Genomic DNA, 54,613 nt, shown 5'->3' with positions numbered 1-54,613 from the left:
TTCGGGGTCAACCTCGCCGAGAACTCCATCCGTGCCCAGCTCGGCCTGTCGTTGCCCGACGTGGAGCAGGTCGTGCGTTCCGGGCGGCGGCCGAAGCCGGCGCGCATGGCCGGTCAGGTGCTGATGATGAAGCGGCCGGGACTGATCCACTCGCTGCCCGACGCCCCGCAGGAACCCTGGGTGGAGCACTTCTGGCTCTACGCCCGCACGGGCCAGGTGGTCCCGCCCGCTGCGGGCTCGGCCGACTTCCTGACCGTCGTCATCGCCTCGGCCCCCACGCGCGCGGAGTGCGAGCGCAGGTTGCGCTCGCTCGGCGCGCGGCTGGAGGAACAGGTGCGGGTCGTGGCGGTACCGTCGTGAGACGCCCGTCCACGCAGGTGCGTTACATGGCCGGCATGGTGATCGACGCCACCGGCAGCGGCATGTTCCTGCCCCTGTCCCTGCTGTTCTTCCACCACGTCACCGGGATGCCGATCGAACGGGTCGGCGTCATCATGACCGCGGCGGCGCTGCTCAGCCTGGTCAGCAACCCGGTCGCGGGCGTGCTCGTCGACCGGTTCGGCGCGCGGGCCGTCGTCGTGGGCGGCTACGTGGTGCGCGCCGTGGGATTCGCGACCTACCCGCTGGTGGAGTCGCCGGTGGCGATGTTCCTCGCGGTGGCGCTGGTGGCGCTCGGCGACGGCTCGTACCCGCCGTCGATCCAGTCGCTCGTCGCCGCGATCACGCAGGGCGCGGACCGCGACAAACTGCTCGCCGCTCAGCGCAGCCTGCGCAACGCCGGCCTCGGCGCGGGCGGCCTCATCGCCGGCGCCGCGCTCGGACTGGGCAGCGACGCCGCCTACCAGGGGATCGTCGTCGTCAGCGCGGTCGCGTTCGTCGCCGCCGCGCTGATCTTCCGTACGATCCCGGTCCCCCGTGTGAACGTCCGGACGGACACGAGCGCCCCCAGGAAGGGGGGATACCGGCTCATCCTGCGCGACCGCACGTTCCTGGTGCTGACGCTGCAGAACGTGCCGACCGCCTTCGGCTACATGGTGCTGTCGGTGGCGCTGCCCGTGTACGTCACCCAGGACCTGGGCGTGTCCGCGTCGCTGGTCGGCGTGCTGTACGCGGTCAACACCGTCGGCATCGCGCTGTTGCAGATCCCGGTGACGCGGCGGCTGATCCGGTACCGGCGCACCCGCACCGCCGCGTTCGGCGCCGCCATGTTCTCGGTGTCGTTCGTGGCGTTCGCCATTCTGGCCGGGGTCCCCGCGCAGGTGCAGCTGATCGGGGTCTTCGCCGCGACGGCGCTGTTCACGCTGGGGGAGATGCTGCACGGCGCGCCGCTGTCCGCGCTGGTGTCGAGCGCGGCTCCGGAGGAGACCCGCGGCAGGTACATGGCGGTCTACCAGTTCTCCTGGGCCATTCCGATCGCGCTGGCTCCGGCCGTGCTGACCACGCTGCTGAGCCTGTCGGTGACCTCCATGTGGCTCGTGCTCGCGGGAGGCGTCGCGTGCTCGGCCCTCACGTTGCTCCGCCTGGAACCCCGGCTTCCCGTCGAGGCCGTCCATCCGTACGTCCCGGCCGTGCCGGCGCCCCGGGAAGAGCCGGCCTTGGACGCGTCGGCCCGGGAGCCGGAAAATTCGATCGAAAGGTTGTCGTGAACTGATGGGCAGATCAAGTTGGCATGTCCTGCAGGGGGAGGACCCCGCGTACACGCTGCCGGAGGCCGCCGGCCAGTGTGGCTGGGTGAGCCAGTTACGGCCGCTGATCGTGGAGATGAGCCGGCCGGGTGACGTCGTGCTCGACCCGTTCGCCGGCTGGGGGACCACGCTGGTCGCGTGCGCGGTCGAGTCCCGGAAGGGAATCGGCCTGGAAGTCTCACCCGAGCGCGCGGAGCAGGCACGTCAGCGCCTGAAGGACTATCCGGGTCAGACGATGCTGTGCGCGGACGCCCGTACCCCGCCGTTGCCGGAGGAGTCGGTGGACTTCGTCCTGGCGGACCTGCCGTACTTCGGTACGAACCTGGACACGGACTCCACCGTGGACGGTCAGTTCTACGCGCTGCGGGACTACGAGCAGTACCTGAGCGCGATCGACGAGGCCTTCACCGCCGTGGCGAGGGTCATGCGCCCCGGCGCGCGGGCGGTGCTGGCCGTGCAGAACCGCCGGCTGGCGGGCGCGTTCGTGCCGCTGGCCTGGGACGTCGCCCGGGTGCTCGGCCGGCATCTGACCCTCGGGGACGAGCGGATCCACTGCTACGACCGGCCGGTCAGCGACGACGACCCGATGGTGACCAACCGCTCGCACGAGTACCTGCTGGTGGCCACGAAATAACGGCGTCACGCCGGGCGGTCGCCGGAGGGAAGAGCCTCCGGCGACCGCCCGGCGCGTTCGCGGTTCCTCGCGACCGATCAGGCCGGCCACCAGCTGAGGTAGCGCTCACCGGTGTCCGGGAAGATCGTCACGACCGTCTGTCCCGACAGGTCACGGCGGCGGGCGAGCTCCACGCAGCCGTACGCGGCCGCTCCCGAGGAGACCCCGACCAGCAAGCCGGTGGTGGCGGCGATGGCCCGGGTCATGTCGGCCGCGTCGGCGTCCGACACGGCGACGACGTCGTCGATGATGCTGACGTCGGTGACCGGGCTGATGAAGCCGCCGTTGAGGCCGGGAATCCGGTGCGGTCCAGGGGGGCCGCCGGACAGCAGGGGCGATCCCTCCGGCTCCACCGCGACGATGCGCAGCCCGGGGTTGCGTTCGCGCAGGTAACGGCCGGTCCCGGTGAGGGTGCCGCCGGTCCCGACCCCGCACACCAGCACGTCGACGTCGCCGCCGGTGGCCTCCCAGATCTCCGGGCCGGTGGTCGCGTAGTGGGCCATGATGTTGGCGGTGTTCTCGTGCTGGCAGGCGTACCAGGACCCGGGGGCGGCGGCGTGCAGTTCCTCCGCCCGATCGACGCATCCCTGGAACCCGAGGACGTGGTCGGTGAACTCCACCTGGGCGCCCAGCATGCGCAGGGTCAGCAGGCGTTCCCGCGACGCGTTGTCCGGCATGACCACGATGCACGGGTAACCCCGGCTGACCGCCAGCGCGGCCAGGGCGATGCCGGTGTTGCCCGAGGTCGACTCGATGACGGTCGCGCCGGGTGTCAGCGCGCCGGACGCCTCGGCCTCCTCGATCATGCGCAGGGCCACCCGGTCCTTGATGCTCGACAGCGGGTTCGCCGACTCCAGCTTGGCGAGCAGGGTGGTGGCCGAAGGCAGGCCGTCAAGGGCGAGGCGGAGCAAGGGGGTGTTGCCTATGAGATCGTCAATCTTGGTCGCGACGTCGCTGCCGATCAGGGGTAGCATCCAGACTCCTCTGTGCGGGGGCCGTCTTCCCGATGCCGTAGGGACCGCGGGGAGCCGGTCTTCTGGTTGTGACTGGTTCGAGGGCGCTCAGGCGGTGCGGCGCGGCCCGGCGCGGCTCGGTTCGGCGGGGCCGAAGACCAGGTCCGGCGCCTGACCGCGTTCGAGCCGCGGATCACGGGTGCTCTACCGGTGGGCGAGGTCGCACAACGGTATTTCGCCCGTACCGCCGGCACATCCTCTGGCGTGCTCTCTTTGCCCGCCCGAATCGTTCATGCGGCGGCCGAAAGCGATGCGTGGGTGGCGATGCCACCCCGCCGCGCCGGCCGATGCCCGGGTGACAATGCGGGCGCGGCGCGGCCAGGCGTCACCGCGGGCAGCGCCTTCCCATTCGCCGACAAGTCTTTCCCAAGCCGGATTTCCTACCTTCACCTGTGCAAAGTAATCAGCGTGCGGAGACGGACGCTGCCCGACGCACGAGGAGATCGCATGCCCCGTAACGCAAGAGGGCTCCTCAGTTCCCGGATGGGGAGAACTTCATGAAACCGGTTTACAAGGTCCTGGCCTACCTCGTCGCGGTCGAGGTCGCCGTGCAGGCGATGGCGGTGGTCTTCGCCGACGCCGGACTGAAAAAGTGGGTCGAGCAGGGCGGCGTGCTCGACAAAGCGGTCATCGAGAGCGACGCCTCGGCGTTCCCTGAGATCGTCGGCTTTGTGATCCATGGCATCAACGGGACGATGGTCATCCCGTTGATCGCGGTGCTCCTTCTGATCTCCTCGTTCTTCACGAAGGTCCCGGGAGCGGTGAAGGCGGCCGGCCTGGTACTCCTGCTCGTCGTGGTCCAGGTCTCCCTGGGCGTCGTCGCCCACGACATCCCCGCCCTGGGCGCCCTGCACGGCCTCAACGCGCTGCTGCTGTTCGGCGCGGCCGTCTACGCCGCGAGCCGCGGCCGCGGTACGGGTGTGAGCGCGCGGGTCCGGCCGGAATCGCGTATCGGGACCGTCGGCTGACGGCACGCCGTATGAAGGGGACTCGCCGAGACGGCGGACGCATACGCCTCGCCGTCGCGGGCGTCGCGACCATCGCCATACTCGGTCCGCTGACGTGGCTCTGGCAGGGCAGTCTGATGCCGGAGGCGTACTCCGTGATGGACATGGGGTACGAGGATTACGGGGGCGGCCGCCCGGCCCACGCGGCCGGTTCGGGGGGCGGATCTTCGGGACATGGAGCTCACTCGGGGGCGAGCTCGCCGGGGCACGCCGCGTCAGGGCGCGGCGTCGCCTCCTTCACCGCCGATCCGGCCCGCAAGGCGGACGTCGCGGTCACCCTGATCGCACGCAGGCAGCGGTTCAAGCTGCCCACGGGCCGCTTCGTCGATGGGTACACGCTGAACGGCACGTCGCCCGGCCCGGTCATCCGCGCGACCGTCGGACAGTTGGTGCAGGTCAGGCTGGTCAACGAGTCGGTTCCTGACGGCATGACGCTGCACTGGCACGGCGTCGACGTGCCCAACGCCGTGGACGGGGTCGCCGGCGTGACCCAGGACGCGGTCGGCGTGGGCCAGTCGTTCACCTACCGCTTCGTCGCCGACCAGGCGGGCACGTTCTGGTACCACTCCCACCAGGTGTCCCACGAGCAGGTTCGCCGGGGTCTGCTCGGCGCTCTGGTGGTGGCCCCGGCACCGCGGCCGCCCGCCGGCACCGTCGACGTGGTGGCGCTGCTGCACCTGTACGACGGGGCCCGCACCGTCAACGGGCGGGAGGGCGACGATCGTGCCGAGGCGCGCCCCGGTGATCGGGTACGTGTACGGGTGATCAACACCGAGAACGGCCAGACGCCGGTGTGGGTCGGCGGTGCGCCGTTCCGGCTTGTCGCCCTTGACGGGACCGACCTGAACGGGCCCGCTCCCGTACGCGACACCGCCGTGCTCGTGACCGCGGGAGGCCGTGCCGACATCGAGGTGACCATGCCCGAGGACGGCTCACCGGTGCGGGTCCACATCGGTGGCCCGACCGGCGTCGTGCTCGGTTCGCGATCGTACGACGCGCCAGCCGTCCCCCGGCCCGCGACGACGCTGAACATGCTCTCCTATGGCGCACCGGCGCCGATCGGGCTCGACCCGGACAGACCGGATCGGCGGTTCGTGTACGAGATAGGGCGCCGTCCCGGCTTCCTCGACGGGCGTCCCGGGATCTGGTGGACCATCAACGGCCATATGTTCCCGGACGTGCCGATGTTCGTCGTCGCCGAGGGTGACGTGGTGCGCATGCGCATCTCCAACCACAGCGGCGAGACGCACCCCATGCACCTGCACGGCCACCACGCCGTGGTGCTGAGCCGCGACGGCGTGGCCGCGACGGGAAGCCCGTGGTGGGTGGACTCGCTGGAGGTCGGCAACGGCGAGTCGTACGACATCGCCTTCGTCGCCGACAACCCCGGCATCTGGATGGACCACTGTCACAACCTGCCGCACGCGACCGAAGGGCTCGTCGCCCATCTGATGTACGAGGGAGTCACCACGTCGTTCACCGTGGGCGGGCCGGCGGGCAACGAGCCGGAGTGAGTCCCGATCTGTGCGTCTTGACCGCCGATGCCGCGAAAGGCCGGCAGCACGGGCTGCCGGCCTTTCGCGTCGGTCGAGGGGTCAGGCGCGGGTCCACTTCTGGTTGGACGCGCCGCCGCAGTCCCACAGTTGGAGGAGCGCGCCGTTCGCGGTGTTGCGATCGACGATGTCGACGCAGCGGTTGGCGGTCGTGTTCACCAGGTCGCCGGCCGCGGTGAGCGTGAAGCGCTGGGCGCCGGTGCCGTTGCACGTGTAGAGCTGGATCGGCGTGCCGTTGGCGGTGCCGGCCGCCGCGGCGTCCATGCACTTGCCCATCGCGCGGATGGTGCCGTCAGTGTTGATCGACCACTGCTGGGCGGCGGTGCCGTTGCAGTCGTACATCTGCAGGCGGGCGGCGTCGGCGGGGTTGGCGGAGGGGATGTCGATGCAGCGACCGTTCAGGTTGGACTTCAGCGCGTTGCCGGTCCCGGGCCCGTCGTTGGTCCACGCCGAGACGCGGACGTAGTCGACCAGCATCGTCTGCGGGAACGAGGTGCTGGCGTCCGGGTTGCCCGGCCAGTATCCGCCGACGGCCACGTTGAGGATCATGAAGAACGGGTGGTCGAAGACCCACTGGTTGCCGCGGATGTTGGCCGGCGTGACGCGGAAGTACTCCGAGCCGTCCAGGTACCAGATGATGAGGTTGGGAGACCAGTCGACCCGGTAGCTGTGGAAGCCGTCGCCGAGCGGCGCGCCGATCGTGCGGTTGCCGCCGACGCCGCTGCCGCCGGAGTAGCCGGGGCCGTGCACGGTGCCGTAGACGGTGTTCGGCGTGTTGCCGACGTTCTCCATGATGTCGATCTCGCCGGTGGCCGGCCAGTTGTTGCCGCCGAGCATCCAGAACGCCGGCCAGATGCCCTGACCCTTGGGAATCTTGATGCTGGCCTCGAAGCGGCCGTACGCCTGGCTGAACTTGTCCGCGGTCAGGATGCGGCCGGAGGTGTACTGGCAGGTGCCGTAGTGGCACTGCAGGTTGGACGGGTTCTCCTTGCGGGCGGTGATGGCGAGGTGGCCCTGCCCGTCCTGGTACACGTTGCGGGTCGAGTTGGTGTAGTACTGCAACTCGTTGTTGCCCCAGCCGCTGCCACCTGTGTCGAACTTCCACTTTGAACCGTCGATGGACGTCCCTGCGGCGCCGTTGAACTCGTCGGACCAGGTGACGGGGCCGATGGCGGCTTCGGCCCGGTCATTGCTCGTGACGGAGACCAGGCCACTGGTCAGGGTGACGACCACGGCCGCGGCCATGAGGAGGAGCCGGGGTTTGCGCATGGAGACCTCCGGTCTGTGGTCCTTGCCGGGAACGGGCTTCCGGCCCACGCCGGCACGGCGTGCGGGGGGCCGCACGCCGACGTGTCCCGTCCTGCCCGGAAGTACCTTCACGGCTTAAATTAAGAGGATGTAACACCGGCGTCACCTCCGTTGTCAATAGGAAGGTTTCCTTAATATTTCTGGGTGTCGCCGCCTTGGATCAGGCCCGCCGTCGATGTGGCGACCCCGCGTGCCTGCCGGACGCCTCCGGCCGGGGGCGACGGGTCGAGCGGCTTGTCAGAGGTCGGGCACCGCGTCATGGCCGTCAGGCGGAGCCAGGCCGGCGAAGCGCGTAGCGGCCGGGGGTGCAGCCGTACTGTCTGGTGAAGGCGGCGATGAAGGCGGACGGTGTGGCGTAGCCGACTCGCCGGGCGACCTCGGCCACCGGGCAGGTCTCCAGCAGGGCCCGTGCCGCGCGCAGCCGCAACCCGGTACGCCACTCCGAATACGACATGCCGAATTCGCGGTCGAAGTCGCGTTGCAGGGTCTTGATGCTGATGTGCAGGCGTTCGGCCCATTCGTCCAGGCGGAGCGGGTCGCCGGGATCGTGTGACAGCGCACGGGCGACCTGCATCGCGAAACCGGTTCCGTTGGCGTGGCGGCCCGCGGACTCGCCGGTGGCCGCGCCGAGCCCGGCCATGATGCGGCGGCGGGCGGCGAGCGCCTCGTCCTCGTCCTGATCGTGGCGGGCGATCTCCAAGACGAGCCGCGCGGCCTCCTCGTCGATGAAGACAGCCCCGGCCCGGAGCCCGGTGAGCGCGGACGGCACCTCGCGCAGACAGATCCGGTACACCGTCTGCCGGTCAGCGGCGTACACCTCGTGGCTCACCGCGCGGTGCGCCCAGAAAGCCTCGCGCGAGCCGATGAACCGGGCGTCGGCGCCGTGCCTGGTGGAGAGCAGGCCGTCGGGGGACCAGTAGAGCTGGTGCAGGAAGTCCTCCCGGCTCTGCCCGAATTCGAGCACGGCCGCCGAGCGGTACTTGAGCACCAGGATGCCGTCGGGCCTGCCGAGGCCGTAGCCGTACTCCTCGCACGACACCGGATCCGTCCTGGAAGGGTGCGAAAGCGTCACAGAGTGACCTCCTATCGCTATCGAGTGGCCTCTGTGCGACACCAGAGCCATGTTTGGCAAGGCTAACCTAACTAGACGCTGCCGTACTCGGCAGCCCTTTTGTCTTGATTTATTGCGAAGGATCACGTTCATGTCTTCTCGACGGCCCTGGCGCCTGGCCGGTGCGCTGGTTCTCTCGTTCGGCCTGGTGGCCTGTGGTTCCACAGGTCCGACAGGTTCGACAGCTTCCACCGGGTCTGCCGCGTCCGGTGGAACGGAGGCCGGCGCGGCGGGGACCCGGGTGTTCACCGCCGACAACGGCGACGTCACGATCCCGGCCTCTCCCAAGAGGGTCGTCGCCACCGGGTACGCGGTACCGGTGCTGATCGAGACGGGCGCAGCCCTGGCCGGTGTCTCCAGCTGGCAGCGCGGTCTGCCGCTGATGACCGCGGAGCAGCGCGCCACGTACGACAACCTGCCCAAGATCGCGGGAGAGACGGCGGCCGAGACCAACTACGAGGCCATCGCCGCCGCCAAGCCGGACCTGATCGTCATCGGCGTGCCGAAGCCGGTGCTCGCCGAGATCAACCTGGACCGGCTGAAGTCCATCGCCCCCGTCGTGGCGATCGGCCCGACCACCCCGTCAGGCTGGCGCGAGCAGTCCCGGCGGCAGGCCGACGCCGCGGGCCGCCTCGACCGCTTCGACGCCGCCAAGTCCGCGTACGAGAAGAAGGCGGCGGAGCTCGCGGACAAGTACAGGTCCGCTCTGAACGGCCTGAAGTTCGGCCACGTCGGCGCCTATGGTGAGGTCGCCAAGGGGACGTTCCACCGCGAGTTCGCCGGTTCGTGGGGGACCAACATCGCCCAGGACATCGGCGTGACCTACTACGGCGAGGTCAAGAAGAAGGGCGGGGGCGCGCTCGACGTCACCGAGTACCCCTCGATCGAGGAACTTCCGGAAAGCCTCGGCGAGGCCGACGCCATCTCGTACACGGTGGACCCCGACGGCTCGGTGAGCGAGGCGGTGCAGTACGTGCTGGACTCCAAGCTGTGGAAGAACCTGCCCGCGGTCAAGGCAGGCAACGTCTTCCCGCTGCGATACACGGAGGCGGCGACGTACGGCTCGGCGCTCACGACCCTGGACGCGATCGACCGGGCGCTCGCGCCGCTGCGGGACCGATGAGCATGGACCGGCGGAACCCACGGCAGCGCGTCGCCCGCCATCACGGCACGGGCAGCGGCATCGCTCGCATCGGCTACCCGATCGGGATCCGCGCCGTCTCGGTCCTCGCACGGCAGTACGTGACCCCGCGGATGCTGCGGCTCACCCTCGGGGGCCCGGAACTGGAGGGGTTCCACACCTACCAGGCCGACGACCACATCAAGATCGTACTTCCCGACCCGGACGGCACCCGTCGCGTCCCGGTCGCCAACGAGGAACTGACGCTGGACTGGCCCAGGCCGCTGCCCACGACACGGAAGTACACCGTACGGCGGTTCGACGCCGACGCCGGCGAGCTCGACCTGGACTTCGTCCTGCACGCCGGAGGCGTCGCCTCGACCTGGGCCACGACCGCCGCGGTGGGCGACCAGGTCGCCATCGCCGGTCCCCCCGGGGCCAAGGCGTTCCCGCACAACTACCGGCACTACGTGTTCGCGGCCGACTCCACCAGCCTCCCGGCGGTGGCACGCTGGCTGGCGGAGTCTCCGGCCGAGGTGTCCGCCCAGGTCGTGATCGAGACAGATGACGAGGCCGAGCAGGCCTACCCCCTCGCGCGGCGCGACGGGGTGGAGGTGACCCGGCTGGTCCGCGAAGGCACGCACTCCCGGCTCGCCGCCACGGTACGGACGCTGCCCCTGCCCGAAGCGCGGACCTTCCTGTTCGCCGCCGGTGAGAAGGATGCCGTCAAACCACTGCGCGAGTGGAGTGACGGACGGCTCGACTCGCTGATCACCGGCTACTGGAAGCGCGGAGTTGCCGGGCTTGAGGAGTGACCTGCCGAAGAAGACCGCCTACCTGGTTCTGTGCGTCCTGCTGCTGCTGGTCGCCGCGTGCGCCAGCGTGAGCGTCGGGGCGCGCACCATCGCGCCGGTGGAGATCTGGCGTGCCCTCGCCGGCCACGCCGGCACCGACGATCAGCTGATCATCTGGGATGTCCGTGTCCCGCGTACCGTCCTCGGCATCTGTGTCGGCGCGGCGCTCGGCGCGTCCGGCACGCTGATCCAGACGCTGACCCGCAACCCGCTGGCCGAACCCGGCGTCCTCGGGGTGACCGCCGGCGCGGCCTTCGCCATCACCATGGCCGGAGCACTGCGCCTCGCGGAGACGCAGGCCGCTCAACTGCTGTTCGCGGCCGCCGGAGCGGTGCTCGCGGCCCTGCTGGTGTACACGGTCGGCCGGACCTCCCCGCTGCGGCTGGTCCTCGCCGGGGTCGCGCTCTCGTCGGTGCTGGCGGGCGTCTCGCTCGGCATGCGGCTGATGCTTCCCGACGTCTTCGACCGGTTTCGGTTCTGGTCGGCCGGGGCGCTCGCCGGTCACGAGCGGATGCCCCTGACCGCCCCGCTGCTGCTGATCATCATCGCGCTCGCCGGCGCCATGGCGGTGACCCGGCCGCTGAACGCCCTGGTCCTCGGCGAGCAGATCGCCCAGGTGCTCGGCGGCCGGGTGGCACGGACCAGAGCGGCCGTACTGGTGCTGGTCACCGTACTCGCCGGGGTCGCCACCGCGGTCGCAGGACCGATCGCCTTCGTGGGGCTCATCGTGCCGCACCTGGCCCGCCGACCGGCCGCCGGGTCGATTCCGTGGCTGATGGTGTACACGATCCTGCTCGGCCCGATCCTGCTGCTCGCCTCCGACGTCGCGGCGCGCGTGCTGCTGCCGACCGGTGAGGTTCCTGTGGCGGTCGTCACCGCGTTCCTCGGCGGCCCGGTCCTGATCTGGGCGGTACGGCGTTACGGGGCGGTGACCCTGTGACCACTCTGGTGCTGCGCGCCGGACGATTCTCGGCGAGGATCGAGCGGCGTATCGTCACGGTGTCGCTGACCCTGATCGCCGTCGCGCTACCGCTCGCGCTGGTAGGCCTGTGCCACGGGGGCACCTGGACCTCTCCGCAGGACGTGCTGGCCGCGCTCGCCGGTCACGGCGACTCGGCGTTGGTGGTGCGGGAGTGGCGCGCGCCGAGGGTCGCCTCCGCGCTGGTCTTCGGCGCCGCGCTCGGCCTGGCCGGGGCGGTCTTCCAGAACCTCACCCGTAACCCGCTCGGCAGCCCGGACGTCATCGGCCTCGACGCGGGCGCGTACACCGGCGTGCTGGTCGCGATCACCGTGGTCGGTGGCACGGCGGTGCAGCTCACGCTCGGCTCGGTACTCGGCGGGCTGCTCGCCGCGGCCGTCGTCTACTTCCTGTCGCTCGACTCCGGGCTCAGCGGCCTGCGGCTGGTCGTCATCGGGATCGCGGTGAACGCCATCTTGACCGCGGTCAACTCGTGGATCGTGCTGAGGGCCGAGATGGACGTGGCGATCACGGCGACCGGATGGAGCGCGGGATCGCTGAACGGCGTCGAATGGGTCCAGGTGCGCCCGGCGTTCCTCATCATCGGCGTGCTCGCGCTGCTGCTGGCCACGCTGTCGTACGCGATGCGGCAGGCGGTGCTCGACGACGAACTCGCGGTCACCTCCGGCGTCGACCTGAACCGGCTGCGGGTGCTGCTCGTGCTGGCCGGCGTCGGCTGTACCGCCACGGTGACGGCGGTCGCGGGGCCGATCGTGTTCATCGCGCTCGCCGCGCCGCAGATCGGCGGCAGGCTGGCCGGTACGGCCGGCCTGGCCGGCGTGCCGCTGCTGCCCGCGGCCCTGACCGGCGCGGTGCTTCTGCTGGCCGCCGACCTCATCGCGCAACTGCTGCTCGCCCCTGTCGCGTTGCCGGTCGGCGTCGTGACGACCGCGATCGGCGGTTCCTATCTCATCTGGCTGCTCTTCAGGGAAATGAGGCGACCGTGGCAGCGCGGCTGACCGCCAGGGACATCACCCTCGCCTACGGTGACCGGGTGGTGGCGACGCGGGTGAACCTCGACATCCCGGACGGCGCGTTCACCGCCGTCGTCGGCGCCAACGGGTGCGGCAAGTCGACGCTCCTGCGCGCGTTCGTCCGGCTGCTCAAGCCCACGGCCGGGATGGTGAGCTTCGACGGCCGCGACGTGGCCGGCTACCGGCCGAAGGCGATCGCCCGGGAGGTCGCCTTCCTGCCTCAGGGACTCGTCCCCCCGGAGAACGTCATGGTGAAGCGGCTGGTCGCCCGTGGCCGTTACCCGCACCAGTCGTTGCTGGCCACCTGGTCGCCGGAGGACGAACGCGCCGTGGCCACCGCCATGGCGGCGGCCGGAGTCGCCGACCTCTCCGAGCGGCCTGTCGCCGAACTGTCCGGCGGCCAAAGGCAACGAGTGTGGATCGCGATGGTGCTGGCCCAGGAGACGCCGTACCTGCTGCTCGACGAGCCCACCACCTTTCTCGACATCACGCACCAGTACCAACTGCTCAATCTGCTCGCGAGACTGCGGGACGAGGGACGCACGGTGATCGCGGTCCTGCACGACATCAACCAGGCGTGCCGGTACGCGGACCATCTGGTGGCGATGAAGGACGGCGGAGTGGCCGCGGAGGGCGCGCCCGCCGACATCGTGGACGCGACGCTCGTGCGGGAGGTCTTCGACCTGCCGAGCATCGTCGTCCCCGACCCGGTGACCGGCACCCCCATGGTGGTGCCGACACCATGACCCATGGAGTTCGCCGATCCGGTCACCGGCCACCTCCGTCCCTCGCCGACGTGGACCCGGGCGTACGAAGGTTCTTCGGAACTCCTGTCAGCCGATCTTGGCGCCGTACACGTGGTCGACCGTCATCGCCATGAGCACCCTGCGGTCGGACACCATCACCGACCGGTACTCGTCCCAGTCCGGGTGCTCCCCGGAGGCGTTGCGGTAATAGTCCACCAGTGCCTCGACCTCGGGACCGTGCGGGTCGGTTCCCGGGCCGGTGAGTGTCGCGGTGCCCTCGGCGGTGGCCCATGCCCAGCCGTCGGGGCTGGTCACCTCCAGCGTGGCTCGTGGGTCCCGACGCAGATTCGCCGTCTTGGCCCGCCCCTCGGTCATCGAAACGTAGATGACATCGGCCTCCTGGTCGTAGAAGGGCATGACGGGGGAGAGCTGGGGGCGGCCGTCCGACTTGATCGTCGCGAGGACACCGAGCCGGCTTTCCGCGAGCAGCGTGCGCGGGTTGAACGATGTGGCGGTCATGCCAGGTACAACGTGGCGACCGGAGGCCGGCTATTCCTGGCCGCGCGGGGCCGACCGCCGATCGTGATCGCACCTGACCGTGAACACCCGTGAATCACCTCCGGCCGGCCTCACCAGCGCCTCGCTGCTCGCGGACGCCCTCGGCCACGGCCATCAGCTCGCCGTCGCCGAATCGCGCGGTGTCGATCGTGACGGACACCGCGACGCCCGGCTCCACCAGCCAGAACACCTGCCCGGCAGCCTTGAGGCCAGGCCGGGCGCCGATCTGGACATTCGTCCACGAGGCCGGAGCGCGCTCGTGGTACGCCGACATGAAGTCGCGTAGGCCGTCGAGCGCGGTGAAACGGCCGGCGCGCATGACGATGATCATCAGGTCGACCGCATGCCCGCCGTCGTCTGTCTCCCGTTCCCAGACCCGTGAGGTGAAGCGGACGCCGTCCTCCGGCTCGTACTCGAAATCCGACGTGCTCGTGGCCACGTCGCCGGGTACGTGCCCGATCACGAATCCGTCCAGCACCCCGCGGCCCTCCGTCATCCCCGGTCCGGTCAGCGCCAGCCCCAGTCCGGCCACGATCGCCAGAACCCGCAACCCTGCCATCACCCGGCGATCGTGACACATTCCGTCGTTTCGGCGCCGGCTTAGCGAGCAAACGCATGCTTGACGATCAGGGCGAGATGCGATCTCTTAGGTGAAGCGGCTGGGACTCATGGAGATCTTGACGCTATTGGTGCGGCGTGTTGTGATCTGAATATCCGTTATTTCATGCTTGTTTAGTACGAAATGAGGGAGTTGTGAGGATTCTCCGGCATGCCGCCGCGATAGCCGCGCTTCTGGTAGGGGCCGTCGGCATCCAGGTCGTCCAGGGCGAAGCGGCGCAGGCGGTCCTGCCCACCGCCGCCGTCGCGCTCGGCGACAGCTTCATCAGCGGGGAGGGCGCAGGGGACTACCAGCCCGTCGTCGACGCCTCCGGGACGGCACGGGCCTTCCCCGGCTGGTCGGCGGCCAACAGCAACGCCTACTTCTGTCACCGGTCGGCGAACGCCTCGTTGTTCAAGGCGACACTCCCCGGCATCCAGGACCGCTTCAACCTCGCGTGCTCCGGTGGCCAGCCCGCCGACATCGCCAACGCCTCCAGCGCCCGCGCCGGTGGCCGCTCCGTCGCCTCGCAACTCGACCAGCTTCGTGCCGTCGCCCAGACCCACGACATCGACGTCGTCCTCATCGGCCTCGGCTCCAACAACACCCAGTTCACCTTCGGCGACGTGGCCTCGCTGTGTGCCAACCGCTTCATCGCCGACGCCTGGACGGGCTGGTGGGAGTTCTGGGCCTACCTGGGCGGCCCCGTGCCGCAGGAGCCCTGCACCGTCTCGGACCTGGCCAGCCCCGCCGAGGTCGCCGCCGCCACCACCGAGACCACCGCCGCACTGCGCCAGATCCTCGACACCCTCGACCAGATCGACGCCGACGGTGTCCACCAGGTAGTCCTGCAGACGTATACCAACCCGCTGCCGCTCGACGTCGCCCCGCAGTACTGGGACGAGGACGGCCGCACTGACACCCGCGACAAGTTCCGCGCCCTCGGCGCCGAGCGGTACGCCGCCGGCTGCCCGATCCACCGCGCGAGCCTCGCCCCCGGGCACGTGTTCTCCCAGAACCTCGGCTCCCTGGTCAAGAACGCCTACACCACGCTGGCGTCCGAGCGTCCAACGGCCGACCTGCGCGTGCTGGACGTCCAAAGCGCCTTCGACGGGGCCCGCCTCTGCGAGAATCCCGGCAGCCCGACGGGCACGCTCGCCACGCCGCTCCGGGTGCAGGACGGGCCGTCCGGCACGCCCATCACCAGCCTGTCAGGCTGGGACAAGATCGGCATCCAGCGATTGGCCAACACCTGCGTCACCTACTTCCAGACCTGCCAGGAGTCGTGGCACCCCAACGCCGCGGGCCACGCCGTCCTCGGCCAGTGCCTGACCGGCGCCCTAACCGCCGTGCCCCGCACGATCGTCACCTGCGCCCGTAACACCAACGGCACGCTCACCATCTCCTGATATCTCCTTCTGTCTCCAGTCGATGCGCGACAGCGCCCGCGACCGGGGACGCCGAAGGCCCCGCCGATCTCGCGCGGGGCCTTCGGCGCTGAAGTGCGAGGAACCCTCAGTTGAACGGGTTGTCGTAGACCGCGTAATTAGTGTGGTAGGTGCCGGACGGGGGGTTGTAACGCACCCCGTCCACAGTGAGCGTCACGTTGCCGACGGTGCCGCCGGGCGTCACCTCGCCACTGGCAAGGTAGGCCGTGTACGGGCACTGCGGGATCGTCACCGAGGGGCCACCCGAGGCCACCATGGTTCGCGCGCCGCCGTTGACGGATGCGAAGAGATTGGGCCGGGTGTAGCCGGAATACTGGCACATCGCGATCGAGTAGCGGTACTTGGCGTTGCCGTCGTCGAACGCGATCGTCCCGTACGCCCCGGACAGCTTGACGCCTTGCCCCCAAACCTCGATGCTCACCGTCAGGTCGGACCCGTACGTGGCGTGTGCCGGGGCCACCGGCATCACGAGCGCGGCGACCGTCACCATAGCGATCGTCAGGACCCGTGAAACGTGCCACCAATTTCTCACCCTCTCTTCGACGGATATCACTTTGAGGTGATTATTTTGGTGGGCTTTCAGGCTGTCCAGTGGCCGAATATCGACAAAAGAGTAACTTCAAAGATCTAGGATGTTTGGGCAGGTCTTCCGTGCGGGCGGCACCGTCGGGATGCGAGGTCTTCATGGACAAGCCGACGGACTGACCGCGGGCAGCAGGTCAGCAGGCGGGCGGTCGATCCATTCGGCGATCGGCCGGGCAGAGCCGACGACGGGGCGGGCGAAGAACCTGTGGACTCAGGTCTTACGGAGAACTAGTGGGCACGAGAAGATGCAGATCGTCACCTTGTCTGCGAGAGGATGCAGCCGTGGAGACTGCTTCGCCTGGCAGGTTACAAGACGATTCTCTTCGCTCTCGATTACGGAGGGGCCCGTCGATTCACCGTGCGGCGATCGTGCTTTGGGTTCATGCCAGTTCTTCTCCTCTCCCTAATCTTCATGGGACCGGTATGGATCCACGATCACCACCTGAACGCTATTGCTGACGAGTTCCTGAGCCACCCCCTTCCTCCGGAGACCGAGTTCGCAGATGACGAGGTGCAGTCGTCGGTGGCCCTGCGAGGTAACAGCAACCACTGCGACTACCGTCTGAGGTTCAACCTGAGCACCAAGTTGTCGGTGAACGAGATCGTGGAGCACTACAAAGCGGCCTTCGGCCCCGTCGTCGTCTGGACGCCTTCCAAGAATCCACCCTTTCCCCTGACTTTCGACGGACAGCACTTGATCGTCGTCGAGATACAAGAGCCCTACCAAGACCCCGGCTGGGATCTCCGGTGCTACTGATCCTGGAAAGTGTGATGACTCCTAAATCGGCCTAGATGCGATGAATGGACGCGGGACGTGGCCGATTATGTGCATCGTCGCGATACGCGACCGCTGAGAGCCTCTACTGCCCGAAGGAGAATCGGAGCTGAGCATTGATCAGGAAGTTGAGCCGGTGACGCAGATCGTCGATCACGGCCTGTTCTGGGGCTTCTCCAGGCGTCAGCAGTGTCCAACGTAGTGAGCTTTCGCCCCGGGTCGGCCGGATGTCGAACCGGATCTCATCGTCGGGCCTGTCCGGCCACAACGACGACCAGACCACGAGCTCTGGATCCACCGCCTGCAGGATGCGAGGCTCGACCTCATCGGATCGCAGATTCAGCCACTGGCGTCCACCGGGCCGCCGAGGGTTGGCCAGGCTCTCCCACACGACTTGAGGAGGCGGCGGCTGCGTTCGCTCTCTCGAAGCCAACTCGATCACTTCGGCAGCTTAGAAGGACACGCCCCGATTCGGTTGGTTGTCGCGCAGGTTGAGCTTGGTCAGGTGGGCGAGGTCGCCGATGGATTCGTGCACCGTGTCCAGGCTGAGCTGTGACAGGTCGAGGCTGGTCGATCCATCCCGCAGGCATTTACTGATCCGCATGGCGGCGGTCCTCTGACCGTTCTTGGGCCTCGTCAAGAACTTCCCTTCCGCCGTCGCTCACCTGCCCGGAATTGCCTTCGTCGGCGCGCCGAGCCTTGTTCCGCTCTATGTCGTGCTGCCTTGGGGTGCGAGAGTCAGCGATGACGTTAGGGAGCGGCGTCTGAGATCAACTTGCGAATCACTGGGATGTCCCGGCCACGCGATCGCCCGCATGAGTCAGCCCAAGGGGGCCAAGGCGGGCATGCTGCGCGGTCGCCGAGCAGCTCGACGTCACCCCGATGGCGACGACCTGTTCCCCCTTCTATTCCGCCGCCCGGCCGTCACCCCGGCGGCGCGGCTCCCGCGCGAGGTCCCTACGCCGCACTCAGGGACGCCGGGCTGGCCGACGACGTCGTACGAGCGCAGCGGTTGTTGTCGACCTTCATCCTCAGGCTCGCCGGTCACCACACCCACGATCAAGCCGCGGCCCGGATCAGCTGGTGCATCACTCAACCCTGCGGAGCCCACAACTGACGCGATCGACAAGCAGATCACGGGAGAGGGTGAGGAGGAGGACGACGGGGCGGCGGGTGTGCTCGTGTACCTGGGCTGATTGCACGGAAGATCGAATAGGTCCTAGAAATGATCAAGGCCCGGGTTGGGGATGGTTCCCCGACCCGGGCCTTAGGTGTGGAGCGGGTGACGGGAATCGAACCCGCGCTGTCAGCTTGGGAAGCGGCCGCTGATCTTCGTGCGCGACCTGTACGGGTGTGGTGGCTGACCCATGGCTAGGGCCTGTCTCAGAGTCGTCGCGCAGTAGGGCATATGGCTTTGAGATAGGCCTAGTCGCGCTTGGGCCAGATCGGGCCCTGGTCGGTCCAGATGACGCCCTTGTTGCGGCACAGACAGAAGGGGTGGCCGATCGGGTCGGTGTAGACCCGCCAGCCGTAGCCGTTGGGGCCAATGAAGTCCTGCTGCAGCGTCGCGCCGAGATCGAGGACGCGGCGCTGCTCGGACTCGATCTCGTCCACCTCGAAGTCGAGGTGGAACTGCTTGGGGTGCTCGCCGTCGGGCCACTGCGGAGCGCGGTAGTCGTCCACCTGGATGAAGGCCAGCTCGACCTCGCCGAACTGGATGCCGGCCCAGTTCTCGTGGCTGCCTTCCTTGATCGGGCGGCCCGTCACCTGAGAGTAGAAGGCCGCCAGCTTCATCGTGTCCGGGCAGTCGATGATGAAATCGGTGAGTCGCAGCATCCTGCGATCTTGTCACAAGGTCCTTGACACAACCCTTGGCCACGATGGCGGGAACCGGGCGGCTACGGGAGCCTCACCCGAGCTGTCCTCTGTGTGGACGCGGTGGCGGGACCGGCGACCGCGCGTCCTTGTTCGGTGGGTGAGGCTTGGTGGCGAGGAGGACGATGCCGGGCCGGCGGGTGTGCTCGTGTCCGTGGGCTGATTGCACGTTGATTGCACGGAAGATCGATTAGACTCCAGAAACGATCAAGGCCTTGGTTGGGGATTGTTCCCCGGCCTGGGCCTTAGGTGTGGAGCGGGCGACGGGAATCGAACCCGCGCTGTCAGCTTGGGAAGTACATCGATCACCGCGCGTAGGGCCGCTGACCTGGGCCCCAGGCCGGTCCTGAGTGACCGCGGTTGACCCCTCGTCACCCTGGTTAATGGCCCGCTAATGGCCCGAGGATCAGCCCATGCCCTTGCACCCGTCACGCGGACTGGTACGGCGCGGACCTCGGTGCAGAGCTTCCTGCCGACGAAGTGACAGCGCAGCCGACCAGAGGGCGTGTCACTGACGCAAGCAGAATCGTTTGCGTAGACTCTCGGCCATGAGCGCTGGGCATGCGCATGAGGAGCTTCATCACCTGGTGGACCGGCTGTCGCCGGACCAGGCGCGTCGTCTCCTGCGTTTGGTGAAGACAGATCCTGACTTGGCTGAGGTGGCGGAGGAGGAATCGTCTGAGCCGGTTCGGCGTCGGCGGTTGTCGATCGCTGGGATCGGTGCCTCCGGTGAAGGGGATCTGTCCGAACGGGTCGAAGATCTGCTGGCGGAGCGGTTCAATCGGTCAACGTGACTGCCACGCTCTTGGACACAGGCCCTTTGATCGCTGTCGTCGATCGAGATGACAAGCACCATGCCTCATGCGTGCGTCTCCTTGAAGAGTTGGAGGGGCCGCTCCTGCTGCCTTCGACCATCTTGATCGAGGCCGGATGGACCATTAACAGGCACATGGGACCTCGCGTGCATGCGGAGTTTCTTGATCTGGCGACCGAGGAGTTTGAACTAGTCGACCTGGTGCCAGCCGATGTGCGGAGAATGGCAGAACTTGTCCGCGCCTACCGAGACGCTCGACTGGACCCCGCTGACGTGTCCCTGGTTGCCATCGCGGAACGACTAAATGTCACTCAGATTGCGACGCTGGACCGGCGTGACTTCACGCTGATCCGCCCTCGACATGTGCCAGCGTTCACGCTTCTACCGGAAGTGCTTCGCTGACCTGGTCAAATACGCGTGGAGCGGGTGACGGGAATCGAACCCGCGCTGTCAGCTTGGGAAGTCTCTATCGCGCATGGTCGCTGAGCTGGGAAGACGCTGAACTGCGGGTGAGCGCTTCGAGTACCCGTGATTCCCCGTGAGTCCCCCTTGATTACCCTCCTGACGGGCACGCAACGGGCACGCGAGGGGCATCAGAAACGTCTGCACCTTCGTCGCTCTGGTGCTCGGTGGGCCGGGGTTGAGGAACGAGACCCCGGACCGTCGATCGCCCCCAGCCCCCTACGGAGGTCAGCCACCGCTAGGCGATCGTGAGGGGGGCACCACTCAGGGGCATCTTGCCTGAAGTTCAGCCTGTGGAAGGATGACGCTATGTCGATCACACGAAAGGGCCATGGCGCGTAGGCGTCCAGCGCAGATTCGCGCTGATGGTCCGTGGCGCTCACGAACAACCGCCACGAGAGTTCCCGAAATCCCGGGCTTGTCGTACCGAGGGCGTATCGCAGTTGCTCGTCTGGAGTACAAGCGCTACTGGCCCGGTGCGGCGGAAGAGGCGTTACGCGCTTGGTCGCTGTTCTTACGAGACCCCTGGCATCGGCTTTTCGATCCGGCGCAATCCTGCGGAGAGATGCTGTGCTGTCCTGACCCTGCTGAGCTTCGCGCGCTCTTGGACGCCGTGGTTCACATCCTGCCCAAGAAGGACGCTCGCGTGCTCCAAAAGAGGATCGGTGACCTCGACGATCTCTGGTAGTTACCGATGACCTGAGCGCCCCTGACATCGATCGGGGCATCCGGATGGGGAGGCGATGGGCGGCGGCGTGTCGCTGGGGTCGGCGAGTGCATCGGTCGCGGCGGGCGCGCGGTGAGGCTACGGCCCGGGGCGCCGCCGGCCGGGACCGGCGCCCACGCCGCACGCCCGGGCGGCGTGCGGTAGAGGGCCGGGTACGGCGGCGCGCCGCGCCGCCGCCTTGACTCTTATAAGCGCGATTCGGCAGTTCCGCCAGGAGTGCATATGTCCTGTCTCGCTTGATGATTGACACGCTGGCCTCGCTTGATGCTTGACACCTTGATCGTCTTCTGGGCTTTCTCGTTGCGTTATCGGCGCTTCGGGGGAGGCTTGGATGGCGCTGGTGGAGTTGAGCGTCGTGGAGCAGCGGTATCACGCGGTGATGGAAGTCCTGGCGGGTGCGCCGGTCACCGAGGTCGCATTTCGATATGGGGTGTCGCGGCAGTCGGTGCATACCTGGATGCGCCGCTATCGCGAGGGCGGGCTGGGGGCGTTGGCGGATCGCTCGCATCGAGTGAGGTCGCATCCGATGCAGACTCCGGCGCAGATCGAGGTGTTGATCTGTGAGCTGCGGCGGGCGCATCCCAAGTGGGGGCCGCGGACGTTGGTGTGGGAGCTGGGCCGGCGTGGGGTGGAGCCGCTGCCGTCGCGCTCCAGCGTGTATCGGGCGTTGGTGCGTAACGGGCTGATCGATCCGATGGCGCGCAAGCGGAAACGCTCGGAGTTCGTGCGGTGGGAGCGGCCGGGTCCGATGCAGCTGTGGCAGATGGACATCATGGGCGGGGTGTTCTTGGCCGACGGGACCGAGTGCAAGCTGATCACCGGGATCGACGATCACGCCCGGTTCTGTGTGATCGCTTCTGTGGTGGTGCGGGCGACCGGCCGGGCGGTGTGCGCGGCGTTCGCCTCGGCGATGCAGACCTTCGGAGTCCCGCAGGAGGTGCTCACTGACAACGGTAAGCAGTTCACCTGCCGGTTCGGCGGCCCTCGGGCGGGTGAGACGTTGTTCGAGCGGATCTGCCGGGAGAACGGCATCACCGCGCGCAACACCCAGCCCCGCACCCCGACTACGACCGGGAAGATCGAGCGGTTCCATCAGACCGTGCGGCGTGAACTGCTGGACCAGGCGGCGCCGTTCGTCTCGATCCAGCACGCTCAGGCGGCGGTGGACGAGTTCGTGACCCGCTACAACACCGCCCGGCCGCACCAGGCCCTGGACATGGCCTTCCCCGTCGACCGGTTCACCGCGCCCCGGGCAGATCACGACCAGTACCAGCAGCTGGAGGCGCAGTTGGCGTTGCGGCTGCCCGCCGGCCTAGCCGCGCTCGATGGCCAGGCGTCATCGGTGACGATCGCACCTGAGCCGGACTCTGCCGCCGGTCAGGTGCCTGCCCTGGTGGAACGGACGCCGCTGCCGGCCTCGGTGGAGGCTGTCGAGGTGGACAGGATCGTGCCCGACTCGGGAAACCTGTCGGTCGCCGGACAGCAGGTCTGGCTCGGCCCCGACCGCGCCGGAATGTCCATCACCCTGTGGATCAGTACCGCCCACCTGCACGTACTCACCGCCTGCGGTGACCGGCTCAAGACCGTGCCGTCCCGGCTTACCTCTCGTGACCTGACCACGCTGCCGGCCACCGCTGATGCCCGGCCGGCTGGTCCCGCACCGATCCCGGCGCTGGATGCGGGCTACCCGGCCGTCGAGATCGACCGGTTGGTCAGCACGGCCGGCACGGTCAGCCTGGCCAACTACGCCCTGTGCATCGGCACCACCCTGGCCGGGCAACGCGTCACCATCCGGATGGACGGCATCACCGCGCAGGTCCTCGACGGCGAACGCACCCTGCTGCGGACGGTCCGCTGCCCGCTGCCGATCACCGAGTGCGGCAGGCTGCGCGGCGCACGAACCGCCGGTCCACCCCCGAAACCCCCGACCGGGCCGGTCACCGTCCAACGGGTGGTCAGCATCAAGGGCGGCATCATGGTCGTCGGCCAGAAGATCAACCTCGGCCGGGTACACGCCCGGAAGGTCGTCACCGTGACCGTCGATGACAGCCATATCGCCATCCACGACGAGGTGGAAACCCTCAAGGTGGTGACCCGAACCACCACCCAGGAAGTATCCCGAATCAAATCGGCCGACCATACTAAGCGGAGAAAGATCGTCTAGGCCGTGTCAAGCATCATCCGAAGCCAAAGCGTCAAGTATCAAGTGGGTCACGACACGCCAGGAGTGCATATAGGCAGCCGCTTTTAGATCGAAAGCCGGAAATCTTCGATCTTCTGCACGATCAGGTTAACTGGATCCTGGCCGGCTATCTTTAGTCGTATCATTTCGCGGAGATCGTCGTCTTCAAGAAATAGAATCATCTTTTCCTGTTCTTTCCAATGGTCCAGCCTGGCGTAGCTAGCGCCTCTGTTGGGACCTTTTCTGCCAATTATAACCCCAAAAAGCCCCAACCCTTTCTTGGACATGTAATTCGACACCTGCAGGACGTCCGATTTATTGACTCCTTTGCAACTATTCTTTGCGTCGAATACTATGAGGTGAGCCTGGTATATTGCACGAAGATAGGCAAAGTAGCCGTCCAGGCAATAGTTGGGCATTATGAAATCTCGACGATTGCTCTTAACTTGCGTGGGATGTTCCGTTATAGGGCGTTCAAGGGGAGGGCTAAATAGGTACTCCATAATGTCTCTGCATAATTTCTGGTATATCGCCCACTCCTTGTTTCCGCACGTAGTATCCGCAAGCCCTTTTAGGAGTCGCTCGGTTACATGCAGATTGGCTAGCCGCCTCGTGATTGCTTGAGATTGTGGATCGGGTGCGAGATTGCCTAGAATTCGAACCGCTTCATTTTGTAAGCCATGCAGAGAAGCTTGTCTGGCAATTTCTGCGCCATCCATGACCTGTACATTGTGTGCGGTGAGGAAGTCAATGTGTTCTGGAGTCAGTGCTGTCGGAACTGCTAGTGTCAGCTTCGGTGGGGGATTGTTGGGGTACTTTTCTCGAAAGCTTGCTTCGTATCGCTTTAGTTGCTCGACCGCATCTCGAAGTCGCCTTCCGGTGTGCGGCGCTGTGGCTTTCACTTCAAAGAGTATGGTGTCGTTGCCTTTTCTTGCAATAAAGTCTATCCCTGCATCCGCCCTTGATGTAGGCGCCTCAATCGAATATCCTTCAAGTGTCTTTTGTAGTATCAATGCAACTAATTGTTCGAAATCATGCCAACTAGCGCTTGGTTGCATTGGTCCCCCCATCAAAGCTCGGCGAATAGGTTCCTGATTCTTCGGTTTGATTCTGGTCTATTCCAAGAGTTCTGGTCTGCGTGTGGTTAACGCCTGCCGGGCAGTGATATAGCGCTCGTGGAACTCTGCGGCGAGGGCTTCACGGCGGTAGGTTTGGCGTAGGACGCGGTCGAGGTCGCCGGCGCGATTCACTAGATCCGTTAAGGATTTGCGTTCGATGTCGAATGCGGTGAGGCCTTGGTGGACGGCGGTGTCGAGGTTGCCTCGGCGGGCGTGGATGATGCCGAGGTCTATGTGGGCGTCGGCTACGCGCATGGGGGCATTGTGGGTGCCGTCGGGGCGGGTGTGGATTTGGATGGTTTCTAGGGCGTGTTCTTCGGCGCGGTCGTTGTCGCCTAGCCAGGTGTAGGCGGTGGCGGCGTAGAACATCCATTTGGCATGGTCGAACACGAAGTGGTTGTCGGGGTGTTCGGGCGGCGGGAGTTTGGCGAGGATGTCGGCTCCGCGAGATAGGGCCTTGTCGGCTTCGCGGCGGTCTCCCATGCGGGCCAGTCCGCGGGCCTCTTGCAGGGTGAGTTGGACCATGGCGTTGCTGAGGCCGGCGGCGTCCTGGCCTTTGCGTGCTGAGGTGACGACGTCTTCGTAGCGGCCTTCGACCAGGGCGAACCAGGCGGACATCTCGTGTGCCCATCCCATGAGTTCGCCGTGGCCTACCTGGTGGCCCATTTCGTAGGCGGCGCGGCGGGAGGTTTCTGCTTCTTCGCGTTCGCCGAGGTCGTAGTGGATGCAGCCGAGTAGGGCGGTTAGCCAGCCGGTGATGACGAGGAGTTCGCGGTGCTGGGCGAGGGTGAGCCGGCCGGAGAGCAGGCGGGTTACCTGGGCGAGACGCTTTTGGGTGCGGTCGCGCAAGGTGGCAGCGGATACGACCGGATAGGCGCGGCAGAGGAGTTCTACGGCCTCGGCGAGTGCTTCGAGGGTGCCGGGGCCGACGTCGGATGCCTGGAGCTGTTGGGCGAGTTCCATGGTGCCGTACAGGTCGGCTTCGGCGCGGAGGGCGTCGGTGGGGATGATCTGGGCTTCGATGAGGCGGCTGCCGTTGCGGCGCTTGGTGGGGGAGAAGCCCAGATCTTCGACCTGGAGGCCGGTGGCCTGGGTGAGGGCGAGGCGGTAGGGGGAGTGTGGCCAGGAGACTTCGCCGGCCTCCCATCGCCTGATGCGTTCCTCGTCGCAGTTCAGGCCGTCTTTGATGCCGGTGGGGGTGGCGTTGATGCGCGCTGCCAGTTCGGCGCGGGTGAGTCGGGCTTTGTTACGCCAGGCACGCAATTGAACGTTTGGGATGGTGTCGGCCATCTCCGGGCAATCCTCCCGTTCGGGGGGGCACGAGGGACGAAAAAGGGGACTGGGTTGGGGGTCCCGCATTGATCGGTTCGCTGTTTGTCTTGCCGTCAGGCAACCACGGTACGTCAGACCGCCTTCCGGCGTAGGGAGCGCGGGCTCAACCAAGGAGATGGCATCGGTGACCCGGCCAGTCGAGACCAGCGACACAGTCCCCTGTTCCTTATGCCGGGGGCGTGGCAAGAAGCTGTGTGACTCCCGGCGGGGGCTCCTCATCAGGACCAATGACAGCGACGGCCACCCTCGTGAGGAACGCGACTGTCTCGACTGTCTCGGCTCGGGCCGGGTCGGAAAGGACGCGGCATGAACTCGATCATCCTGAAGGCGATGGGTGGTGACATGAACCCACCGGTACCCGACGAGGGAGCCAAGCTGCTACGGCTCCGCGATCAACTGACCGGGCTGGGAGTGCGGGCCGAACTGCGGGACAACATGAGCGCGCTCATGGTGCATCGCCCGGACAACGGTCTCCCGGTGTGGGTCTTCGTCGGATACGGCGGGGTGTACTACTCCTGGCAGTCCGCCGAGAAGCGGCATCCGGTCAACGACGTGGCAGGGGCGGCGCAAGCGCTGGCCGACTACCTGCACCGGTAGCCCACCAAGAGCCGGCGCGGCGAGACAGGCGCTCTTCCCAGGGTTCGGGCCTGGCGAGGGGCCCGCCTCCTGTCTCGTCGCGCCTTCCAATTGTTCGACCGCTGATTGGCAGTGCCTCCCGTCCGGTCTGGTGGGGTGCGTTCGCGTGACAGGCGAATCGGTCCGGGTTACGCTCAGCTTGGTAAAACAACCTGTCGGGTGATGGACGGTCGTGATGTCGTTAGAATCCGTGCCGCCGAAGTACGCACAACTTGTGCAGACACTTCAACGGCGCATCGAGGCGGGAACCTATCCGCCCGGTTCACTGCTGCCCAGTGAGAACCAACTGATCCAAGAGTTCGGCGTCTCCCGTCCCACGGTGGTGGCGGCCCTACGGATGCTGAGGGAACAGGGCTGGATCGACTCTCAGCAAGGCAAGGGCCGTTTCGTTCGCGGCCGTCCGATGCTGTCGACAGTCGAACAACCACGGTCGGGCCAGGCGTACATGACCAACCCGGAGACCAGCTCTCCGGGCGAGGTGCTCGACGTGGGCGCGGTGGCAGCGCCTAACCGTGTGGCGGTCCTGCTCGGCGTCAAGCCCAAGAGCAAGGTGTTCCTGCGTCGTCGCGTTGTCTCCCATGAGGGTGAGCCGTCAGAGGTCGTCTCGGTCTGGCTGCCCTTGGACTTGTCGGAGGGAACCGATCTGACCAGCGCTGAGCCGCTGCCTCAAGGGTTGCGTGAGCACATCGAGGCGCGTAAGGGCGTCCGGTTCGATCACGTCGTCGAGCAGATCCTTGCCCGGATGCCCACCTCTGATGAGGCAAAGCAGTTGGGCATGCCCAAGAACGTGCCGCTGCTGGTGGTGTTCGCCTCGCTTCGTGATGCCGCCGGCCATGCCCTGGCCGTGGTCGACGTGCTGCTTCCTGCCGATCGTCATGAGTTGGAGGACGCCTATCCGATCAGTTGAGCCGATTTCTCCGAGAGAGCCCGCTTAGGCACTTGACCTATCAAGCGGGCTTTCTTTATGCTCTAGTGAGTTGACAGGTTAAGTGCCTGTCATCCAAGCAAGGGAGTGCTTCGCATGGCTTTGCAAGGTCCCATCCCCGTCACCTTCGACATGGTCTTCCCGCACGGCTGCTACATCGTGGGCGAGGTCGAGAAGGTCAAGGACTTCGACGCCTCGACCAACGGGCGGTTCGTCCAGGCACGCGACAAGCAGACCAGCGAACTGGTCTGGCAGGTCGCGGTGATGGACGCCGACCCGACCCTCAAGCCCGCTCAGAAGACCGTGGCCGTCAAGATCCTCTCCCCGGTCCAGCCGGTTCCCCCGTCCCCGATGGCTGGCCTGCCCTTCACCCCGGTGGAGTTCGACGGCATGTCCGTCACCCCGTACGTCAATGCGAACGGACGACTGGCCTACTCGATCCGGGTACGCGAGATGCGCAGCCTGCGGGCCGGTACGCCCAAGACCACCACTCAGCCCAACGGTAAGGAGAACATCTGATGTCGCGACACCGCAGGACCCGCCCGACCAGCATCATCAACCTCAACACCGGCAACGGCGCCAAGGCGGGCAACCACCCCTACCCGTTGCGGACGCCCGTCCTCATGCTGGACTTCGGCGCCACCTCGGTCCTGGTCACCACCTCGGCCAACGACCACGTGACCGCCTCGGACGTCGACTTCGCCCGCCAGCTCGCCAGCGAGGCGCACGACTTCGCGGCGTCGGTCGAGCGGATGTTCCACACCGCTCCCAACGGCGGGGGAGCGTGGGCATGACCCCTGATCCCTACACCTACATCACGGTGAGCGTCGGTCCCGACCGGGCGCCTCGGGTGGGCGTGGCCTTCTACACCGGAGAGCTGCGCATCTACACCGCGACGCTCGGCGACACGCGCCCACTCCTGTCCTTCGGGGCGGCGGAAGGGGATGTCTCGATCTCGACCACGGGCGCCGGTCCGGTCACCGAGCAGGACGTCACCGTCGCCCGTGAACTGTTCCAGGCCGCTGCCCGGTACCTCGCTGACTGCGAGCGGCTATACGCGGCGCATCTCGACCAGACCGACACCTCCGAGACGGCGGCCTGACCTTCAGGCGGGGCCGCTGGAAGCGGCAACTTCCGGCGGCCCCTGGGTTCTCCCCTGACTCCAACATCACGAGAGGCACCAAGCTTATGTTCAAGCGACTCCCCGGGGATGAGGCACGCAATCTCGTCTCCACCACCCCTGACACCGCGATCGTGTTCCGGCCTGCGGTCGTCCAGACTCCCGCGATCATTACCATCGTCATCTTCGCCTGGCGCTGCCTGGCCGGCCTGTTCCGTCTGGCGCTGGTTCATCCCGTCGCCGTGTCCTCGGTCGCGGTCCTGGTCGCGCTCTGGCGTCTGGTCGGCTGGCTGCCGGTCGTCGTCATGCTCGCTGTCGTGGCATCCGGTTTGGCGGGCTGGCTGACCGTTGACCGGGTCTCGTTCGCTCGGTGCGTCGCCTGGCGATTACTGGCCTTCTGGCGTCGTATCTGGGTCTACCGGCGGCACTGGCAACCCGTGATGATCGTCTCCGGGCTCGGTCGCCACCTCAAGGGACGCGACTACCTGCCTCGGCTGGTGCGGGTCGAGTGCGACTCCTGGGCCGACCGGGTCACTGTGAGAATGCTCTCCGGGCAGGCGGTCAAAGACTGGGCCGACCGCACCGAGCACCTGGCGCACGGCTTCGGCTCGGCCTCGTGCCGGGTGGCTGTCCAGCGTGCCGGGCGGCTGACGCTGACCTTCCCGCGTCGTGATCCGCTGGCCGTGCCGATACCGGCCGTACCTGTCCCTGAGACGGCGACGGTCGGGCCGGTCGAGATCGGCACCCAAGAAGACGGCGCCCCGTACCGGCTCAAGGTCCACGGAACACATGTCCTCATCGCCGGGGCGACCGGGGCCGGCAAGGGCTCGTTCCTGTGGTCGACAATCCGCGGTCTGCTACCGGCGGTCCGAGCCGGGCTGGTGGAGATCTGGGCGCTCGACCCAAAACGAATGGAGCTGTCGTTCGGACGGGCGCTATTCGGCCCCCGGTACGCCTCAACCCCGGCCGAGTGTGCCGACCTGCTCGAAGCGGCCGTGAAGGTGATGCAGGAACGGGCCGATCGGTTCGCCGGCCATCAGCGCTCACACATGCCCACCACGGAGGATCCGTTCGTCCTGGTGGTCGTTGACGAGGTGGCGTTCCTGACCGCCTACCAGTCCGACAAGGGCCTTCGCCAGCGCATCACCAGTGCCCTTGCCACCTTGACCACGCAAGGTCGCGCGGTCGGCGTCGGCGTGATGGCGGCACTCCAGGACCCGCGCAAGGAGGTCATGAACATTCGCAACCTGTTCCCCGACAAGATCGCGCTCCGGCTCGATGAGTCCGAACAGGTCGACATGGTGTTAGGCGACGGTGCCCGCGACTGGGGCGCGCTGGCCGATCAGATCTCACCCGACTACACGCGCGGCGCCGGCATCGGATACGTCCGATTGGAAACCAACCCCGCCCCCGTCAGAGTCCGCGCGGCCTACGTCTCCGACTCCGACATCCGCGCTATGTCCCGCGCATTTGCCCGGGGCGGCGTGTGATGACGCTCGGACACTTCCTCGACGGGCTGCGCTGCTCGATGTGCCGCGCGCTCAACATGCTGTGGCTGGACCCGGTACGCGGCCTGGTCGAGTGCCGTGAATGCGGCCAGACCGCCATCTGTGTCCCCGAATCCGGGGAGGCTGCGTGACCGGACCCCTCGACCGTAGGACGCCTCGTGCAGTGCGCATGGCTCAACCCCTGGCCCGTGACGTGGTCGAGGCGGTAGCCGTCCAGCACGGAGTGTGCATCCGTCCCGTTCCGCTCCGGCGCATCGACACCGCGACCGGTAAGACAGAGATCATCGATGTGCCGTGCGGGGCGACCCTGGCCAGCAAATGCCCCTCATGCGCCAAGCGGAACCGGCATCTGCGGATGGCCCAATGCCGCGAGGGTTGGCACTTGGAGCACGAACCCACGATCGTGCCTGATGAGCCCGATGCAGATCAGCGGTGGCTAGTCGGCTTCCGCGCCGATGTCCAAGCCCAACGCGACCAGGCGGCAACGGCCGGCGAACCGGTCGAGCACCTGGACGCAGCAATCGCCGAACTCGACCAGGAGATCAACACAGCGGGAATGCGAGGGAGCGTCCTCGGCCGTATCGCTCCCAAGCGCAACAGGTCGACCCGGCGGCGGCAGGATGCTCCCGACCTGCCCAAGCGAGCCAAGCGGAACACCACCCTGGGCCGGACGTTCACCGCCTCGGACGGCAAGATCTACCGACCGTCGCTGTTCGTCACACTCACCCTTCCCTCCTACGGGCGGGTGAACAACGGCGCACCGATCGACCCCGAAACCTACGACTACCGTCGTGCCGCTCGGGACGCGCTGCACTTCTCCAAGCTGGTCGACCGGTTCGTCCAGAACCTTCGCCGCGTGGCCGGCTATGACGTCCAGTACTTCGCCAGCGTCGAACCTCAGAAACGGCTGGCTCCTCACCTGCACATGGCCGTACGGGGCACCATGCCACGCGCGGAGATCAAAGCCATCGCCGCTGCCACCTACCACCAGGTGTGGTGGCCCAAGGCCGACCGAGTCGTCTTCGAGGCCGAACACCTGCCCGTATGGGTCGAACGGGACGACAACGCCCGTGATGCCGACCAGCGGGCGGGCGACTACCTCGACCCGGTGACCGGGGAGATCCTGCCCACTTGGGATCAAGCACTCGACCACCTCGGCACCGACGAGGATGCCCAACCACTGCATGTCGTCCGCTTCGGTACCCAGGTCGATGTCCAGGGCGTACTGGCCGGCACCCCGGACGCCGACCAGTGCATCCGCTACCTGTCCAAGTACCTCACCAAATCCATCGGCGAGACACTCGATCCCGACAACCCCACGCAACTGGACCACGCCGCGCGGATGGCCGAAGCGCTCCGATTTGAGCCGTGCTCTCCCATCTGCCCGAACTGGCTCCGCTACGGCATCCAGCCCAAGAGCGCCAAAGCAGGGATGCGGCCAGGCGGCTGCAAGGGCAAAGCCCACAAGCCCGAACACCTCGGCTACGCGGGCCGACGCGTCCTGGTCTCCCGTAAGTGGTCGAACAAGACCCTGACCGAACACAAGCAAGACCGTCGCGCTTGGGTCCTCGACGCTCTCGGCCTCGACGGCGACCAGGCGCCCGACCCTGACCGGTACATCTGGCGCCCCGTCCCCAACGGGGACGCCAACGTGCCTCCGCTCGCTCACCGCCTGTTGCGCTCGGTCGCCGAACGCCAACGCTGGCGCGCGGCAATGCAACAACTCCAGGCCAGAGCAGACGGACAAGAACTTTCGGCAACCGACACGACCGGGAGGGCAGCATGACCAGTAAGGCCAGACACGATCTCTCGGAGACGGCCGAAGATCGATTGCTCACGGTTAAGGAAGCGGCCGAACGGCTGAACACCTCGGTTCGCTTTCCCCGTCGCCTGATCGAGGAGCGACGGATCACGTTCGTGCACATCGGGCGGAACGTCCGTATCCCTGAGTCTGCGCTGGAGGCGTTCATCGCGGCCGGTGTTGTCGAGCCCATCACTGTGCAACGTGGGAGGGCCGCGTAATGGCGGAGGACGTATCACCCGCGCCTGAGAGTGAGCCTCGGCGGTCGGTGAAGCGGAAGCCGGTCAAGCGACGGTTCGGGCGGGTTCGGCAACTGCCCTCGGGGCGGTGGCAGGCTCGGTACAAGGGACCGGATGAAGTCGACCGGGCGGCGCCCGACACCTTCGCCACCAAGCGGGATGCCGATGTGTGGTTGACCCGGAAGGAAGTCGAGATCTCCTCGGGGGACTGGACGAATCCGGACCTCGGCAAGGTGGAGTTCAAGCAATACGGCTCGGACTGGATCAACGAACGTCCGGGCCTGCGACCCAAGACGGTCCAGCTCTACGAGGGCCTGTTCCGTATTCACCTGGTCCCGACTTTCGGCAATCAGGCCACGAACGAGGTCAAAGCGGCGCACGTACGAAAGTGGCGGAAGACGCTGTTGGACGCTGGTACCGGGCCGGTGACCGTGGCGAAGGCGTATCGGCTGCTCAAGGCCATTTTCAACACGGCCATAGAGGACCAGATAGTCAAGGTCAATCCGTGTCAGATCAAGAGCGGCGGCAAGGAGGAATCACCCGAGCGACCCACGCTGACCATGGAACAGGTCTTCATCTTGGCCGACGCCATAGATTCGAGGTTCCGGGCGCTGGTTCTGGTGGCGACGTTCGGCAGTCTGCGTTGGGGTGAGCTGGCGGCGCTCCGGCGGAAGCATGTCGACCTGGAAGCCCGAACGGTGCGGGTCGTTGCGTCGACCACCGAACTAAAGGATGGGTCGGTGACCATCGGGCCGCCCAAGTCCGCGGCTGGCCTGCGTACGGTCACGCTGCCCGAGGTGGTGAACGTAGAGCTTCGGGCGCACCTGGCAAATCACACCGGTTCGGATGAGGAAGCGTTCGTCTTCGTGGGCGCGAAGGGGGCGATGCTTCGCCGGCCGACGTTCAGCCGGACGTGGGCCAAGGCGCTCATGGCCGCGGGGCTTTCCGGCTTCCATTTCCACGATCTTCGTCACACGGGGAACAAGTTCGCTTCACAGTCGGGGGCGACGCTCCGGGAGTTGATGAATCGCATGGGGCACTCGACCACGCGGGCCGCGTTGATCTATCTGCATGCGGAGGGTGAGCGGGACCGGGCGATCGCCGACAGCATGGGGAAGCTCGTCGCCGAGGCGTTCCCTACCGAAGATCACAACGCATCGGGCACGTAACGGGCACGGAAGATCGAAAAGGCCGGAGAAACAATCAAGGCCCGGGTCGGAAAACACTTCCTGACCTGGGCCTTCGTGGTTGGAGCGGGTGACGGGAATCGAACCCGCGCTGTCAGCTTGGGAAGCTGATGTTCTGCCATTGAACTACACCCGCGTCGATCAGTGACTGACGACGGACCTACTCTAGCGGAACTTCGGGCGTGTCACCTCCTCCTGGTGAAGTCCACGTGATCGATGTGCGGGCGGAGGGGAGAGGGCGGCTGGTGCCGTGGGCGAGAGGTCCCTCGTCGCGGGTGCCGCGTTGGTAGGTTGCTGAGGTGCTGCTATCCGATCGTGACATCTGCGCCGAGATCGAGTTGAAGAGGGTCAAGATCGACCCGTTTGATGGAGAGATGATCCAGCCGTCGAGTGTCGATGTGAGGCTCGATCGGTACTTCCGGGTATTCGAGAACCACCGGTATCCCCACATCGATCCGGCGGTGGAGCAGCCCGAGTTGACCCGGCTCGTGGAGCCCGAGGGAGATGAGCCGTTCATACTGCACCCGGGGGAGTTCGTCCTGGCCTCCACGTATGAGGTGATCGGCCTCCCGGACGACATCGCCGGCAGGCTGGAGGGCAAGTCGAGCCTCGGGCGGCTCGGGCTGCTCACGCACTCGACGGCAGGCTTCATCGATCCTGGCTTCGAGGGGCATGTCACCCTGGAGCTCTCGAACGTCGCCACGCTGCCGATCAAGCTGTGGCCGGGGATGAAGATCGGGCAGCTGTGCATGTTCCGGCTCAGCTCTCCGGCCCAGCATCCCTATGGGAGCGCCAAGTACGGCTCGCGGTACCAGGGGCAGCGGGGTCCGACCCCGAGCCGGTCCTTCCTCAACTTCCACCGCACGCAGATGTGATCGCCGGCCGCGGCCGGCACGTGTGTCCGAGGGGTGGGTCGGCATTCGGGGGAGACCCTGGCACGGGCGGGTCTTTGGCGAGGGCGTACGGTGAGCCGGTGCCCGCCGGGCTCGGCCGTCGGTGGGTGCGTCTTCACCCGGGGGAGGCGTGGTCTGGTGGTCGTGGGTGCCACTGGAGGGTGATGCTTGGTTCGGGGGGTGCCGAGGCCGCCGGGTCGCAAGAGCGCTCGCGTGGTTTGTTGTGAAATGTGTGGCTTAAGGCGGGCGTCGGTGTCCGGGTCAGGCCACGCAGCTGTCAGACCGGGAACATACGTCGCGCAGTTCGCGATGCCCCGGTGTCAACGTACGAACGGAGGGCAGCGCCTAGGGGAAGGGAAGGTTACAAGCAGGAGTGCATGTCACGAACTTCGCATTTCAGCCGGTACCCCTTACTCTTCTCTGCGGACCGTCCCCGCACATCTGGAGAACGACGTGCGCCTGCGTCTCACGCCTCGTGAGGACAGCTATTACGACTTGTTCGCCGACTCGGCGAACAACCTCGTCACCGCATCACGGCTACTGGTGGAGATCATCAGTGACGGCTCGGACAGGGAAGCCCTGGCCGAGAAGATGCGTGCCTGCGAGCACGCCGGCGACGAGCGTACTCACGCGATCATGAACCGCCTCAACGAGAGCTTCATCACGCCCTTCGACCGCGAGGACATCTACCGTCTCGCGTCGAATCTCGATGACGTGATGGACTACATGGAAGCCGCCGCCGATCTCATCGGCCTCTACCAGATCGACCACCTTCCGAAGGAGGTCGTACGCCAGGTGGAGGTGCTGGAGCGGGCGGCGGAGCTGACCGCCGAGGCCATGCCCCGGCTCCGGTCGATGAACAACCTCAACGAGTACTGGATCGAGATCAATCGCCTGGAGAACCAGGCCGACCAGGTCTACCGACGCCTGCTCGCCAAGCTCTTCGGCGGAGAGTACGACGCTCTCACCGTCATGAAGATGAAGGAGGTCATCGACCAGCTTGAGATGGCCGCCGACGCCTTCGAGCACGTGGCGAACACGATCGAGTCGATCGCGGTCAAGGAAAGCTAAGTGGAGCTCGCACTTGTCATCGGCGTCATCGTCATAGCCCTGGTCTTCGACTACACCAACGGCTTCCACGACGCCGCGAACGCGATCGCGACCTCGGTCTCGACCCGCGCTCTCACCCCCCGTGCCGCGCTCTTCATGGCCGCGGCCATGAACTTCGTCGGCGCGCACATCAGCACCGAGGTGGCCAGGACCGTCGGCACGGGCATCATCGAGCCGCCGACGGGCTCTCACGGCCTGGTCATCGTGGGCGCCGGCCTGATCGGCGCGATCACATGGAACCTCATCACGTGGTACTTCGGACTGCCCTCGTCGAGCAGCCACGGGCTGATCGGCGGCCTGGTGGGGTCCGCTCTCGCCGCCTCCAGCACGATCCACTGGAGCGGAGTGGTGGAGAAGGTCGTCATCCCGATGGTCCTCTCCCCGATCGTCGGCTTCCTGCTGGGAGGCCTCATCATGATCGCGATTCTCTGGATCTTCCGGCGGGCGAACCCCCACAAGGCGGGTAAGAACTTCCGGTACGCCCAGACGGTGTCGGCCGCGGCCATGGCGCTCGGCCACGGCCTCCAGGACGCCCAGAAGACGATGGGCGTCATCTTCCTGGCGCTCTACACCGGCGGCTACGTGGCGGCCAAGGACCCGATCCCGCAGTGGGTCATCCTCGCCGCGGCGGCCGCGATCTCGCTGGGCACCTACTCGGGTGGCTGGCGCATCATGCGGACGCTGGGGCGGCGGATCATCCACCTGAGCCCCGCGCAGGGGTTCGCGGCGGAGACGGCGGCCTCCGTCGTGCTGTACACGATGGCCATCGCCGCCAAGGCGCCAATCTCCACCACCCACACGATCACCAGCGCGATCATGGGCGTCGGCGCGACCAAGCGCCTGTCGGCGGTCCGGTGGGGCGTCGCGGGGAACATCGTCACGGCGTGGGTTCTCACGATCCCGGCCGCGGCTCTCGTCGCCGCACTGTCCTACTTCCTCCTCCACTGGATCGTGGAGTAAGCGGAGTGAGGAGTAGGCCCGCCGCTCCGATTGTCACCCGACTCCTTGACGATTTCCAGGGCGGCGGGCGCGCGCTTACAGAGTGACGGTCTCCTCAGCGGCGGGGTGTGTCAATTGACACACCCCGGGCGGACTCACTCGTGGCGGTACATGACGTCCACGTGCCACTGGGTGAAGCCGAGGGACTCGTACAGGCGGATGGCCGAGGGGTTGTCCTCGTCGACGTAGAGCATGACCTGGGCGAGCCCGCGTGACCGCAGGTGCTCCAGGCCGGCGAGGGTGAGCACCCGGCCGAGGCCGCTGCCCTGCTCGGAGGGGTCGACCCCCACGACGTACACCTCGCCGATCGCCTCGTGCCCGTCGGGCGCGTCGGGGTCGTCGTCGCCGTGCACCTTGGTCCAGTGGAAGCCCGCGAGCTTCGAGCCGTTCTCCCCCGGCCGGACGGCCAGGAAGAAACCGGCCGGGTCGAACCACGGCTCCCGCTCGCGGAGCCGGAGGTCGTCCATGGTCCAGGAGCCCTGCTCGGGGTGGTGGGCGAACGCGCGCGCGTTCAGGGCGAGCCAGGCCTCCTCGTCGGCACCGGGCTCGAACGCGCGCAGCCGTACCCCCTCGGGGAGCTTCGCGGCCGGAAGCGGTTCGAGCAGTGAGCGGCGCATCTGCCAGAGGGACCGCACCCGGGCGAAGCCCGTGGAGGCGGCCAGCCGGGCGGCCTCCTGGCGGTCGCCGTGCGCCCACAGGCGCAGCCGCCCGCCGCTCTCGGCGAGGGCCGCCTCCACCAGCCGCCGCCCGAGGCCGCGCCCGCGGTGGGACGGACGCACGACCAGCTCGCCGCTCGGCCCCTCGATCTCGTCGGCCGGGTCGACGTGCGCGAAGCCCGCCAGCGTGTCATCCTCGTAGAGCAGAATGGCCTTCGCACCGGGGGCGCCGCCGTAGCGCAGGTGGAGCATGACGTGTTCGTTGAGGGGCCGCACCGAGTCTGCTTCGGTGGCCGCGTCGACCAGGGAGGATACCGCTGTCATCTCCTGGTCGCCCAGCCGGTGCCGGATGTCCACGCGCTCGCTCATGGTGGAAGCCTAGTCTGGCAGAAAACGCCAGGAACTTATGGGGTAAATCGTTACCTCTGCGCCGTTTTATGCTGAGGTTACGTCTCTAACCTCGTGGGTTATGAGCTCACGATCGTTCACGCGGATCGCGGTCGCCGGCATGGTGGCGGCCACCGGCCTCGCCATCGCCGCCGCGCCCGCGTCCGCGCACCCGAAACCTCCCAAGCCTCCCGTGACGGTGCCCGTACGGCTCGTCTCCATCAACGACTTCCACGGCAACCTGGAGCCTCCGACGGGTTCGAGTGGCGCGATCGTCAACGAGAGCGGGACCTCCGTGCCCGCCGGTGGCGCCGCCTACCTGGCCACCCACCTGAAGTCGCTGGTCAACAAGAACACCGCCGTCGTGGCGGCCGGTGACCTGATCGGCGCCTCACCGCTGATCTCCGCCGCCTACCACGACGAGCCGACCGTCGAGCTGCTCGGCAAGCTCGGCCTTGACGTCTCCTCGGTGGGCAACCACGAGTTCGACGAGGGTCTCACCGAGCTCAAGCGCATCCAGAACGGCGGCTGCCACCCCGTCGACGGCTGTTCCCCGGCCGGGAAGTGGAAGGGCGCCAAGTACGAGTACCTCGCGGCCAACGTTCTCAAGGAGAACAGCGACCGGTACGCGCTCCCGCCCGTGGCCATCAAGAAGGTCAACGGCGTCAAGGTCGGCTTCATCGGCCTGGTCACGCAGACCACCCCCACGATCGTGACCGCCTCCGGCATCGCCGGTCTGAAGTTCGACGAGGAGGTCGCCGCGGGCAACCGGGCGGCCAGGCTCCTGCGGCTCGCGGGCGTCAAGGCGATCGTGGCCCTGGTCCACGAGGGCGACCAGATCACCCCGAACCAGAGCCCGGACGCCTGCCCGGTCACCCCGGGCGCGGGCACCCGCATCGCCCAGGGCCTCAGCTCGGACGTCGACCTGGTCGTCATGGGCCACTCGCACCAGGCCTACATCTGCAAGACCAAGGACCCCTCAGGTCAGGACCGCTTCTACACCCAGGGCTCGTCGTTCGGCCGCGTGCTGACCTCGATCGACTTCCAGGTGGACAAGAAGACGGGCGAGGTCGTCCGCTCCTCGGTCGTCGCCGACAACCACGTGGTCACCCGCGACGTCACGCCGGACCCGGACATCACGACGTTCGTCCAGACCTGGAAGGACCGGGTCTCGACGGTGGCCAACAAGCCGCTCGGCAAGATCACGGCTGACATCGGACGGGCGGCCGGGCCGTCCGGCGAGACCGCGCTCGGCGACCTGATCGCCGACGCCCAGCTGGAGAGCACGAAGACGGGCGGCAACGCCGAGATCGCGCTGATGAACCCCGGCGGTGTCCGCACCGACCTCACCTACGCCCAGAGCGGCTCTGAGGGCGACGGCGTCGTGACGTACGGCGAGGCCTTCACCGTGCAGCCGTTCAACAACCTCATGCAGGTCGTGACGCTGACCGGCGCCCAGCTCGACGCCCTGCTGGAGCAGCAGTGGCAGAGCGGCGGCTCGATCGTGCGCATCCTGCAGCCGTCGGCCTCGCTGACCTACACGATGGACCGGACGCAGCCGATCGGCTCGCGGATCTCCGCCATCAAGATCAACGGGACTCCGGTCACGGACGCCCAGCAGATCAGGGTCGCCGCCAACAACTTCCTCGTCGGTGGCGGAGACGGCTTCAGCGTCTTCAAGGACGGCACCAACCTGTGGAGCGGGCCGCTGGACATCGACGCGTTCGTCGCCTACCTGGGCGCGCACTCGCCGATCGCCCCGCCGACCGTCAACCGCATCACGGTCGCCGGCTAGGCGACATCACCTGAAGGCAACCTGAAAGACAAGGGGTTCGCTCCTCCGCGCTGGTCGGGGGAGCGAGCCCCTTCTCGTAGGGGCTCAGTGGTGGGCGGGGGCCGGCTCGCGGTCCTCGATCTGCTCGCCGCCGCGGTCGGGCACGAAGCGGTACCCCACGTTGCGGACGGTGCCGATCAGGGACTCGTACTCGGCGCCCAGCTTGGCGCGCAGCCGGCGCACGTGCACGTCGACGGTGCGGGTGCCGCCGAAGTAGTCGTATCCCCAGACCTCCTGCAGCAGCTGCGCGCGGGTGAAGACCCGGCCCGGGTGCTGCGCGAGGTACTTGAGAAGCTCGAACTCCTTGAAGGTCAGGTCAAGGGCGCGAGTGCGGAGCCGCGCGGTGTAGGTGGCCTCGTCGATCGAGAGATCGCCGCTGCGGATCTCGTCCGGCACCTCCTCGGTGGCGGCGATCGAGAGCCTGCCGACGGCGAGCCTGAGCCGGGCCTCGACCTCCGCAGGACCCGCCGTGTCGAGGAGAACGTCGTCGGCTCCCCACTCGGCGGTCATCGCGGCCAGGCCGCCTTCGGTGACGATCACCATCAGCGGGCAGTCGACGCCGGTGGTGCGAAGAAGGCGGCAGAGGCTCTTGGCGTGCACGAGCTCCCTTCGCGCGTCCACCAGCACGGCGTCGGCCGGTGGTGCGTCGATGAGCGCGGACGCCTCCGCGGGAGCGACCCGAACCGAGTGGAGCAGCAGCCCGAGTGCGGGCAGCACCTCCGCTGAGGGCTCCAGAGCATTGGTGAGCAGGAGCAGGTTACTCACAGCACCTCCTAATCCAGAGGCTGACCGGGGGGTGAGGCGACACAGCTTCGCTCACGCACCGCATCCGCCTCCTCCCCGCGTTGTGACGGCGCCAGCCGTACAAACACGTAAAGGACCCGGGGGCTACATCGCCCAGGTCCCGTCAGTACGTGAGGATAGCCCACAGGAAAGGCGCGTCCATAGTGCGTCATTCAGGTGAACGGTCCATCACGCGGGAAATAACCGTAACCATTCCCTCGCCGTGCGTGACTGACACTTGTGCGGTACTCATGAGTAGACGACGGAGGTGGCTGATGACAAGGGGTACGGTGCGCTACTGGGCGGCGGCCAAGGAGGCGGCGGGAGTCGCCGAGGAGCCGTTCGAGGCGGTTACTCTTGGTGATCTCGTGGCGGAAATCACACTAAAGTATGAGAATTCGGACCTGGCGCGCGTTCTCGGACGTTCTTCCTTTCTCGTGAACGGGAACCCGGCGGGCATGCGCGACCCCCACACGGTCGAGATCCCGCAGGGCGCCACCGTGGAGGTGCTCCCGCCCTTCGCCGGAGGCTGAGCGGGCTCTCGCTGAATGCCTGCTTGACACGCGTTTCGGTGGTATCGCCCGGGGGAGTAGGGCGGCGCGGATACTGTCATCACAGGCTGTACCCCCCGAAGGAGTCGGATGCGCAAGCTGATCGTGTTCCTCATCCTGCTCGGTGTCCTCCTGGTCGTCGTCGACCGCGTGGCCGTGGCCGGCGTGCAGAGCGAGGTCTCGCGCCAGGTGGCGGCGCAGTACGACCTGGACACTCCGCCCAAGGTCGAGGTGCGCGGCATCCCCTTCCTCACCCAGGCGATCTCCGGCCGCTACGAGGAGATCAGCGTCGCGATGGGGCCGATGACGACGCCCGACGGCGCGAAGATCTCGCGTATCGACGCGGTCCTGCACGGGGTGAACGCCCCGCTCATGGACCTGATCCAGAACGCCGCCACGGCCGACATCCGCGCCGAGAGGGTCACGGGCACGGTGGTGATCTCGCGGCAGACCCTGGACGCCCGCGCGCCGCGCGGGCTCAAGGTGCAGGGCAACGGCGACGACACCCTGAACGTCACGGGCAAGCTCACGGTGGCCGGCATCACCATCCCCGTCACGGCGAAGATGAAGATCGAGGTCGTCAAGGGCGGCGTGCGGCTGACCCCCGAGAACGTCAACGGCATCCAGGTGCCGAACGCCAGCCGGGCCCTCAGCTTCACCGTGCCCATCAAGGACCTGCCGCTCAACCTCAAGATCGAAAAGGTGCGCACCACCCCCGAGGGGCTGGCGGTCGACGGCACCGCGACGGACGTGCCGCTGCGTGGCTGAACCGGATCCCGCCGCCGTACGTCATGAGAATGTGAGCCCCGCCGGAACCGCCGACGAGCAGCTGATACGCACTCTCTTCGACGAGCACGCGGGGTCACTCTACGGTTACGTGTTGCGACTGACGGGCGATCCGGGCAAGGCGGAGGACGTGGTACAGGAGACGCTGTTGCGGGCGTGGAAGCACCCCGAGGTGCTGGCCGACCGCCCGGTACGGGCGTGGCTGTTCACCGTCGCCCGCAACCTGGTCGTCGACCACCACCGTGCCCGCAGATCCCGGCCACAGGAGACCACGGACGAGGCCCTCGCCGTGATCCCCGCCGACGACGAGCTGGACCGGGCGGTGGAGTCCTGGGGCGTCGCCGACGCCATCGCGGACCTGCGGCCGGAGCATCGCGCGGTCCTGATGGAGACCTACTACCGCGGCCGGTCGGTCAAGGAGGCCGCCGAGGCGCTCGGCATCCCGGCCGGCACGGTCAAGTCGCGCACGTACTACGCGCTTCGCGCGCTGAAGCTTGCGCTGGAGGAGCGGGGGCTCGCGCCATGAGCGCCTGTGAGGACGTACGGATGTCGCTCGGCGTGTACATGCTGGGCGCGCTGGAGGCCGACGAGGCGGTCCAGGTCGAGGCGCATCTCGCGACCTGTCCCGAATGCCGTGCCGAGCTGGAGGAGCTGAGCGGGCTCACCGCGCTGCTCGGCCGGGTCTCGGAGGAGGACATCGAGCAGGCGGCCAGCCCGCCGCACGCCGTCCTCGACCGCCTGATCTCGGCGTCGGCCAGGCGGCACCGGTTGAACAGGGTGGTGTTCGGCCTCGCGGCGTCCCTGGTCGCCGTCGTGCTCGGCGGTTCGGCCTGGCTGGCGGTGGGGCGTTCCCCCGGCACGGACACGTCGATGGCGGGCGCTCCTGCCGCGAGCAGCGCCCAGGGTAGCGCCGACCAGAGTGCGGAGGGCCTGGCCCGGCGCAGTGAGCCCTTCGCGGCGACCCCGGGGCCGTCGGCCATGCTCAAGGACCAGCCGCTGCCGTCGAGGTCCCCCGTCTCCGCGTCCAACAGCAACGGCCCCATACGGGCCGAGCTGGCCCTGACCCCGGGCGACGAGGGCACGGCCGTCGAGATCGTCCTGTCCGGCGTCCCGACCGGTACGTCCTGCCGGGTGACCGCCGTCGGGATCGATGGCACCCAGTCTCCCGTGGGCAGCTGGACGGTCGACGCCGCCGACTACCGTCGCGGGCCGTCCACGTTCACCGGGAGCACCGAGCTGACGATGGACCGGATCCGGGGGTTCGACATCCGCGCCTCCACGGGCAGGCGCCTCGTTTGGGTCAAGGCGCCGTAGGCGGCACCGGGAATGGCGGCCAGGTGACCGATGTTGTCGCTGGCGATGACAGGCCTGGTGGTGCTCTGCGTGACGCTGGCCGCCGGTCTCGTGGCCGGGCTGGCTATGAGGCGGCGGAGCGGTGCCGTGCGTGCCGTGAGGAGCGAGATGGATTTCGTGGCCGCCGACGACCTCGGCGAGGAGCTGGGCGAGCGCGCCACGCTGGTGCAGTTCTCCACGGCCTTCTGCCAGCCCTGCCGGGCGACCCGGCGCATCCTGTCGGAGGTCACCGGCATGGTGCCGGGCGTGCGGCACGTGGAGATCGACGCGGAGTCCCGGCTCGACCTTGTGCGGCGCTTCGACGTGATGCGCACGCCGACGGTCCTGGTCCTCGACGGCGCCGGCCGGGTGATCAAAAGAGCCTCCGGCCAGCCCCGCAAGGTGGATGTGATCGCGGCCCTGGGGATCGTGACATCTCATGAATCGGACGGGACGTGACAGATGGCAAGACGGCGGGTACTGTCGTGGACATGACACCCTCGACGGAGCTGCTGACGAAGCGGCGCGCGGTTGACTTCTGCCGCGTGGCCACCGCGCTCTGTCGTATGGCCTGAGGGCGATCTCGCGGGTCTCACCCACCGCACCGCTCTGAATAGTGCCCGATCCACGCGTTTCCGGCACGATCCCTTCAGGAGCTCTCCGCCATGCAGGTCGATCCACGAAGCACGCGGTTTTCCGCGTTCATCACGACGCTCATCCTGGCGCTGGTTCTGCTCACGGGCAACGCCTGGCTGCTCCTCGCTCAGGGCATCGTCTTCGCCCTGGGGGTCGCCGGAGTCGCGCCGTACGGGTTGGTGTTCAGACGGTTGGTGCGGCCGAGACTCGGTCCGCCGGCGGAGATGGAGGACGCAGCCCCGCCCCGCTTCGCGCAGGGTGTGGGCCTGGTCTTCGCCCTCGTCGGCGTGATCGGGTTCACCGCGCGGATCGCACCACTCGCGCTCGGCGCGACAGCCGCGGCCCTGCTGGCCGCGTTCCTGAACGCTGCCTTCGGCTTCTGCCTCGGCTGCGAAATGTACTTGATCGTCCGCCGTCTTATGCCCGCCGTAACCCGATAACCGGAGGTTCCCTAATGAGCCGCTCCGCCGTACTGGTGGACGCCGACTGGGTCGAGGCCAACCTCGACTCTCCTGGTGTCGTACTCGTCGAAGTCGACGAGGACGCCAGCGCCTATGACAAGGGCCACATCCGTGGTGCCGTGAAGATCGACTGGAAGAAGGATCTGCAGGACCCGGTCCGCCGCGACTTCGTGGACCGTGAGGGCTTCCAGGCCCTTCTGTCGGCTCGGGGCATCGGCAACGAAGACACCGTGGTTCTCTACGGTGGCAACAACAACTGGTTCGCCGCCTACGCGTACTGGTACTTCAAGCTCTACGGTCACGAGAACGTCCGTCTCCTCGACGGCGGCCGCAAGAAGTGGGAGCTCGACTCGCGCGAGCTGGTCACCGACGTGCCGGCGCGTCCCGAGACGCAGTACGCCGCCAAGGACCAGGACCTCTCGCTCCGTGCCTTCCGCGACGACGTGGTCGCCGCGATCGGCAAGCTCAACCTCGTGGACGTCCGCTCGCCCGACGAGTTCTCCGGCAAGCTCCTTGCCCCGGCCCACCTTCCGCAGGAAGCGGCGCAGCGGGGTGGCCACATCCCGACCGCCCGCAACGTCCCGTGGTCCAAGGCCGCGAACGACGACGGCACCTTCCGGTCCGACGAGGAGCTCCGCACCCTCTACGCCGGCGAGGGCGTCGACTTCGACAAGGACACGATCGCCTACTGCCGCATCGGCGAGCGTTCCGCCCACACCTGGTTCGTGCTGCACGAGATCCTCGGCCAGGCGAACGTGAAGAACTACGACGGATCGTGGACCGAATACGGCTCGCTCGTGGGCGTGCCGATCGAGTTGGGGGAGGCCCGCTGATGACCGTTCAGGGTTGCGCAGCACCGGAGCAGACCATAGCGCTTCCGGCCGGGATCGATCTGTCGACCCAGGCCGTCATCCAGGGTGTCGTCACCGGCGCCGGCACGGCGTACGCCCGCCTCCTCGACCACTCCGGCGAGTTCACCGGCGAGGTGGTGGTGTCCGACGAGGGCATCTTCCGCTTCTTCGCCGCGCCCGGTTCCTGGACCGTCCGCATCATCGCGGGCGGTGGCGTCACCAAGGACGTCACCGTGGAGGCCCGCCTCGGCGAGGTCTCCCAGCTCCAGGTCGCCGTCTGACGATCGCCTGGTGGCCTCGCCGTCCGGCAGGGCCATGAGGCGCGCATCTCGACGAAAGGGCCGGCGTTCCCGTCACGGGCGCGCCGGCCCTTTCGCGTGTCCCGTGACGGGAACGCCGGCCCTCGCGTGGCGGTGACGGCAACGCGGGCCCTTTCGCGCGTCCGGCCTTTTCCCGGGCTTGTTCAGGGATTCCCCAAATGGGATCTCTTCCCCTGATGCTGCTGCGACGCGTGGTGAGCCGTCGATAGGATGCACCGGATGTCCGAATCCACCCGCACTCCCGCCGTCTGGTCGCTGCCGTGGCACACCCTGAGCCTGGCCGGGCGATGCCTGCTGCCGCTCGTGATGTGGTACTCGGCGGGGCAGTTGCTGCGGTTCGGCCTGCTCGCCGCCGGTACCGACCTCTCGCACGGCTCCATGCGCGACCTGCGGCTCGTCGTGACGATGCTGCTCTTCATCGTCATGGTCCTGGCGAACCTGATCGTCAGCGTGGGGATGTTCTTCACGCTGCGCGGGGCGCTGTCGGAGATGCGCGCCAGGCGGGGGGACGGCGAGGAGGACGAGGGCTTCGTCGGCAGCCTCAGCAGGGTCATCGTGCCCTTCACCGCGCTCTACCTGAGCTGGGGCTGGCATGTGGACGACGTGCGGGCCTTCATCACCACCGACTTCAAGCGGCAGAGCGGTGAGAAGGGCTACCTCGGCGCCTTCTACGACATCTCCACCGGGCAGACCCAGGACACGAGCCTCGGCCTCGTCGGGCTGAACTTCACCGTGACGCTGGCCATCATGATCGCGGCCTTCGTGGCTCGTTACTTCTTCACGATCTGGCGCGAGAAACGAGGGAGCCGTTCCGCGGCCCTCGCCGTCGCCTTCTGCGAGCTCTCCTTCTTCTACTACGGCGCGCAGGTCGTCGCCTCCCGTGGCGGCTGGGTCGGCGGCCGTGCCGCCGTGACCTGGTGGAACGACCTCATGGCCACCCTTTCGCTCAAAGTCCCCGGCTGGGAGGCGTTCTGGGGCGCGGTCGGGGTGATCAGGCCGTACGCCTGGGACGCGCTGGTGCTCCCCGCCGTCTGGCTGACCGTCGCGATCCTGATGTACGGCGCGTACGCGGAGGACGCCGCCACCGTGATCAAGGGCACGAAGCTGGAGCCCGCGGCCGCGCAGGCCGGAGAGGCGATCACCGCGCGGACCCACTCGCTCACCCGCCGGACCCTGACGCGGTTCTTCGGCCGCTGGACGCACTGGGTGGCGCTGGCGAACACCGTGCGCCTGGTCGTGCGGGGCGGCGCGCCGCTGTTCGGGGTGTTCGCCCTCTGCTTCGCGGCGATCAAGGTCGGCGAGGGGTACGCGGACCGCGGCCTGCAGTACCTGGCGGGCAACGACTACCCCGTGCTCTACTGGGACGTCGTCTTCGTGCCGATCAACTTCGTGGTGGACCTCGCGGTCACCATGCTCACCACCTGCCTGCTGGCGGCGACCTTCGACGTCGCCGCCTCCGCCGAACGGCGGCGCGCCGCGGCGGTCAGCGACCGAACCGCAGAGCAGGCCCCGACTCCTGCTCTCCCGCGTGGAGACTCGGCCAGAGCATCAGCTCGACCTGGTCGACCAGTTCCTTCGGGACCGCGCTCAGCAGGGTGAAGCGTCCCGGCACGCCGGGCGAGAGCTCGTCGGGGGTCTTCCACGGCTCGGCCGTCCAGGTGCGGCCCGCCTTGTCGGCCATATAGAAGCCGGGCAGGCTGTAGGAGTACCTCGTGCCTTCGGAGTTCAGCGCGGTGGCCTGCACGTCGATCTGGATGATGGTGCGGTCGGGCAGGTCCGTCCGCTGGTCCGGTATGACGGCGATGCCGAGGAGCCGCCACTTCGCGTCCGCCAGCGGCGCCTCCTGGCCGGGCGACACCCGCTGGACCCGTGCGGGAGTGACGCTCTTCTCGAACCGGTTCAGCGCGTCGTACCCCCCGATCGCGAGGAACGCGGCGGTCAGCCCGAGGGCCCCGGCGAGCTGCAAGCCGATCTTGGCCGCCTTCGGCATCGGGCGGCGGCGCCGCCGCGAGGGCTGCGCGGGCGGGCGTGCCTGCACGGGGGGCGCGACGGGCCCGGCGTAAGGCGCCTTGGCGGGGGCCGGAATGCCTGCGGGGGACGGCGGCGGCCACGGCTGGCGGCGGGGGGCCGGCCCGTCGTCGATCACGGGGATCGGCACCGTGGAGCTGCCTCTGGACTCCGGCTCAGGAGGAGGCCAGACCCTGGCGTCGGGGCGGGGCAGGCGCTTGGAGGGGGTGAACCAGGACGGCTCGGCGGCGGGAGGGCGCCAGACGCCGGTGTCGTCGGGATTCTCGTCGCGCATCAGCCGCTCACCTCGTAGACGTCCTTCGCGGCATCGACCATCTGGCGGGCCTTCGCCTGGTCGAGACCGGGATCGAGGGCGATTTCGGGCATGTAGGCGTCGCCGAACAGCGTCCTGGGCTCCGCGACGACGACCTGGGCCCCCGCGACCTTGTCCGCGGGGAGGTCGAAGAAGTAGAAGCCGGAGCGCCACCAGGCAGGCTGGATCCACTTGTCCCCGAGCGTCGCGCCGGAGTCCACCCGGTCGGTGGGCTCGAAGCGCAGGCCGTCGGCGGTGATGACGTGCGCGGTGATCTTGATGGGCCGGCGGGGTGAGGTGAGCCCCACCTTGGCGATCAGGAAGACCTGGTCGGCCGTGGAATCCTCGGTCGCGTACTGCTTCTTGACCCGTACGGACTTGGCGAACTCCACGCGTTCGAGGCGGGCGGAGAAGTGCGCGGTGCGCAGTTCCTGGTGCATGCCGCCTGACACGGTCAGGGGCTCCCTCCGCTGGTCGACCGTCAGCACGTGCGTCTGGACGTAGACCGCGGCGCACATCAGCGCGACCCCGATGATCGCGCCCACCGTCCTGCGCCACAGCGGAACGCGGCGGCGTGGCGGACCGGGACGCGCGGGCGCCTGCGCGCCGGGCACGAGGCCGGGGGAGGCGGCCATCACACCTCCTCCACGCGGACGGGCAGGTCGACCTGGGCGACGACCACGGGCGCGTAACCGGAGGTGCCGCCCCTCTCGCGGTCCTCCGCCGTCAGCGGCTCCTCGGTCTCCACCCGCAGCCAGTCGTGGGTCCGATAGATGAAGCTCTCGTGCCACTCGTAGGCGCCGGCATCGATCTCGACCGTTTTGGGGGGCTCCTGGTCGGCCGGCAGCTCGTATGCCATGACCACGGTCGCGGGCACGCCGGGATGAAGCTGGCCGTACGTGCGGCCTCCGGAGATCGTCACGACACGGGGGCCGATCGTCGTGGCCGACGGGCCGGACTCCTTGATGAGTTTCCCGTCGGCCCTGACCGCGACCAGCGCCGAGTTCATCATCTCGGCGATGAACGTCTCTTCGGAGGTGTTGGTCACCCTCATGATGATCTGCAGGTAGCGCTTGCCGGAGACGCCGAGGCCGTCCTCGCCTCCGGGGCGGACGACGGCGTCCTCGAAGAGCGTGGTCATCCGGCCCTGGTCGACCTTCGCGCCCTTACCGAGCAGCTCGGGCTTCTCCTTCGGGGCGTCTTCGAGGCCCCCGAAGGCCGCGCTCACTCCCACGGTCACGGCCACCAGAGCGGCCAGGACCGGTAGGAGGACCGGTCGCCGCCGTGAACCGCCGCTCGTAGGGGTGGACGTCATGCCACAGGATGGTAGTCGTTGCTTGTTCCCCTTCCGCCTCGTTCGTCCCACGAATGGGCGCTACAAGTCCGCAACTATGCAGAAACCCGGCAAAAGGGTCGAGGAACGGTGTTCCCGGGAGTGGTGAAACCTGACCGCCGGTTCCCAGGAATCTGGTCCGAATGGCGAGAACCCTGCCCCAATAAGGGGTGTAACTCATACGCTGTCACAGTCGGAGAGCTAGTTCACGGGCATGGGGCCGGCAAGCTCCCCAGCGAGCGCGACCATTGGCAGGTGGAGGTCCGGTGGCGGACGTGCACCCAGAGCATGCGCAGCTGCAGGCTGACCGGATCTATCTGGGTTGGCAGTACGCGATGCTGTTTCCCGATCCGGGCCCCCCGCCGAGGCGCCCCTCGCCCGGGGAGATCGCGGAGGAGCCCGCCCCGGTCGACCCGGCCTGGGTCCGCAGGGAGCGCCTTCAGGAGGACCTGCTCAACCGCCCCGTGAAGATCGTCGGAATCTTCATGGGCATCCTCGCGATCCTCCTCCTCGCCCTCGGTGTCAGCGAGATCATCGGCTGGCCGTTCGTCGTCATCGGGCTGGTGGCCACCGGAGGCGTGGCCACCATCTGCGGGTACGCCGTCCACCAGGGCGAGCGGGCGCTCCGTTCCCGCATCAGGGAGCAGGAGTCGCGGGCCGACCAGCGCCGCGAGCGGCGCGAGCGCGAGCTGTTCGACGCCCAGGAGGAGCACGCCGGGCGCTACCGCGAGTGGGCCGCCAAGAAGGAGCAGTACGACAGGCAGCTCACCTGGTACGCCGTGGCCGTGCCCGACGAGATCGACCGCATCGACGTGGCCGGCGGCACCCTGCCCGGCTGGTCCGCCCTGATCACCCTGCTCGGCGCGACCCGGCTCTACAGCGGCGGCCACCTCACCGTCCTCGACCTGTCCGAGGGCGCGATCGCCAAGGATCTCATCGAGCTGGCCAGGCGCGGCGGCGACGACCCCCTGGTGTGGGTGCTCCCGGTCGACCTGCCGAGGCTCGACCTCGGCGCGACGCTGCCGCCCGAGGCGTTCGCCGACGTGCTCGCCCACGTCGTCAGCGTCAGCGAGGAGCACCGCACCACCCGCGACCTGAGCTTCGACAACGCGATCCTCGAACGGGTGCTGGAGGTGCTCGGCGAGAACGCCACGATCAACCAGGTCACGGCCGCGCTCCGCGCCCTGGCCCAGGTGGGCGACCCGCGCGACGACCTGCGGTACGGCCTGCTCACCGCCACCCAGCTCGAACGCATCGGCACCCTGTTCGGCAGGGGCGTGACCGACCGGGTGGTGATCGAGCGTGCCTGGGCGCTCGAATCCCAGCTCCGCAAGCTGGAGACCCTCGGCTCGGAGGCGGTGAAGCTGCCGCCCGCGCGGCTGCGCGTGGTCTCCATGGACCGCCAGGCCGGGGTCTTCGGCAACCGGGTCCTCGGCACGTACGTCGCGACCGCGCTGACGCACATCCTGCGGCAGTCACCGGCCTCGGAGCGTCCCTGGTACCACACGATCATCGTCGCGGGGGCGGACAAGCTCAGGGGCGACGTGCTCGACAGGCTGATGGACGCCTGCGAGACCTCGCAGACAGGCCTGGTGCTGACCTACCGCTCCCTCACCCCCACCGTCAGGGAGCGCCTCGGCCGGGGGCACGCGGCCGTCGCGTTCATGCGCCTCGGCAACGCCGAGGACGCCAGGGTGGCCAGCGAGCACATGGGCACCGAGCACCGCCTGGAGCTGGCACAGCTCACCGAGACCATCAGCCCGGCCGTCGACGGCGTGAACGGCTCCTACACCTCCACGGTCGGCGACGGCGCCGGTCGCACCCGTCCCGGGGAAGAGGAGAAGGGCGAAGGCGACCTCAAGGAGGGCATCACCGAGTCCACCGAGTGGGGGCGCAGCGCCAGCAAGGCGATGGGGGAGGAGCGCGTGCTGCACCGCAGCAGGGAGTTCCTGGTGGAGCCGCACCAGCTCCAGCAACTTCCCACGACCTCGGTGATCGTCACCCACGCGACGGCAGAGGGCCGGCAGGTGCGGCTCGCCGACGCCAACCCGGCGATTCTCACCTTCCCCAAGACCACTTTGGGGGAGTTCGAGGAGGTCCGCCGGGTCATGCTGACCCCGCCGGAGCCCGAGCCCGTGCCGGAGGAGGACCTGTTCCCGCCCAATCTGGGCCCGCCGCCCGAGCGGCTCGACTGGAGGACACGGCATTGAACAGGTAATCCCCTGGCAAACGTCGATGGCATAAGGGATTTGAGCTTGATATGCAGGCAAGCGTGTCCTCCGCAGCGCCCAGCGCGCCGTTCCCGCTGAGTGGTCCGTGGTATCGCATCCAGGCGATCACGGCCCCTTCGCGTAGCTCGTCGGCCGAGTGGGATTTCGTCACCGTCCTGCCCGCCGTGCTGTCCGCCGCCCAGCGCAACCGGCCCTTCGTCATCGGTTGGCTCTCCCGCGGATCCGGTGCGCCGCTGGAGTTGATCACCAACGCCGGACCGCTCACGCCGCCGCGCCCGCCCAGGCGCGCGTCCAGCGCCACCGTCGAGGAGCCGCCGCAGGGGCCCCAGCCGCTGCTGTTCCCCGGCGGCGCGCGGGGCGTGGAGATCGGCGACGACTGGCTCGCCGACCTCGCCGACCTGGCCTGGACACCGTGCCCAGGCCGCCAGGCCCCGCCGCTCAACGGGCGCAGGGAGCCGAGCCCCGACGAGCTGCTGCGGCCGACACTTTTCGAGTCCACGCTGGTCACGCTGATGTCGCGCCCGTTCGCCTGGCTCGTCGTGGCCGAGCCCACCGACCTGCTGGACGCCGAGGTCGCCCACCTGCGCACGCAGCTCAACGTACTTCGGCAGTACGGCGACGCCTCCGAGCGCAGCCGGTTCGACGCCGAGCGGGCCGAGCGGCGGATGCAGGAGCTCGACGCCTTCCGCGAGGCGGGCCTGTGGAACGTCCGGGTGCTGGCCGGCGCGGCGGGCCCCGACGAACTGCGGCAGATCGCGCCCGTCCTCGTCGGCTCGGTCGAGATGAGCCACCACCCCTACCGGCTGCGCAGCGCGCTGTCGCTGCCCATCCTCGCCGGGTTCGGCCGGGCCACCGCCGTCGAGCCCGTGTACTGCTTCGCCGAGGCGCTGGGCGTGACCCTCCAGGACCCGGCCGACGGCGCGGCGGCGCCCTTCGCGGCCACCGCCGGGGCGCTGGCAGCGCTCGCCGGGCTGCCCCGCCGTGAGGTCCCCGGTGTGCGGGTGCTCGACGCGGGGTTCTTCGACGTGACCAGCGAGGCCGACGTCCGCAACACCGGGGAGCCCGTGCTCGACCTGGGCGCGATCATCGACGGGCAGGACCGCCCGGTCGGGTCGTTCCGGGTGCCGCTCGCGACGCTCAACCGGCACGCCTTCATCACCGGGGCGACCGGCTCGGGCAAGTCCCAGACCGTACGCCACCTGCTGGAGCAGCTCAGCGAGGCCGGCATCCCCTGGCTCGCGATCGAGCCCGCCAAGTCCGAGTACGCCGCGATGGCCGGGCGCATGGAGCACCTGGGGCCGTTGACGGTGATCAATCCCTCGGCGCCCGACAACGTCCCGTTCAGCGTCAACCCGCTCGCCCCCGAGCCGGGCTACCCGGTCCAGGCGCACATCGACATGGTCAGGGCGCTGTTCATGGCCGCCTTCGACGCCGAGGAGCCGTTCCCGCAGATCATGTCGCTGGCGCTGCAGCGCGTGTACGAGGCCAACGGCTGGGACGTCGTCACCGGCGGCGGCGTCCCGGGCGCCGCGGTGCAGCCGGCCGTGCCCACGCTGGAGCAGTTGCAGACCCACGCCCTTGAGGTCATCCAGGAGATCGGGTACGGCAGGGAGGTCCAGGCCGACGTCGAAGGCTTCATCAGCCTGCGGCTGAGGAGCCTCCGGGTCGGCTCGGCTGGGCGGTTCTTCGAGGGCGGCCACCCCGCCGACATCGGCGGGCTCTTACAGCGCAACGTCGTGTTCGCGATCGAGGACGTCGCGAACGACGAGGACAAGGCGTTCCTGATGGGCACGCTCATCATCCGCATCGTCGAGCACCTGCGGATGCGCGCCCGGCAGGAGAAGGCCCGCGGGCTTCAGCACGTCATCGTGATCGAGGAGGCCCACCGGCTGCTGCGCGACAGGGGCTCCCAGCGGGCCAGCACCCACGCGGTGGAGCTGCTGGCGGGGATGCTCGCCGAGATCCGCGCGTACGGCGAGGGCATCGTCGTGGCCGAGCAGATCCCGACCAAGCTCATCGCCGACGTGGTGAAGAACACCGCGCTGAAGGTCGTGCACCGGCTCCCGGCCGAGGACGACCGCAGGCTCGTCGGCGCGGCCATGAACCTCAGCGAGGAGCAGTCCCGCCAGGTCGTCTCCCTCCAGCCGGGCACCGCCGCCGTCTTCGCCGACGGCATGGACCGTCCGCTGCGCATCCAGGTGCCGCTCGGCGAGGACCGCGAGCACACCCTTCTCGGCCCGATCCCGCCCATACGCGGACGCCGGTCCGCCGCCTGCGGGCACGAGTGCACGACGGGCAAGGCCTGCACGCTGTTCGAGCTGCGCGAGGCCGACCTGCTCGCCGACGCGCCCGAGTGGGCGTGGCTGCGCATCTGGACCGACACCGTGGTGCTGGCCTTCTGCACCAACCGGTCGCTGCCGGGCGTCCCGCGCGTGCTGGCCGACATCTGGGGCGAGCTTCCCCCGAGGCGCCGCGAGTGCCTGCTCGCCACGCTGGTGGAGCGCGCGGTGGCCAGGCGGGCGTGGTCGCTGCGCACGTTCTACGACCCGAGCCTGCTCACGGTGAAGGCGGCGGAGGTGGCCGCGGCGCTGCTCGACCCGTCCGGTGAGGGCAAGCCGGCCCCCGGTGAGCGGCCGGGCGCCGCGTGGGTGATCCCGCAGGTCCGCTGGGTCCACGAGGTCGACCGGCTCTTCCCGTACGGCCACCAGGCGCCGAACCTCCGCAGTCCCGCCCCCGTGATGGAGTACGCCCTGTTCGGCACCGACCCGTCCGGCAGGCCGTACCCGCACATCGGGGTCAACGGGTCGGGGCCGGTGGAGAACGTGGCCCGCACCGAGCTGCTCGGGCACCGTGCCAAGGCCCTGCGCCACCACCCGCTGTCGATGGAGATGGACCGCAACCGGGCGCTCGCCTGGCGGGTCCTGCTCGGCGACGACGAGCACGAGGGCATCCAGGAGGACTTCACGACCGTCGCCATCGGCGTCGAGCCGCGTGACCGGGTCCGTCACATCGCCCAGACCATGGGGGCGGCGTGGCTGGAGACGGTGCTGGCCTGGCCGAGGAGGTTCGTGCTGCCGTTCGAGGGGGGCGCCGAGAACCAGGCGGAGCTGTCGTTCCTCGACTAGCGCGCCCTCGTACGGCCCGGCTCGTGAGCCTTGTGCGGAACTCTCCGCGCGGGCCGCACTAGGATCACGGGCATGACCCAGCTACCGCTGCGTGCTCAGCTAGCGAGTGCCCTCGGGCGTACTGCCGCCACCCTCTCCCGGGTCACCGGGCGTGGCGACGGATCGGTGATCGGCGGGCGCGTCGGGCTGATCCTGGAGCCCGACCTGCTCCGCAAGCTGGCCGCCGACCGCAAGCTCGTGCTGGTCAGCGCCACGAACGGCAAGACGACCACCACCCGGCTGATCACCTCAGAGCTTCAGGAGCTCGGCGAGGTCGCCACCAACGCCTTCGGCGCGAACATGCCGGCCGGTCACGTGTCGGCGCTGTCCCAGGCCAAGCAGGCGCCCTTCGCCGTCCTTGAGGTCGACGAGAAGTACCTCCCCGAGGTGCTCGACACGACCGGCGCGACGATCGTGTGCCTGATGAACCTCAGCCGCGACCAGATGGACCGCGCGGCCGAGATCTGGCTGCTGGCCCAGAAGTGGCAGCGCGCCCTTGCGGGCAAGGACACCCACGTGATCGCCAACTGCGACGATCCGCTGGTCACCTGGGGCGCCTCGACCGCCTCCCGGGTCACCTGGGTCTCCTGCGGGCAGCCCTGGAAGGAGGACTCCTGGTGCTGTCCGCAGTGCGGCGGTCCGCTCGACCGCAAGGGCAACGACTGGGCCTGCCGCGAGTGCACGTTCCGCCGTCCCGAGCCCACCTGGGTGCTCGACGACGACGCGGTGATCGACCCCCGGCGGCAGCGCTGGGTGCTCGGCCTCCAGCTTCCCGGCCGGGCGAACCGCGCCAACGCCGCCATCGCGCTGGCGACGGCCGAGGCGTTCGGCCTGCCGGTCGACCGGGCGCTCCCGAGGCTCCGTGAGGTCAGGTCGGTCGCCGGGCGCTACACGACGGTCGAGCGCGACGGGCGCTCGCTGCGGCTGCTGCTCGCCAAGAACCCCGCAGGCTGGCTGGAGGCGTTCGAGGTCGCCGACCCGTCCCTGCCGATCGTCCTTTCTGTGAACGCCCAA

Annotated in this window: 59 protein-coding genes and 1 tRNA gene (2 of these 60 cut by a window edge); 43 read left to right on the top strand and 17 right to left on the bottom strand. The window is 68.1% G+C overall.

Features of this window, described 5'->3' with window-relative positions:
- The 3 genes in view from ACGFIV_RS24375 to ACGFIV_RS24365 are tightly spaced (at most 26 nt apart) and all read left to right on the top strand, a layout consistent with a single transcriptional unit that may run on beyond the window.
- Positions 1–360: the 3' end of a hypothetical protein gene (locus ACGFIV_RS24375; RefSeq protein WP_358558850.1), read on the top strand. The gene continues 903 nt to the left of window position 1, outside the view; the window shows 360 of its 1,263 coding nt (coding positions 904–1,263); the start codon falls outside the window, past its left edge; its stop codon occupies positions 358–360.
- A 26-nt stretch (positions 361–386) separates the two neighbouring features.
- Positions 387–1,646 (top strand): MFS transporter, encoded by a 1,260-nt coding sequence (locus ACGFIV_RS24370; RefSeq protein WP_358558852.1) that lies wholly within the window; start codon positions 387–389, stop codon positions 1,644–1,646.
- 4 nt (positions 1,647–1,650) lie between these two features.
- Positions 1,651–2,319 carry a DNA methyltransferase gene (locus ACGFIV_RS24365; RefSeq protein WP_358558854.1) on the top strand — a complete coding sequence of 223 codons (669 nt, stop codon included), beginning with the start codon at positions 1,651–1,653 and terminating at the stop codon, positions 2,317–2,319.
- 77 nt (positions 2,320–2,396) lie between these two features.
- Here ACGFIV_RS24365 and ACGFIV_RS24360 read toward each other — a convergent pair whose 3' ends face one another.
- Entirely contained in the window at positions 2,397–3,332 is a 936-nt protein-coding gene (locus ACGFIV_RS24360) for a PLP-dependent cysteine synthase family protein (RefSeq protein WP_392837791.1), read from the bottom strand.
- Between the two features lie 536 nt (positions 3,333–3,868).
- Between ACGFIV_RS24360 and ACGFIV_RS24355 the strand changes: the two genes are divergently transcribed.
- Positions 3,869–4,339 (top strand): hypothetical protein, encoded by a 471-nt coding sequence (locus ACGFIV_RS24355; protein WP_358552706.1) that lies wholly within the window; start codon positions 3,869–3,871, stop codon positions 4,337–4,339.
- An 11-nt stretch (positions 4,340–4,350) separates the two neighbouring features.
- Positions 4,351–5,892: a multicopper oxidase family protein gene (locus ACGFIV_RS24350; protein ID WP_358552704.1), complete on the top strand. Its 1,542-nt coding sequence runs from the start codon at positions 4,351–4,353 to the stop codon at positions 5,890–5,892.
- An 81-nt stretch (positions 5,893–5,973) separates the two neighbouring features.
- On the opposite strand, the gene ACGFIV_RS24345 is transcribed toward ACGFIV_RS24350, so the two are convergent.
- Both ACGFIV_RS24345 and ACGFIV_RS24340 read right to left on the bottom strand, forming a co-directional pair.
- Positions 5,974–7,200 carry a family 16 glycosylhydrolase gene (locus tag ACGFIV_RS24345; RefSeq protein ID WP_358552702.1) on the bottom strand — a complete coding sequence of 409 codons (1,227 nt, stop codon included), beginning with the start codon at positions 7,198–7,200 and terminating at the stop codon, positions 5,974–5,976.
- Between the two features lie 304 nt (positions 7,201–7,504).
- Positions 7,505–8,311, bottom strand: a complete 807-nt coding sequence (locus ACGFIV_RS24340; protein ID WP_358552700.1) for an AraC family transcriptional regulator — start codon at positions 8,309–8,311, stop codon at positions 7,505–7,507.
- 130 nt (positions 8,312–8,441) lie between these two features.
- Here ACGFIV_RS24340 and ACGFIV_RS24335 point away from each other — a divergent pair, with 130 nt between their 5' ends.
- From ACGFIV_RS24335 to ACGFIV_RS24315, 5 genes are read left to right on the top strand one after another with little or no spacing between them, the layout of a single operon-like run.
- Positions 8,442–9,473 carry an ABC transporter substrate-binding protein gene (locus tag ACGFIV_RS24335; RefSeq protein ID WP_392837787.1) on the top strand — a complete coding sequence of 344 codons (1,032 nt, stop codon included), beginning with the start codon at positions 8,442–8,444 and terminating at the stop codon, positions 9,471–9,473.
- Between the two features lie 2 nt (positions 9,474–9,475).
- Positions 9,476–10,285: a siderophore-interacting protein gene (locus ACGFIV_RS24330; protein WP_358552696.1), complete on the top strand. Its 810-nt coding sequence runs from the start codon at positions 9,476–9,478 to the stop codon at positions 10,283–10,285.
- Positions 10,275–11,264 (top strand): iron chelate uptake ABC transporter family permease subunit, encoded by a 990-nt coding sequence (locus ACGFIV_RS24325; RefSeq protein WP_358552694.1) that lies wholly within the window; start codon positions 10,275–10,277, stop codon positions 11,262–11,264. The genes ACGFIV_RS24330 and ACGFIV_RS24325 overlap by 11 nt, the downstream gene beginning before the upstream one ends.
- On the top strand, positions 11,261–12,301 hold the full coding sequence (locus ACGFIV_RS24320; RefSeq protein ID WP_358552692.1) for an iron chelate uptake ABC transporter family permease subunit: 1,041 nt from the start codon (positions 11,261–11,263) through the stop codon (positions 12,299–12,301). The genes ACGFIV_RS24325 and ACGFIV_RS24320 overlap by 4 nt, the downstream gene beginning before the upstream one ends.
- Positions 12,286–13,062, top strand: a complete 777-nt coding sequence (locus ACGFIV_RS24315; RefSeq protein ID WP_358552690.1) for an ABC transporter ATP-binding protein — start codon at positions 12,286–12,288, stop codon at positions 13,060–13,062. Before ACGFIV_RS24320 ends, ACGFIV_RS24315 begins: the two co-directional genes overlap by 16 nt.
- 87 nt (positions 13,063–13,149) lie before the next feature.
- On the opposite strand, the gene ACGFIV_RS24310 is transcribed toward ACGFIV_RS24315, so the two are convergent.
- Positions 13,150–13,581 carry a PPOX class F420-dependent oxidoreductase gene (locus ACGFIV_RS24310; protein WP_358552688.1) on the bottom strand — a complete coding sequence of 144 codons (432 nt, stop codon included), beginning with the start codon at positions 13,579–13,581 and terminating at the stop codon, positions 13,150–13,152.
- 94 nt (positions 13,582–13,675) lie between these two features.
- Positions 13,676–14,182: a hypothetical protein gene (locus ACGFIV_RS24305; RefSeq protein WP_392837783.1), complete on the bottom strand. Its 507-nt coding sequence runs from the start codon at positions 14,180–14,182 to the stop codon at positions 13,676–13,678.
- 191 nt (positions 14,183–14,373) lie between these two features.
- On the opposite strand from ACGFIV_RS24305, the gene ACGFIV_RS24300 reads away from it, so the two are divergent.
- Entirely contained in the window at positions 14,374–15,627 is a 1,254-nt protein-coding gene (locus tag ACGFIV_RS24300) for a hypothetical protein (protein ID WP_358552684.1), read from the top strand.
- A gap of 106 nt (positions 15,628–15,733) precedes the next feature.
- Here the strand turns inward: ACGFIV_RS24300 and ACGFIV_RS24295 are convergent, their stop codons facing one another.
- Positions 15,734–16,153 (bottom strand): hypothetical protein, encoded by a 420-nt coding sequence (locus ACGFIV_RS24295; RefSeq protein ID WP_392837781.1) that lies wholly within the window; start codon positions 16,151–16,153, stop codon positions 15,734–15,736.
- 480 nt (positions 16,154–16,633) lie between these two features.
- Here ACGFIV_RS24295 and ACGFIV_RS24290 point away from each other — a divergent pair, with 480 nt between their 5' ends.
- A complete protein-coding gene (locus ACGFIV_RS24290) occupies positions 16,634–17,008 on the top strand; it encodes a hypothetical protein (RefSeq protein ID WP_358552680.1) in 375 nt (124 codons plus the stop codon).
- Positions 17,009–17,111: 103 nt separating this feature from the next.
- On the opposite strand, the gene ACGFIV_RS24285 is transcribed toward ACGFIV_RS24290, so the two are convergent.
- Complete coding sequence (locus ACGFIV_RS24285; RefSeq protein WP_358552678.1) at positions 17,112–17,468, bottom strand: hypothetical protein; 357 nt, start codon at positions 17,466–17,468, stop codon at positions 17,112–17,114.
- A 9-nt stretch (positions 17,469–17,477) separates the two neighbouring features.
- Entirely contained in the window at positions 17,478–17,630 is a 153-nt protein-coding gene (locus ACGFIV_RS24280) for a hypothetical protein (protein ID WP_358552676.1), read from the bottom strand.
- Between the two features lie 211 nt (positions 17,631–17,841).
- Between ACGFIV_RS24280 and ACGFIV_RS24275 the strand changes: the two genes are divergently transcribed.
- Positions 17,842–18,222 carry a hypothetical protein gene (locus ACGFIV_RS24275; RefSeq protein ID WP_358552674.1) on the top strand — a complete coding sequence of 127 codons (381 nt, stop codon included), beginning with the start codon at positions 17,842–17,844 and terminating at the stop codon, positions 18,220–18,222.
- 229 nt (positions 18,223–18,451) lie between these two features.
- Here ACGFIV_RS24275 and ACGFIV_RS24270 read toward each other — a convergent pair whose 3' ends face one another.
- Positions 18,452–18,862: a VOC family protein gene (locus tag ACGFIV_RS24270; protein ID WP_392837777.1), complete on the bottom strand. Its 411-nt coding sequence runs from the start codon at positions 18,860–18,862 to the stop codon at positions 18,452–18,454.
- A 587-nt stretch (positions 18,863–19,449) separates the two neighbouring features.
- On the opposite strand from ACGFIV_RS24270, the gene ACGFIV_RS24265 reads away from it, so the two are divergent.
- From ACGFIV_RS24265 to ACGFIV_RS24255, 3 genes are all read left to right on the top strand, one after another.
- Complete coding sequence (locus ACGFIV_RS24265; protein WP_358552672.1) at positions 19,450–19,695, top strand: hypothetical protein; 246 nt, start codon at positions 19,450–19,452, stop codon at positions 19,693–19,695.
- The gene (locus ACGFIV_RS24260; RefSeq protein WP_358552671.1) at positions 19,692–20,117 is read left to right on the top strand and encodes a PIN domain-containing protein; all 426 of its coding nucleotides are present in this window, start codon (positions 19,692–19,694) and stop codon (positions 20,115–20,117) included. The genes ACGFIV_RS24265 and ACGFIV_RS24260 overlap by 4 nt, the downstream gene beginning before the upstream one ends.
- A gap of 1,133 nt (positions 20,118–21,250) precedes the next feature.
- The gene (locus tag ACGFIV_RS24255) at positions 21,251–23,068 is read left to right on the top strand and encodes an IS481 family transposase (RefSeq protein ID WP_392837806.1); all 1,818 of its coding nucleotides are present in this window, start codon (positions 21,251–21,253) and stop codon (positions 23,066–23,068) included.
- Between the two features lie 83 nt (positions 23,069–23,151).
- On the opposite strand, the gene ACGFIV_RS24250 is transcribed toward ACGFIV_RS24255, so the two are convergent.
- Both ACGFIV_RS24250 and ACGFIV_RS24245 read right to left on the bottom strand, forming a co-directional pair.
- Entirely contained in the window at positions 23,152–24,144 is a 993-nt protein-coding gene (locus ACGFIV_RS24250; RefSeq protein WP_358552669.1) for a restriction endonuclease, read from the bottom strand.
- 57 nt (positions 24,145–24,201) lie between these two features.
- A complete protein-coding gene (locus ACGFIV_RS24245) occupies positions 24,202–25,494 on the bottom strand; it encodes a hypothetical protein (RefSeq protein WP_358552667.1) in 1,293 nt (430 codons plus the stop codon).
- A 348-nt stretch (positions 25,495–25,842) separates the two neighbouring features.
- Here ACGFIV_RS24245 and ACGFIV_RS24240 point away from each other — a divergent pair, with 348 nt between their 5' ends.
- The 10 genes from ACGFIV_RS24240 (at position 25,843) to ACGFIV_RS24195 (ending at position 32,934) form a co-directional block, all read left to right on the top strand.
- On the top strand, positions 25,843–26,133 hold the full coding sequence (locus tag ACGFIV_RS24240) for a hypothetical protein (RefSeq protein WP_358552665.1): 291 nt from the start codon (positions 25,843–25,845) through the stop codon (positions 26,131–26,133).
- A 214-nt stretch (positions 26,134–26,347) separates the two neighbouring features.
- Positions 26,348–27,079, top strand: coding sequence for a GntR family transcriptional regulator (locus tag ACGFIV_RS24235; protein ID WP_358552663.1), 732 nt, complete (start codon positions 26,348–26,350; stop codon positions 27,077–27,079).
- Positions 27,080–27,193: 114 nt separating this feature from the next.
- Positions 27,194–27,616, top strand: coding sequence for a plasmid replication, integration and excision activator (locus ACGFIV_RS24230; RefSeq protein ID WP_358552661.1), 423 nt, complete (start codon positions 27,194–27,196; stop codon positions 27,614–27,616).
- Positions 27,616–27,891, top strand: a complete 276-nt coding sequence (locus tag ACGFIV_RS24225; protein WP_358552659.1) for a hypothetical protein — start codon at positions 27,616–27,618, stop codon at positions 27,889–27,891. Before ACGFIV_RS24230 ends, ACGFIV_RS24225 begins: the two co-directional genes overlap by 1 nt.
- Positions 27,888–28,199, top strand: coding sequence for a hypothetical protein (locus ACGFIV_RS24220; RefSeq protein ID WP_358552657.1), 312 nt, complete (start codon positions 27,888–27,890; stop codon positions 28,197–28,199). Before ACGFIV_RS24225 ends, ACGFIV_RS24220 begins: the two co-directional genes overlap by 4 nt.
- 86 nt (positions 28,200–28,285) lie before the next feature.
- Entirely contained in the window at positions 28,286–29,707 is a 1,422-nt protein-coding gene (locus tag ACGFIV_RS24215; RefSeq protein ID WP_392837772.1) for an FtsK/SpoIIIE domain-containing protein, read from the top strand.
- Positions 29,707–29,856, top strand: coding sequence for a hypothetical protein (locus ACGFIV_RS24210; RefSeq protein WP_358552653.1), 150 nt, complete (start codon positions 29,707–29,709; stop codon positions 29,854–29,856). The genes ACGFIV_RS24215 and ACGFIV_RS24210 overlap by 1 nt, the downstream gene beginning before the upstream one ends.
- A gap of 38 nt (positions 29,857–29,894) precedes the next feature.
- Entirely contained in the window at positions 29,895–31,511 is a 1,617-nt protein-coding gene (locus ACGFIV_RS24205) for a replication initiator (RefSeq protein ID WP_358552710.1), read from the top strand.
- Positions 31,508–31,747 (top strand): helix-turn-helix domain-containing protein, encoded by a 240-nt coding sequence (locus ACGFIV_RS24200; protein ID WP_358552651.1) that lies wholly within the window; start codon positions 31,508–31,510, stop codon positions 31,745–31,747. The genes ACGFIV_RS24205 and ACGFIV_RS24200 overlap by 4 nt, the downstream gene beginning before the upstream one ends.
- 47 nt (positions 31,748–31,794) lie before the next feature.
- Positions 31,795–32,934: a tyrosine-type recombinase/integrase gene (locus ACGFIV_RS24195; protein ID WP_358552649.1), complete on the top strand. Its 1,140-nt coding sequence runs from the start codon at positions 31,795–31,797 to the stop codon at positions 32,932–32,934.
- A gap of 80 nt (positions 32,935–33,014) precedes the next feature.
- On the opposite strand, the gene ACGFIV_RS24190 is transcribed toward ACGFIV_RS24195, so the two are convergent.
- Positions 33,015–33,088 (bottom strand) — tRNA-Gly (locus ACGFIV_RS24190).
- Between the two features lie 163 nt (positions 33,089–33,251).
- On the opposite strand from ACGFIV_RS24190, the gene dcd reads away from it, so the two are divergent.
- The 3 genes from dcd to ACGFIV_RS24175 all read left to right on the top strand — a co-directional run bounded on the left by dcd (position 33,252) and on the right by ACGFIV_RS24175 (position 35,915).
- Positions 33,252–33,827, top strand: a complete 576-nt coding sequence (dcd, locus tag ACGFIV_RS24185; protein ID WP_358552647.1) for a dCTP deaminase — start codon at positions 33,252–33,254, stop codon at positions 33,825–33,827.
- Between the two features lie 471 nt (positions 33,828–34,298).
- The gene (locus tag ACGFIV_RS24180; RefSeq protein ID WP_358552645.1) at positions 34,299–34,916 is read left to right on the top strand and encodes a DUF47 family protein; all 618 of its coding nucleotides are present in this window, start codon (positions 34,299–34,301) and stop codon (positions 34,914–34,916) included.
- Complete coding sequence (locus ACGFIV_RS24175) at positions 34,917–35,915, top strand: inorganic phosphate transporter (RefSeq protein WP_358552643.1); 999 nt, start codon at positions 34,917–34,919, stop codon at positions 35,913–35,915.
- Positions 35,916–36,049: 134 nt separating this feature from the next.
- Here ACGFIV_RS24175 and mshD read toward each other — a convergent pair whose 3' ends face one another.
- Positions 36,050–36,979 carry a mycothiol synthase gene (gene mshD / locus ACGFIV_RS24170; RefSeq protein WP_358552641.1) on the bottom strand — a complete coding sequence of 310 codons (930 nt, stop codon included), beginning with the start codon at positions 36,977–36,979 and terminating at the stop codon, positions 36,050–36,052.
- A 100-nt stretch (positions 36,980–37,079) separates the two neighbouring features.
- Between mshD and ACGFIV_RS24165 the strand changes: the two genes are divergently transcribed.
- The gene (locus ACGFIV_RS24165) at positions 37,080–38,792 is read left to right on the top strand and encodes a bifunctional metallophosphatase/5'-nucleotidase (RefSeq protein ID WP_392837767.1); all 1,713 of its coding nucleotides are present in this window, start codon (positions 37,080–37,082) and stop codon (positions 38,790–38,792) included.
- Between the two features lie 84 nt (positions 38,793–38,876).
- Here the strand turns inward: ACGFIV_RS24165 and ACGFIV_RS24160 are convergent, their stop codons facing one another.
- Positions 38,877–39,596 carry a response regulator transcription factor gene (locus ACGFIV_RS24160; protein WP_358545740.1) on the bottom strand — a complete coding sequence of 240 codons (720 nt, stop codon included), beginning with the start codon at positions 39,594–39,596 and terminating at the stop codon, positions 38,877–38,879.
- A 293-nt stretch (positions 39,597–39,889) separates the two neighbouring features.
- Between ACGFIV_RS24160 and ACGFIV_RS24155 the strand changes: the two genes are divergently transcribed.
- From ACGFIV_RS24155 to ACGFIV_RS24110, 10 genes are all read left to right on the top strand, one after another.
- Positions 39,890–40,147 (top strand): MoaD/ThiS family protein, encoded by a 258-nt coding sequence (locus ACGFIV_RS24155; RefSeq protein WP_358545743.1) that lies wholly within the window; start codon positions 39,890–39,892, stop codon positions 40,145–40,147.
- A 108-nt stretch (positions 40,148–40,255) separates the two neighbouring features.
- Positions 40,256–40,933 carry a DUF2993 domain-containing protein gene (locus ACGFIV_RS24150; protein WP_358545746.1) on the top strand — a complete coding sequence of 226 codons (678 nt, stop codon included), beginning with the start codon at positions 40,256–40,258 and terminating at the stop codon, positions 40,931–40,933.
- 31 nt (positions 40,934–40,964) lie between these two features.
- Complete coding sequence (locus ACGFIV_RS24145) at positions 40,965–41,477, top strand: sigma-70 family RNA polymerase sigma factor (protein WP_358545749.1); 513 nt, start codon at positions 40,965–40,967, stop codon at positions 41,475–41,477.
- Positions 41,474–42,265, top strand: coding sequence for a zf-HC2 domain-containing protein (locus ACGFIV_RS24140; RefSeq protein WP_358545751.1), 792 nt, complete (start codon positions 41,474–41,476; stop codon positions 42,263–42,265). Before ACGFIV_RS24145 ends, ACGFIV_RS24140 begins: the two co-directional genes overlap by 4 nt.
- Positions 42,266–42,412: 147 nt before the next feature.
- Complete coding sequence (locus ACGFIV_RS24135; RefSeq protein ID WP_392837805.1) at positions 42,413–42,742, top strand: thioredoxin family protein; 330 nt, start codon at positions 42,413–42,415, stop codon at positions 42,740–42,742.
- Between the two features lie 32 nt (positions 42,743–42,774).
- On the top strand, positions 42,775–42,858 hold the full coding sequence (locus tag ACGFIV_RS24130) for a putative leader peptide (RefSeq protein ID WP_358546035.1): 84 nt from the start codon (positions 42,775–42,777) through the stop codon (positions 42,856–42,858).
- Positions 42,859–42,948: 90 nt separating this feature from the next.
- The gene (locus ACGFIV_RS24125) at positions 42,949–43,359 is read left to right on the top strand and encodes a DUF4395 domain-containing protein (RefSeq protein WP_358545754.1); all 411 of its coding nucleotides are present in this window, start codon (positions 42,949–42,951) and stop codon (positions 43,357–43,359) included.
- A gap of 14 nt (positions 43,360–43,373) precedes the next feature.
- Positions 43,374–44,213 carry a sulfurtransferase gene (locus tag ACGFIV_RS24120; protein WP_358545756.1) on the top strand — a complete coding sequence of 280 codons (840 nt, stop codon included), beginning with the start codon at positions 43,374–43,376 and terminating at the stop codon, positions 44,211–44,213.
- Entirely contained in the window at positions 44,213–44,512 is a 300-nt protein-coding gene (locus ACGFIV_RS24115) for a DUF1416 domain-containing protein (protein WP_358545758.1), read from the top strand. Before ACGFIV_RS24120 ends, ACGFIV_RS24115 begins: the two co-directional genes overlap by 1 nt.
- 258 nt (positions 44,513–44,770) lie before the next feature.
- Positions 44,771–46,150, top strand: coding sequence for a hypothetical protein (locus tag ACGFIV_RS24110; RefSeq protein ID WP_358545760.1), 1,380 nt, complete (start codon positions 44,771–44,773; stop codon positions 46,148–46,150).
- On the opposite strand, the gene ACGFIV_RS24105 is transcribed toward ACGFIV_RS24110, so the two are convergent.
- Genes ACGFIV_RS24105 through ACGFIV_RS24095 form a run of 3 tightly spaced genes read right to left on the bottom strand, consistent with a single transcriptional unit; the run spans position 46,035 to position 48,186 of the window.
- Positions 46,035–46,853 carry a hypothetical protein gene (locus ACGFIV_RS24105; RefSeq protein WP_358545763.1) on the bottom strand — a complete coding sequence of 273 codons (819 nt, stop codon included), beginning with the start codon at positions 46,851–46,853 and terminating at the stop codon, positions 46,035–46,037. The genes ACGFIV_RS24110 and ACGFIV_RS24105 overlap by 116 nt on opposite strands.
- Positions 46,853–47,506 carry a hypothetical protein gene (locus tag ACGFIV_RS24100; RefSeq protein WP_358545766.1) on the bottom strand — a complete coding sequence of 218 codons (654 nt, stop codon included), beginning with the start codon at positions 47,504–47,506 and terminating at the stop codon, positions 46,853–46,855. The genes ACGFIV_RS24105 and ACGFIV_RS24100 overlap by 1 nt, the downstream gene beginning before the upstream one ends.
- A complete protein-coding gene (locus ACGFIV_RS24095) occupies positions 47,506–48,186 on the bottom strand; it encodes a hypothetical protein (protein ID WP_358545768.1) in 681 nt (226 codons plus the stop codon). Before ACGFIV_RS24095 ends, ACGFIV_RS24100 begins: the two co-directional genes overlap by 1 nt.
- Positions 48,187–48,470: 284 nt before the next feature.
- Here ACGFIV_RS24095 and ACGFIV_RS24090 point away from each other — a divergent pair, with 284 nt between their 5' ends.
- The 3 genes from ACGFIV_RS24090 to ACGFIV_RS24080 form a co-directional block, all read left to right on the top strand.
- Positions 48,471–50,414, top strand: coding sequence for a hypothetical protein (locus tag ACGFIV_RS24090; protein ID WP_358545770.1), 1,944 nt, complete (start codon positions 48,471–48,473; stop codon positions 50,412–50,414).
- A 62-nt stretch (positions 50,415–50,476) separates the two neighbouring features.
- Positions 50,477–53,560, top strand: a complete 3,084-nt coding sequence (locus tag ACGFIV_RS24085) for an ATP-binding protein (RefSeq protein WP_358545773.1) — start codon at positions 50,477–50,479, stop codon at positions 53,558–53,560.
- Positions 53,561–53,632: 72 nt separating this feature from the next.
- A protein-coding gene (locus tag ACGFIV_RS24080) for a MurT ligase domain-containing protein (RefSeq protein WP_358545776.1) crosses the window boundary here: on the top strand, positions 53,633–54,613 show its 5' portion. Its footprint extends 249 nt past the window's final position; 981 of the gene's 1,230 nt are visible here — the first part of the coding sequence; its start codon is at positions 53,633–53,635; the stop codon falls past the right edge of the window.

This window comes from Sphaerisporangium sp. NPDC049003 (assembly GCF_043197795.1).
Taxonomy (GTDB): Bacteria; Actinomycetota; Actinomycetes; order Streptosporangiales; family Streptosporangiaceae; genus Sphaerisporangium.
This window is presented reverse-complemented; position numbering and strand designations above follow the sequence as displayed.

Excerpts from the sequence above, each read along its gene's own strand:
- ACGFIV_RS24280 (WP_358552676.1), bottom strand. The coding sequence starts at position 17,630 with ATGCGGATCAGTAAATGCCTGCGGGATGGATCGACCAGCCTCGACCTG.
- ACGFIV_RS24105 (WP_358545763.1), bottom strand. The coding sequence starts at position 46,853 with ATGCGCGACGAGAATCCCGACGACACCGGCGTCTGGCGCCCTCCCGCC.
- ACGFIV_RS24140 (WP_358545751.1), top strand. The coding sequence starts at position 41,474 with ATGAGCGCCTGTGAGGACGTACGGATGTCGCTCGGCGTGTACATGCTG.
- ACGFIV_RS24130 (WP_358546035.1), top strand. The coding sequence starts at position 42,775 with ATGACACCCTCGACGGAGCTGCTGACGAAGCGGCGCGCGGTTGACTTC.
- ACGFIV_RS24100 (WP_358545766.1), bottom strand. The coding sequence starts at position 47,506 with ATGGCCGCCTCCCCCGGCCTCGTGCCCGGCGCGCAGGCGCCCGCGCGT.
- ACGFIV_RS24095 (WP_358545768.1), bottom strand. The coding sequence starts at position 48,186 with ATGACGTCCACCCCTACGAGCGGCGGTTCACGGCGGCGACCGGTCCTC.
- ACGFIV_RS24150 (WP_358545746.1), top strand. The coding sequence starts at position 40,256 with ATGCGCAAGCTGATCGTGTTCCTCATCCTGCTCGGTGTCCTCCTGGTC.
- ACGFIV_RS24335 (WP_392837787.1), top strand. The coding sequence starts at position 8,442 with ATGTCTTCTCGACGGCCCTGGCGCCTGGCCGGTGCGCTGGTTCTCTCG.
- ACGFIV_RS24120 (WP_358545756.1), top strand. The coding sequence starts at position 43,374 with ATGAGCCGCTCCGCCGTACTGGTGGACGCCGACTGGGTCGAGGCCAAC.
- ACGFIV_RS24370 (WP_358558852.1), top strand. The coding sequence starts at position 387 with ATGGCCGGCATGGTGATCGACGCCACCGGCAGCGGCATGTTCCTGCCC.
- ACGFIV_RS24210 (WP_358552653.1), top strand. The coding sequence starts at position 29,707 with ATGACGCTCGGACACTTCCTCGACGGGCTGCGCTGCTCGATGTGCCGC.
- ACGFIV_RS24225 (WP_358552659.1), top strand. The coding sequence starts at position 27,616 with ATGTCGCGACACCGCAGGACCCGCCCGACCAGCATCATCAACCTCAAC.
- ACGFIV_RS24290 (WP_358552680.1), top strand. The coding sequence starts at position 16,634 with ATGCCAGTTCTTCTCCTCTCCCTAATCTTCATGGGACCGGTATGGATC.
- mshD (WP_358552641.1), bottom strand. The coding sequence starts at position 36,979 with ATGAGCGAGCGCGTGGACATCCGGCACCGGCTGGGCGACCAGGAGATG.
- ACGFIV_RS24250 (WP_358552669.1), bottom strand. The coding sequence starts at position 24,144 with ATGCAACCAAGCGCTAGTTGGCATGATTTCGAACAATTAGTTGCATTG.
- ACGFIV_RS24230 (WP_358552661.1), top strand. The coding sequence starts at position 27,194 with ATGGCTTTGCAAGGTCCCATCCCCGTCACCTTCGACATGGTCTTCCCG.
- ACGFIV_RS24220 (WP_358552657.1), top strand. The coding sequence starts at position 27,888 with ATGACCCCTGATCCCTACACCTACATCACGGTGAGCGTCGGTCCCGAC.
- ACGFIV_RS24310 (WP_358552688.1), bottom strand. The coding sequence starts at position 13,581 with ATGACCGCCACATCGTTCAACCCGCGCACGCTGCTCGCGGAAAGCCGG.
- ACGFIV_RS24350 (WP_358552704.1), top strand. The coding sequence starts at position 4,351 with ATGAAGGGGACTCGCCGAGACGGCGGACGCATACGCCTCGCCGTCGCG.
- ACGFIV_RS24240 (WP_358552665.1), top strand. The coding sequence starts at position 25,843 with ATGAACTCGATCATCCTGAAGGCGATGGGTGGTGACATGAACCCACCG.
- ACGFIV_RS24135 (WP_392837805.1), top strand. The coding sequence starts at position 42,413 with ATGGATTTCGTGGCCGCCGACGACCTCGGCGAGGAGCTGGGCGAGCGC.
- ACGFIV_RS24115 (WP_358545758.1), top strand. The coding sequence starts at position 44,213 with ATGACCGTTCAGGGTTGCGCAGCACCGGAGCAGACCATAGCGCTTCCG.
- ACGFIV_RS24235 (WP_358552663.1), top strand. The coding sequence starts at position 26,348 with ATGTCGTTAGAATCCGTGCCGCCGAAGTACGCACAACTTGTGCAGACA.
- ACGFIV_RS24365 (WP_358558854.1), top strand. The coding sequence starts at position 1,651 with ATGGGCAGATCAAGTTGGCATGTCCTGCAGGGGGAGGACCCCGCGTAC.
- ACGFIV_RS24215 (WP_392837772.1), top strand. The coding sequence starts at position 28,286 with ATGTTCAAGCGACTCCCCGGGGATGAGGCACGCAATCTCGTCTCCACC.
- ACGFIV_RS24165 (WP_392837767.1), top strand. The coding sequence starts at position 37,080 with ATGAGCTCACGATCGTTCACGCGGATCGCGGTCGCCGGCATGGTGGCG.
- ACGFIV_RS24360 (WP_392837791.1), bottom strand. The coding sequence starts at position 3,332 with ATGCTACCCCTGATCGGCAGCGACGTCGCGACCAAGATTGACGATCTC.
- ACGFIV_RS24110 (WP_358545760.1), top strand. The coding sequence starts at position 44,771 with ATGTCCGAATCCACCCGCACTCCCGCCGTCTGGTCGCTGCCGTGGCAC.
- ACGFIV_RS24155 (WP_358545743.1), top strand. The coding sequence starts at position 39,890 with ATGACAAGGGGTACGGTGCGCTACTGGGCGGCGGCCAAGGAGGCGGCG.
- ACGFIV_RS24245 (WP_358552667.1), bottom strand. The coding sequence starts at position 25,494 with ATGGCCGACACCATCCCAAACGTTCAATTGCGTGCCTGGCGTAACAAA.
- ACGFIV_RS24275 (WP_358552674.1), top strand. The coding sequence starts at position 17,842 with ATGAGTCAGCCCAAGGGGGCCAAGGCGGGCATGCTGCGCGGTCGCCGA.
- ACGFIV_RS24125 (WP_358545754.1), top strand. The coding sequence starts at position 42,949 with ATGCAGGTCGATCCACGAAGCACGCGGTTTTCCGCGTTCATCACGACG.
- ACGFIV_RS24265 (WP_358552672.1), top strand. The coding sequence starts at position 19,450 with ATGAGCGCTGGGCATGCGCATGAGGAGCTTCATCACCTGGTGGACCGG.
- ACGFIV_RS24205 (WP_358552710.1), top strand. The coding sequence starts at position 29,895 with ATGGCTCAACCCCTGGCCCGTGACGTGGTCGAGGCGGTAGCCGTCCAG.
- ACGFIV_RS24200 (WP_358552651.1), top strand. The coding sequence starts at position 31,508 with ATGACCAGTAAGGCCAGACACGATCTCTCGGAGACGGCCGAAGATCGA.
- ACGFIV_RS24330 (WP_358552696.1), top strand. The coding sequence starts at position 9,476 with ATGGACCGGCGGAACCCACGGCAGCGCGTCGCCCGCCATCACGGCACG.
- ACGFIV_RS24345 (WP_358552702.1), bottom strand. The coding sequence starts at position 7,200 with ATGCGCAAACCCCGGCTCCTCCTCATGGCCGCGGCCGTGGTCGTCACC.
- ACGFIV_RS24355 (WP_358552706.1), top strand. The coding sequence starts at position 3,869 with ATGAAACCGGTTTACAAGGTCCTGGCCTACCTCGTCGCGGTCGAGGTC.
- ACGFIV_RS24270 (WP_392837777.1), bottom strand. The coding sequence starts at position 18,862 with ATGCTGCGACTCACCGATTTCATCATCGACTGCCCGGACACGATGAAG.